The following is a 57,164-nucleotide window of genomic DNA, read 5'->3' on the forward strand; positions in this document are numbered from 1 at the left end:
GGCATAAGTTCCAATAATTTTCCGTGGATTGCAACCGCAGATTGTCGCGCAATCTCAGGTGACATCCACAGGTGCATATTAAACTCACCATGGTGGTGGTGTGTATGAGACGGCTCCTGGTCATCAGACTTATCTGAGTCATGCTCATGATCGTGACCGTGCTCATGTTCGTCCTCGTCTTCACCACCACGAATCAGTAGCGGTTTCACCCCTGGCATCGCCGCTATTTCGAGATTTTTAGCCTCAGGTAACTCTGCCGCTGACTTGGTCAGAAACGCCTCCATTTCTGGTCCAACCCATACCACTAAGTCCGCGTTTTTAATACGTTTTACATCAGAAGGACGTAAAGCATAATCGTGCTCTGAAGCGCCATCGGGCAACAGCACTTCCACTGGCGTCACGCCATCTGCAATGGCCGCTGCGATAAATCCGATCGGTTTGATTGAAGCCACTACGGCTGAGTGCGCGGGCATCGCGCAGGCGGCGGCGAGAGCCGCAGCAGGAAGAGTGAAAGCGAAGCGCTGCTTAATGTGTAACATAATGCGTCATTCCATCGTGACCTGTTGATGGAATGTGATATTATAACATTCGAAATTCAATGCAACCCGTAAATAATATGTCGTCACTTGTTACACTTGAAAACATCTCCGTCAAGTTTTCCCAGCGGCCTGTGCTAGCAGGTATTAGCCTGACACTGGAGCCAGGGAAAATACTTACGCTGCTTGGGCCGAACGGCGCGGGCAAATCGACGCTGGTCCGGACGGTGCTCGGCCTTCTTACGCCTACAGGGGGTAGCGTCAAACGCACCCCCGGTTTACGCATTGGCTACGTGCCTCAGAAGTTGCACATTGACCCGACGTTGCCGATCACCGTTGAACGTTTTATGCGTCTGACGCGTGGCAGCAAGCGAGATGCTATTCTCCCGGCTTTGAAACGCGTGCAGGCCGGACATCTGCTGAATGCGCCTCTGCAAAAACTCTCAGGTGGTGAAACCCAGCGCGTACTGCTGGCGCGTGCCCTGCTCAATCAACCCCAGTTACTGGTGTTAGATGAACCTACGCAAGGGGTTGACGTAAATGGGCAAGTGGCGCTCTACGATTTGATCGATCAGCTTCGTCAGGAGCTCAATTGTGGCGTGCTAATGGTTTCGCACGATCTGCATCTGGTGATGGCAAAAACTGACGAGGTACTGTGCCTCAACCACCACATCTGCTGTTCCGGCACGCCAGAAGCGGTGTCGCAGCATCCAGAATTTATCGCCATGTTCGGCCCACGCGGCGCGCAGCAATTGGCTATTTACCGCCATCATCATAATCACCGTCACGATTTACAGGGACGCATTGTGCTGCGCAAAGGAAATGGTCCGTCATGATTGAACTGTTATTACCCGGCTGGCTCGGTGGCGTGCTGCTGGCGCTGGCGGCGGGTCCGCTTGGCTCGTTTGTGGTCTGGCGCCGCATGTCTTATTTCGGCGATACCCTCGCGCACGCTTCGCTGCTCGGCGTGGCCTTTGGTCTGCTGCTCAATGTGAATCCCTATTATGCAGTGATTCTGGTGACTGTATTTCTGGCTCTGGGCTTAGTGTGGCTGGAGCGTCGTCCGCATCTGGCCATTGATACGTTACTCGGTATTATGGCGCACAGCGCGCTGTCGCTGGGTTTGGTGGTAGTCAGCCTGATGCAGGGTGTACGTGTCGATTTAATGGCGTATCTGTTTGGCGATCTGCTGGCGGTGACACCGGATGATTTGTGGATGATGGGCGCTGGCGTGGCCATTGTACTGGCGGTGATGGCATGGCAGTGGCGCTCACTGCTGTCGATGACCATCAGCCCGGAGTTAGCTCAAGTGGATGGCGTCAACATTCAACGCACGCGCCTGATGCTGATGCTGGTCACCGCCTTAACCATTGGTGTGGCAATGAAGTTTGTCGGTGCACTGATTATCACCTCACTGTTGATTATTCCCGCTGCCACCGCACGTCGTTTCTCCCGTTCACCGGAACAGATGGCCGGTTTTGCGGTGATTATCGGTATTCTGGCGGTCACCGGCGGACTGACGTTCTCCGCCACTTACGATACACCCGCCGGCCCTTCCGTGGTGCTGTGCGCCGCTGTGCTGTTCATCTTTAGTATGGCGAAAAAGCCGGCGGCGTAATAAAGGGGCCATTAATGGCCCCTTAGCGAATGCCCGATCGTGAAATCGCGCAGCCGGACGAACGCCAGCATTACTCGTCGCGGCTGATGCCGAAATGCTTGTAGGCATGCTGCGTGGCCAGACGGCCGCGCGGCGTGCGCTGAATGAATCCTTGTTGAATCAGGAAGGGTTCAATCACATCTTCAATGGTTTCCCGTTCTTCACCAATCGCCGCCGCCAGGTTATCCAATCCCACCGGACCACCCGAGAACTTGTCGATGATCGCCAGCAACAGCTTGCGGTCCATATAATCAAAACCCTGATTATCGACGTTGAGCATATCGAGTGCGCTGGCAGAGACTTCTCCACTCATCACACCGTTGGCGCGAACTTCGGCGTAATCGCGTACGCGACGCAATAAACGGTTGGCGATACGAGGTGTACCACGGGCACGGCGCGCCACTTCTAACGCGCCCTCTTCACTCAATGCCAATCCTAAGCACGCTGCACTGCGGCTGACGATGTGTTGCAGATCCGGTACGTTGTAAAATTCAAGGCGTTGCACAATACCAAAGCGATCGCGCAGCGGCGAGGTCAGCGAGCCCGCGCGCGTGGTGGCGCCAATCAGGGTAAAGGGGGGCAAATCAAGTTTGATTGAGCGCGCCGCTGGGCCTTCGCCAATCATAATATCCAGCTGATAGTCTTCCATCGCCGGATAGAGCACCTCTTCCACCACCGGTGATAAGCGGTGAATCTCATCGATAAACAGCACGTCATGAGGTTCGAGGTTGGTCAGCATCGCAGCCAGATCGCCTGCCTTCTCCAGCACCGGACCAGAAGTGGTACGTAAATTCACGCCCATCTCATTCGCCACAATGTTAGCCAGCGTGGTTTTACCTAATCCCGGCGGGCCGAAAATCAGCAGATGGTCCAGCGCATCGCCACGCAGTTGCGCTGCTTTGATGAAAATCTCCATCTGCTCGCGCACCTGCGGTTGCCCCACGTATTCCGCCAGGAGCTTAGGACGAATGGCACGGTCGAGGCTCTCTTCTTCATTTATAGAGACGCCCGAGACCAGGCGATCGGCTTCAATCATGCATTACCTCAAATAGCTGCGCGCAGAGCTTCACGGATCAGGGTTTCGCAATCCGCATCAGGTTTGCCGACTTTACTGATCATGCGGCTGGCTTCTTGCGGTTTATAACCCAGCGCCACCAGTGCAGCAACCGCTTCGGCCTCAGCATCATTCGCGGCTGGCGCTTCAGACGGCGTGGTCAATGTGAAGGTCGAGTCACTGCCAAACAGATCGCCGTGCATGCCTTTAAAGCGGTCTTTCATCTCCACCACCAGACGCTCGGCGGTTTTCTTGCCGACACCAGGCAACTTGATCAATGACGCGATCTCTTCACGCTCAACGGCGGTCACAAACTGTTGTGCTGACATGCCAGAAAGGATTGCCAGTGCCAGTTTTGGCCCCACGCCAATGACTTTCACCAGTTCACGGAACAGCGCACGCTCTTGTTTGTTATTGAAGCCGAACAGCAGCTGCGCATCTTCACGCACCACAAACTGGGTGAAGATAATCGCTTCCTGATTGATCTCCGGCAGCTCGTAGAAGCAGGTCATTGGCATGTGCACTTCATAACCCACACCGTGCGCCTCAATCAACACCAGCGGCGGCTGTTTTTCCAGAATATTGCCTCGTAAGCGACCAATCACCTGAGCAGTTCCTTATGTAATCCTAAAAATACCTGATTGATTTCCGCTGACGTTAAAGCGGCAAGCGAGCGCATGACGATGAACGCACTGAGGTCAGTGATTCAGGTGAACAAGGGTAGCTCGCGCATCAGCCAGTGGAAATATGACGGGTATTTATATCATAAAAAAGGCTGGATCAATATCCAGCCTTCAATGTTTGGGTTTTCGTCAGCCGGACCGCAATCGCCCACGCGTCATCACCAGCTTAGCGTCACTCAATCGCGTGGTGTTTTGGCTCAGGTGACAATGGGTAATGGCAATCGCCAGCGCATCAGCGGCATCAGCTTGTGGGTTAGCGGGCAGTTTCAGCAAGGTGCGCACCATGTGCTGAACCTGACTTTTTTCTGCCCCACCGGTGCCGGTTACCGTTTGTTTGACCTGACGTGCGGCATATTCGAACACCGGCAAATCGAGGTTCACCGCCGCCACAATCGCTGCGCCACGCGCCTGGCCCAGCTTAAGCGCTGAGTCCGCATTCTTCGCCATAAATACCTGCTCGATAGCAAAATAGTCTGGCGAGAATTGGGTGATGATTTCTGTCACCCCGGCGTAAATCAATTTGAGGCGAGAGGGTAGATCGGTGATGTTGGTGCGGATGCAGCCGCTGCCCAGATAGCTGAGCTGGCGGCCAACCTGACGAATCACACCGTAACCGGTGACGCGCGAGCCGGGGTCAATCCCGAGAATGATCGCCACTACGCGCCTCCGGCTGTGAGGTTAATGGAAAACGCCATTACAGCGTTTCCGCGACCTCATCAGAAATTTCACCATTATGATAAACTTCCTGCACATCGTCGCAATCTTCCAGCATGTCGATCAGACGCAGCAGTTTCGGTGCGGTTTCCGCATCCATTTCCGCTTTGGTGGAAGGGATCATTGAGACTTCAGCGGTATCCGCCTTCAGGCCACCGGCTTCCAGCGCATCACGCACCGCACCCAGCTCTTCCCACGCGGTGAACACATCAATCGCACCGTCGTCGTAACTCACCACGTCTTCCGCACCGGCTTCCAGCGCCGCTTCCATGACCGCATCTTCATCCTGGCCTGGCGCAAAGGAGATCACACCCTTTTTGCTGAACAGGTAAGAAACGGAACCGTCGGTGCCGAGGTTGCCACCGGTTTTGGTGAAGGCGTGACGCACTTCGCCCACGGTACGGTTACGGTTGTCACTCAGACACTCGATCATCACCGCTGAGCCGCCTGGACCGTAACCTTCATAGATGATGGTTTCCATGTTGGAATCATCTTCGCCGCCCACGCCGCGTGCAATCGCACGGTTCATGGTGTCACGGGTCATGTTGTTGGACAGGGCTTTGTCCATTGCTGCGCGCAGACGCGGGTTCGAGCCGGCATCGCCGCCGCCCAGTTTCGCTGCGGTCACCAGCTCACGGATGATCTTGGTGAAGATTTTGCCGCGCTTAGCGTCCTGCGCCGCCTTGCGGTGCTTGGTATTTGCCCACTTACTATGTCCAGCCATCTTGAGTATTTCTCCGATCTTTTATTTCGCACGAGCTATCTTACTTGCGATCTCGATTCCCGGCAGTGCTCGCAATCCTCACGTACAAAAGTACGCTCCGGTTGCTGCGCGCTGGCGGTAACCGACCTCGCTGCGCCGATTACGCTCGACTGTTCAATATTAGGGCGCAGGGTTGAAACTCTGCGCAGGATAAATGAAATCTAGCTGATTCGTCGCCGGAAAAACGCGCGGCGGCGGGCATTCAGGTAAATTCTTCGATTGCCTGGCGATTACTCCAGGACTTGGTCAGGGCTGCGGCAGCGGCAGGATCGAGCCAGCGCGCGGCGAGATGCTCGGTGAGCAGCAGGTCACGCTCTTGCGGGAGTGCCAGCCGGAACCAATGTTCGCGGTTGTGCGTGATGCCAGGTGCGTAACGATGGCGATAGTGCGGGAAGATTTCAAACTCAATGTGTTTGTGGCAATCGTCCAGCACCAGCTGTTCGCCCGCAACGTCGATACCCAGCTCTTCTGACACTTCGCGCTGTGCCGCCTGACGCGGGCTCTCACCCGCTTCGAGGCTGCCCGTTACGGATTGCCAGAAACACTCATCATCCCGTCGCTGCAGCATTAACACCCGGCCAGTATCTCGCGCAAAAATCACCACCAGCACTGAAACCGGATGTTTATAGCCCATTACTTGTTCTCTGACTTTTCTTTCTTCGGAGCCACCAGAATGCCGAGATCCAACAACGCTGCCGGGTTGGCTTCGCTTGGCGCTTCGGTCATCAGGCACGCCGCTGCAGTGGTTTTCGGGAACGCGATAACATCACGGATGTTGTCGGTGCCGGTCAGCAGCATCGTCAGACGGTCCAGACCAAAGGCCAGGCCCGCGTGCGGTGGTGTGCCGTATTTCAGGGCATCCAACAGGAAGCCAAACTTCTCGCGCTGCTCTTCTTCGGTAATACCGAGAATGCTGAATACGGTCTGCTGCATGTTGCCGTTGTGGATACGCACGGAACCGCCACCCACTTCGTAGCCATTGATCACCATATCGTAAGCGTTCGCCACGGCCTGCGTCGGGTCGACCGCCAGCTGTTCTGCGGTCAGCTCTTTCGGTGAAGTGAACGGGTGGTGCATCGCAGCCAGACCGCCCTCTTCATCCGCTTCAAACATTGGGAAGTCGATGACCCACAGCGGTGCCCACATGCTTTCGTCAGTAATCTTCAGATCACGGCCCACTTTCAGACGCAGTGCACCCAGCGCATCAGTGACGATTTTGGCACGGTCAGCGCCAAAGAAGATCAGATCGCCATCTTGTGCAGTGGTGCGGTTCAGAATCGCTTCAACGATTTCAGGCGTCAGGAACTTCGCCACCGGGCTCTGTACACCCTCGAAGCCTTTTGCACGCTCGTTGATCTTCATCCACGCCAAACCTTTGGCGCCATAGATCTCAACAAATTTGGTGTACTCATCAATCTGCTTACGCGTCAGCGCTGCGCCACCCGGCACACGCAGCGCGGCAACACGACCTTTCGGATCGTTAGCCGGGCCTGCAAACACCTGGAATTCCACGCTTTTCAGCAGGTCAGCCACGTCCACCAGCTCCATTGGGTTGCGCAGATCGGGTTTGTCAGAACCGTAACGGTTCATAGCTTCAGCAAAAGTCATTTGCGGGAAGTCACCGAGATCCACGCCTTTCACGTCGATCCACAGTTCACGAATCAGACGCTCCATCTTTTCACGCACCTGCTCGGCGGTCATGAAAGAGGTTTCCACGTCGATTTGGGTGAATTCTGGCTGACGGTCTGCACGCAAGTCTTCATCACGGAAGCATTTAACGATCTGATAATAGCGATCGAAACCGGACATCATCAGCAGCTGTTTGAACAGCTGTGGGGACTGCGGCAGCGCGTAGAATTTGCCTTTGTGCACGCGGCTTGGCACCAGATAGTCACGCGCACCTTCTGGCGTGGCTTTGGTCAGCATCGGGGTTTCGATATCGAGGAAGCCCTCGTTATCCATAAAGCGACGCACGAAGCTGGTGATTTTCGCACGGGTTTTCAGACGCTGTGCCATTTCCGGACGACGTAGGTCCAGATAGCGATAGGTCAGACGCGCTTCTTCGCTGTTGGTCTGGTTAGAGTCCAGCGGCAGAGGTTCAGCGCGGTTGATGATGTTCAGCGCATGGGCAAACACTTCGACATCGCCGGTGGCCATATCGCTGTTGCGGTTTTTCTCTTCACGCGCACGCACGGTGCCGGTGATCTGGATACAGAATTCGTTACGCAACTCAGAGGCCAGCTGGAAAGCGTCCTGATGATCGGCGTCGAAGAATACCTGAGCGATACCTTCACGGTCGCGCATATCGATAAAAATCAGGCTGCCCAGATCGCGACGGCGGTTAACCCAACCGCAGAGAGTGACTTGCTGACCCACGTGAGACAGATTGAGCTGTCCGCAATATTCTGTACGCATAACGTATCCTTTTAACTTCGCCGCTGCTGCCAGACAGCATCAGGCCGCGTAACCTTCTGAGATGCTGTCGCAAAAAAGGCGGCTATTATAATGGAAAAACCCAGGCAGGATAAGTAGAGCCAGATCAAAGCGGGCAAAACATTGCGGTTTATCGCGCGGATTTTCCTGCCGACACCAAAACAGGGTACATTACCCGGCCTATTCCCGCCCGTAAAAGGATCAGGAGCCGCGTTTGACACTTCGCATTGGATTACCACAATGGCAGCATCCCCGCTGGAAGCAGTATGGGCTGGAAACCCTGGCGGATTACGCCCAGCTGTTTGACTGCGTGGAAGGCAACACCACGCTGTATGCGCTGCCCTCGCCGGAAGCAGTGATGCGCTGGCGCGATATGACTCACGATGACTTTCGCTTCTGCTTTAAATTTCCCAACAGCATCAGCCACAAAGCCGCGCTTCGGAACTGCGATGAACTGCTGAACGAATTCTTCCGCTTGCTCGATCCGTTGAGCCAGCGCATCGGGCAGTATTGGCTGCAACTGCCGGCGACCTTCTCACCCACGCAACTGAAAGACTTGTGGCTGTTCCTCGATAGCCTGCCGCGCGGGTTTAGTTACGGCGTTGAAGTGCGCCACGAGCAGTTTTTTGCCAAAGGCGAGGCTGAGCGCGCGTTCAACCGTGGCCTGCTGGAACGCGGCGTGAATCGCGTGATCCTCGATAGCCGTCCGGTGCACGCCTCGACTTCGCAAAGCGCCGCCGCCGTGGACGCCCGGGCGAAAAAACCGCGCGTGCCACCGCATGCCGTGCGCAGCGGTTCGCAACCGATGGTGCGCTTTATCGGCAGTGACAGCGTGGAAGAGAGCGTGCCGCTGTTTCAGCCGTGGCAAAACAAACTGGCAGAATGGCAGGCGGACAGCGATCCGATGCTGTTTATCCATACGCCGGATATGGGCGAAGTGTTCCCCTTACTGCAGGCGCTGTGGCCTCAGTTGCTGCAACTTGAGCCTTCGCTGCGCAATCTGCCCGACTGGCCGCAACAAAGCAGCTTGTTCTAAACTCAAAGCGGGTGCAGCCTGCGGGACTTTCTGACAGAATAGCGCCCTTTCCGATTCCTCTCTCCGGACTTTTCATTATGTCTGACCGCGATACGCTATTTTCCGCACCCATCGATAAGCTGGGTGACTGGACCTTTGACGAGCGCGTGGCTGAAGTCTTTCCCGATATGATTCAGCGCTCGGTGCCGGGTTATTCCAACATCATTTCGATGATTGGCATGCTGGCAGAACGCTTTGTGAAGCCTGATAGCCAGGTTTACGATCTCGGCTGCTCGCTGGGTGCCGCCACGCTCTCAGTGCGCCGTAATATTCATGTGCCGGGCTGCCAGATTATTGCCGTGGATAACTCTCCGGCGATGGTGGAGCGTTGCCGCCGCCATATTGATGCCTTCCGCGCAGATACGCCGGTGCAGGTGATTGAAGCGGATATTCAGGATATCCATATTGAGAATGCTTCAATGGTGGTGCTGAACTTTACTCTGCAATTTCTTGAGCCGCCTGCGCGCCTGGAACTGCTGAAAAAGATCGCTAAAGGCCTGAACCCCGGCGGTGCGCTGGTGCTGTCTGAGAAATTCAGCTTTGAAGATGGCGAAGTGGGCGAACTGCTGTTCAACATGCATCACGACTTCAAGCGCGCTAACGGTTATAGCGAACTGGAAATCAGCCAGAAACGCAGCATGCTGGAAAACGTCATGCTCACCGACAGTGTAGAAGCGCACAAAGCGCGTCTGAAAACTGCCGGATTTGCCCATGCGGAATTGTGGTTCCAGTGCTTTAACTTTGGTTCTTTGGTAGCGTTGAAATGATTGATTTTGGCCGTTTTTATCAGCAAATCGCCACCGGCCCATTGGCGAGCTGGCTGGAAGTTTTACCCGCACAAGTCGCAGCCTGGCAGCGCGAGAATCTGCACGGTAAATTCCGCGACTGGGAAAAGTCAGTGGATTACCTGCCGCTGCTGAACCCGCAAACGCTGGATCTGGTCAACAGCGTCACGGCCACGGCTGACGATCTCACCGATCGCCAACGTCTTGGTATTGAAAACCTGTTGCGCAACCTGATGCCCTGGCGCAAAGGTCCTTATTCCCTTTACGGCACCGAGATTGATACCGAATGGCGCTCGGACTGGAAATGGGATCGCGTGCTGCCGCATATCTCGCCATTAACCCACCGCACGGTGCTGGATGTCGGCTGCGGTAGCGGCTATCACATGTGGCGCATGATCGGCGCAGGCGCGAAGCTGGTGGTCGGCATCGATCCGATGCAGCTGTTCCTGTGTCAGTTCGAAGCGGTGCGTAAGCTGCTGGGAGACGATCGTCGCGCCCATCTGCTGCCACTTGGCATCGAACAACTGCCCGCCTTGCAGGCTTTCGACACGGTGTTTTCCATGGGTGTGCTGTATCACCGCCGCTCGCCGCTCGATCATTTATTGCAGTTGAAAAACCAGCTGTTCAGCGAGGGAGAGCTGGTGCTGGAAACGCTGGTCGTTGAGGGCGATGAAAACACCGTTCTGGTGCCGGGTGAACGCTATGCGCAGATGCGCAACGTTTACTTTATTCCGTCTGCTGCAGCGCTGAAAGGCTGGCTGGAGAAGTGTGGTTTTGTCGATGTGCGCATCGCGGATTACGCGGTGACGTCAGTGGAGGAGCAACGTCGCACCAGCTGGATGACCAGCGAATCGCTGGCCGAGTTCCTTGATCCTAACGACAGCAGCAAAACCATTGAAGGTTATCCAGCACCGCTACGCGCGGTACTGGTGGCACGCAAGCCGTAATGCTTAACGCCGCGACAGCGCCAGCTTCGCGGCGAAACCGATAAACACACAGCCCGTCAAACGATCCATCACTTTCAGCACTGTTGGACGACGCAGATGCGCCGCAAAATACTGACTGCCGCCAATCAATATCGCATTCCATACCAGGCCAATTATCATATGCGTTAACGCCATCAGGGTGCACCATAGCGCCACTGACGCACCGGCCGGAATAAACTGTGGCAGGAAAGTGACATAAAACACACCGACTTTCGGATTTAACAGATTGCCGAATAATCCTCGCGAGAAGCAGGCGAAATAGCTTTGCTCTTTGCCCTGCACACTCTGACTCTCTTCCGCCTGGGTGCGGGGATTCAGCAGCAGTTTAATGCCGAGATAGAGCAGATAAGCGGCGCCGACCCACTTCAACAGGTTATACGCCATTTCGGAAGCCAGCAGCAGCGCGCCGAGACCCAGTCCCACCGCAACGCCCCACACCAGACAGCCCATGGTGACGCCCAATGCGGTGGCTGATGCCCGTTTCCAGCCTTGCGCGGCTGCGGAACGCAGCACCAGCGCGGTATCAAAGCCTGGCGTTAACGTCAGAATAGTAATGGCAAAAAGAAATGAAAATATCAGTGTCATGGCGAGCTCCCTGTCAGTTCGCCGCTATCTTAACCTTGCCGCAACATCTTGACGATAGTTACCTTCCGTCAGTAATTGATAATAATTCTCAACTTGCCAGTAATGGTTAAATCTCCGTCATTTATCTGTGTCACTTTATCGGCAACGGCTTTTCTCACATCAAGGAGTTGTCGCTATGAGTAAATTCATTTTTTCTTCTCCGCGTAAGTATGTTCAGGGTGCAGGTGTGCTGGATGAATTGGGGACCTATGTGGCCGAGCTGGGCCAGCATGCATTTTTGGTCGCCGATGACATCGTCTGGAAACTGATTGGTGAACGCACACAGAAAACGTTAAAAGCGGCAGGCATTGAGTTCAGCTGGCAGCAGTTTAACGGTGAAGCCTCCAGCAACGAGATCAATCGTTTAACGCAGCTGGCGAAATCACAAGGCAGCAATGTGGTGGTGGGCCTTGGCGGCGGTAAAACGCTGGATACCGTAAAAGCGATTGCGGATGAGCTTAAGCAGCCGGTCGCCATAGTACCGACCGTGGCCTCGACGGATGCGCCCTGCAGCGCGCTATCCGTGATTTATTCAGACAGCGGCGTATTTGAGAGCTATCGCTTCTACAGCAAAAACCCGGATCTGGTGCTAGTGGATACCGCGGTTTGTGCCGGTGCACCAGCCCGCTTGTTCGCCTCCGGCATTGCCGATGGTCTGGCCACCTGGGTGGAGGCTCAGGCCGTGCTGCGCTCGCACGCCAAATCGATGGTCAACGGTGATCCCACCATTGCGGGCACCGCGATTGCGCGCGCCTGTGAAGAGACACTCCTGACGTGGGGCTACAGTGCTTACACGGCGGTGAGTGAGAAGCGCGTGACGCCTGCCGTCGAAGCCGTGGTGGAAGCCAATACCCTGCTTTCAGGACTCGGATTCGAGAATGCCGGATTGGCGGGTGCGCACGCCATTCATAATGGCTTTACCGCGATTGATGGCGATATCCATCATCTGACGCACGGCGAGAAAGTCGCTTACGGCACGCTGACGCAAATGGTGCTGGAGCAGCGTCCGGATGAGGAGATTGCGCGCTATATCCGCTTCTACCGTTCCATCAAAATGCCGACCACGTTGAAAGAGCTGCATCTGGAGAACGAGTCCTGGGAGAATCTGCTGCGCGTCGGGGCGCTGGCGAACAGCGAGGGGGATACATTGAAGAACCTCAACCCGAACTTGTCGCCAGAGGATATTGCTAACGCGATTGTCGCAGTGGATGCCTTCAGTAAAACCGTGCAGTAAAAGAGGTTGGGCGCACCACGGTGCGCCCGGACCAACCGCGTTTACTCCCCGTCATCCGCTACGGCTGGCGGGCGATCCCAGTACTGATATTTGTACGCAGAACTCAGGTGGCGCTCGATGGTGCCTTTAGCAAACACCTCGGTTTCATGCAGATAACTTAGCGTACAGTTGCCCACCTCATCCCATAACTGACACTCGTCAACTGAACTTAAGGTACTGACAGGCGTGGTAGCGAAGCCATTAAGCCGCAGCTCTCGCCACTGCTTATCATAACTGTAGGTGTCTTTACCGCGTGCACTGGACGATGAGGTGACCAGCCCTTGTGGATTCCAGCGCCAGGTGCTCTCTCCGTTGGTCATCACATCACTGCCGCGCGCGACGCTTTTCTCCAGACGAAAATGTTTGTCGTAGCGGTAAGTGGTATCGGTGAAGCCATCCTTGCCCATGCTGGTAAATTTGTCGGAAGAACTGATGATGTTGCCATGCTGACCCATTTGCCAGCTGATGGTGCCCTGACGGTTATCCACCACTTCCTCTTTGCCCGCTTTTACCACTTTGACCAGGTAGGCATACTCCGCCACCCAACCTCGCTGCACGCGGGCGATGTGCTGTTCCATGGTCAGCACCACGTTGCCTTCGTTCTTGTCATACGTAATGTCGGCAACCATCAAATCCCCGCACTGATCGAACTGCCCCAGCACGCGCTTTTGCGAATCGACATCTTTACCAAACTCACCGGCTACGACCTGACGTACCGCGCCTTTGGCATCACCACCCAGCATGATCCAGTTGTTGCTGCTGGTAATATTTTTGCTCAGAGGCGGACAGGCAGTGCTCACCGCCAGCGCTGAACCAGACAAGGGAAACAACAGCACTAAAACAGCACAAGAGTAGGATTTCATGAATGTTATCCGCGCTAAGCCATAAAGTAATCAAAGCATCTTTTTTAACAATGCGCTATCAACGGCTGTACAGCAGACAAAAAGAACCCCAGCAAAACTCACTGGGGTTTGGTACTTGCAAACATCACGTCAGAGTTTTGGCGTGCTGCGCGGCAAAAGGGGTGCGAACTCAGGCGACACGAACTGCGGTCATTTCCAGCATGCTTTTCATCGCTTCGACCACATCGCCGTCGACACAAGTTCGGCTGAATTCGTCGACTTCTGCTTCGGAGCACATGGAGACACCGGCTTTACGGTAGCGCATCGGCGAAGCAACCAGTCGGCTGGCGGAGCTGTGAACTTCCTGCAGACCACTATCGATAAATTTCTGCAAATTGCTCAAACGAACACCCGCACCGGCCATAATAATTGGACCCGTGCTCAGTTCATTTAGTTCCCGCAACAATGCAATTCCAGTTTCCGCGCTCTGCTGCTGGCCGGAAGTCAAAATGCGCGCAACGCCTAAATCCGTCAGTACGTCCAGCGAACGTTTGGGGCTGTGGCACAAATCAAAAGCGCGGTGGAAGGTCACCGCCATGCCATCACTGAGCGCCATGATCTGCCGCATGCGCACAATATCAACATGGGCATCTTCATCCAGCATGCCGATCACCACGCCAGGGAAACCGAGTTCACGCATCAGTGCAACATCGGATTTCATCACCTCAAATTCCTGTGCGGTGTAACAAAAATCGCCGCCACGCGGGCGAACAATCGGGTGAACCGGTATGGACAGTTCACGTTGTGCGGCTTCCAGCACGCCAGCTGACGGCGTCAGCCCGCCTTCGCGTGGGGCACTGCACAGTTCCACGCGATCGGCACCGGACTGCTGTGCAGTCATTGCACAGTCGATGCCGTAGCAACAAATTTCCAGTTTCGTCATAGCTTGCTCCTTTTCATGACTTCTGGCTCGAGAGGATGGCTTAAGTTAGTCTGCTTAATTGGACAGTTTACGTGGAAACCTCACTATGGCATTCGATTTTGATCAATGGATAGACCGTCGTCACAGCGATAGTTTGAAGTGGCACAAATATGGCGATCGTGATGTGCTGCCTTTATGGGTTGCAGACACTGATTTTCGCTCGCCGCCCTGCATTATTGAGGCCATTAAAAAACGCGCCGATCACGGTGTTTTTGGCTATGGCGGCACACCCACAGGATTGATTGATATTACTGTTTCCCGCCTGGCGCAGCGCTACAACTGGCATATTCAGCCGGAATGGATCGTTATACTGCCTGGCGTCGTCAGTGGTCTTAACCTTTCGGTCCGCGCGTTTACCGAGGCTGGGCAACGCACAGTCGCGCCAACGCCGATTTATCCACCGTTCCGCGCGGCCTCAAAACTCGCCGAGCGTGAACAGATCAACTTGCCGCTGCATTTACAGCATGGCCGCTGGGTCGTCGATCTCGATACGGCTGCGATGCAGGGCAATGAACGCCTGCTGATGCTGTGCAATCCGCAAAACCCCGGCGGCACCGTGTATCGTCGCGAGGAATTGGAGGCGCAACTGGCGTTTGCTCAGCAACACGATTTAATCGTTTGTTCTGATGAAATTCACTGTGATTTGATTTTGTCGCCCGATGCCCGCCATATTCCTTTTGCAGCATTGAGTGATGATGCTGCACAGCGCAGCATTACGCTGATATCGCCTTCGAAAACCTTCAACATCGCTGGTCTCGGCGCATCAATGGCGATTATCCCCAATCCTGAATTACGCAAACGGTTCAAACAGGTACGCGAAGGTATTGTGCCAGGGGTCGATATTCTCGCACTGGTGGCAGCAGAAGCAGCCTGGCGTGAAGGTGATGCATGGCTGGAGGCGCAAATCCAATACCTGCGGGCGAATCGCGACTGGCTAGTGGCGCAGGTGAGTGCACTCCCCGAACTGCAGATGAATTCGCCCGAAGCGACCTATCTCGGCTGGATTGATGCCAGCCAGCTGGATGTGGCCAGCCCCGCGCTCTATTTTGAAAAACACGGCCTCGGTTTTTCACCCGGCCGCGATTTTGGTGATGACAACTTCGTGCGCTTTAACTTCGGCTGTACTCGCGTCTTACTGGAACAGGCGGTGAGCCGATTGCATAGCGCAGTCATGGCACGGCGTTAGCCTTGTTCGCTGGCGACAATCTCTTCCAGTCGCCAGGGATGAAACTTGATGGTGGTTTGCCCGTCCGTCACCGCCAGTGTCGGGTTGGGCAAACGCTCATGCTCACCTTTTGGCGCGCTGGTTTTGAACGAAATGCCGGGTTGCGTCAGTGCATGATCGGAGAGCAATGCCATCGCGCGCATGCCCAAGGTTTCTGGCTCACCGCGCAACACGATTTCCACATGTTCCCAGCCTTCATGGCGATACAATTTCTCACCCGGCCAGGGTAACTCAATCACATCGACCTGCCATCCAGCGATCGTTAACGGCTGATGCAATTTGAACAAGCAGATCGGGCGTCCGTTGATCATTGCTTCGGAAAACTGACTGCCCATCTGCTGCAATCCCGCCTTCCAGCGCTCCGCCGTGGCGAACTGATGGCAGCGCACCGCCAGGTGATCGGCCTCATGTTCGGATAAACGCAGCCCTAATCTTTCAGCAAATTGCTGCAAGGAGTGCTCAAATCGAGCCAGGTCTTGTTCTAAATCACTCAGTTCCGCAGGAAAATTCATCTCAACACTCCAGACACATCAATATCAGTTTAATTATTTTAATCAATTTAAAAACAGCAGCGCTTCAGAATCCGCTTGACAAAGTCGTCGGATTCCTCCGATTTCATCATGGAAAAGACCTGAAACCGCATAAATAGGCCCTCTCTTTAGGATTATTCGCCTAAATAGGTCCAGCGGTTACTTTATGAAAACACCTTAAATCACTGTTAATATTAACGATAATTAATACAATGAGATAAGTCTTATTTCAGTTGCAAACAATTGCAGCTTGATACCCTTTCTTATAAATTTGTGTTTCACAACTACAAGGAATGGCTCTATGTCTATGCTCATTGTTGTCGCGGTCCTGATTGCATTGATGGGATTTGCAATTTCCCGCCACTGGAAGGTGCGTGAAGACAAAAGCGTTAAAAATCCTCGTCGTCACCCGCGTCGCCGTTAACCGGCGCGCGGGTTGCTGTTACCCGCCATTGCGCATGCTAAAAGCTGACGCACTTTAACATTTCACGTATACTTCCCCTCTTATTTTTCCGTCCCGCCGCGCTGTTGCGGGATGAAGGCATCGGCTCGCCGCCACTGGCGGGCCTTTTCAGCATATGAAGGTAACGCGGTGAATATTCAGGCTCTTCTATCCGATAAAGTCGGTCAGGCAATGGTAGCGGCGGGTGCGCCAGCAGATTGTGAACCTCAGGTTCGTCAGTCGGCTAAAGTGCAGTTCGGCGATTATCAGGCGAACGGTATCATGGCTGTGGCGAAAAAGCTCGGTCAGGCTCCGCGCCAGCTGGCTGAACAGGTGATTCAGCATCTGGATCTCGCCGGCATCGCCAGCAAAGTCGAAATCGCCGGCCCCGGCTTCATTAATATCTTCCTCGATCGCAACTGGTTGGCTACCCAGGCCGCGCAGGCTCTGCAACTGCCGCGCCTTGGCGTCAGCAGCCTCAAGCCACAAACCGTTGTCATTGACTACTCGGCACCCAACGTCGCCAAGCAAATGCACGTCGGTCACGTCCGTTCCACCATCATTGGTGACGCTGCGGTACGTACGCTGGAATTTCTCGGCCACAACGTGATCCGCGCCAACCACGTCGGTGATTGGGGCACTCAGTTCGGTATGCTGATTGCCTATCTGGAAAAGCAACAGAATGAGCACCACGAAGATATCGCGCTGGCGGATCTGGAAGAGTTCTACCGGGAAGCCAAGGTCACCTATGATGCGGACGAAGCCTTCGCCGAACGCGCCCGTGGTTACGTGGTGAAACTGCAAGGCGGCGACGAATATTGCCGTGCAATGTGGAAAAAACTGGTGGATATCACCATGAGCCAGAATCAGGAGGTCTATGACCGCCTGAACGTGACGCTGACGCGTAAAGATGTGATGGGTGAAAGCCTGTACAACGATATGTTGCCTGGCATCGTAAGTGATTTGCGTGAAAAAGGGCTGGCCGTAACCAGCGAAGGCGCAACCGTGGTGTTCCTTGATGAGTTCAAAAACAAGGAAGGCGAAGCGATGGGCGTGATCATCCAGAAAAAGGATGGCGGCTACCTCTACACCACCACCGATATCGCCTGCGCCAAATACCGCTATGAGACGTTGCATGCCGACCGCGTGCTTTACTACATCGATTCGCGCCAGCATCAACATCTGCAACAGGCGTGGACCATTGTGCGTAAAGCCGGATACGTGCCCGAGTCTGTGCCGTTGGAGCACCATGCGTTTGGCATGATGCTGGGCAAAGATGGCCGTCCATTTAAAACCCGTAGCGGTGGCACCATTAAGCTGGCCGATCTGCTGGATGAAGCCGTTGAGCGTGCGCATGCGCTGGTCAGCGAGAAAAACCCGGAAATGTCAGCGCAGGAGCTGAAAGATCTGGCGGAAGTGGTGGGTATCGGCGCGGTGAAATATGCCGATCTGTCAAAAAGCCGCACCACCGATTACATCTTCGACTGGGATAACATGCTGGCGTTTGAGGGCAACACTGCACCATACATGCAATATGCCTACACGCGCGTGCTTTCTGTGTTCCGTAAAGCCGGCATTGAAGCTGACAGCCTGAGCGGCGACATCGTGCTGACCGAAGAGCGTGAAGCGCAACTGGCAACTCGCCTGTTGCAGTTTGAAGAAGTGATCACCCAGGTTGCGCGTGATGGCACGCCGCATGTGATGTGTGCTTACCTGTACGATCTGGCAGGCCTGTTTTCAGGCTTCTACGAGCACTGTCCAATCCTCTCCGCCGAGGATGAGCAGGTGCGTAACAGCCGTCTGCAACTGGCTGCATTGACCGCTAAAACGCTGAAACAAGGTTTGGATACGCTGGGTATCAAAACCGTCGAGCGTATGTAGTAACAAAAAACCCGCCTCGGCGGGTTTTTTATTGGCTATTGGTAATTCACCGTCACTTCACTGCTCACCACTCGCAATCCCGGCGGTAACGCGCCCTTCCCCTGAAAACCGAACGCCAGATGCAGCGTCTCGTCAGCCGGAATATTCGCCAGGCTACGCGTTGAACCACTGCCGCCCTCAATCTCTACGCAACGCTGAGTAGCACACAAACGCACGATCAGCCCCGAGGGGGCTGGACGGCTCAACTGGTAACGCCAGTTCACCACCGTAATAGTGCCCACTGCGGGCGAAGGTGCTTTTAAAGCTGGCGTCGTGTGCCAGTTGCCGCGCACGCCGAGGCTCGGACCACTGGCACTGTCATGCCAGGATCCTGCTGCATCCACATAGAGCGGTAGCGCCATCATCGGCAACATCATTAGAGTCCAACACCAACGGCGCATCGGTTATTTGCCCCCAATGGTGGCGGTCATACGGATCTGGCGATTGTCGGTCAGCTCCATATTTGACAGCACCACCAACTGTGGCAGATTGCGGCGCAGGAAGCGCGCCAGCAAGGCACGCAGCGGATGGTTCACCAGCAGCACTGGTGGTGCACCCGTCATCTCTTGCTGTTGCAATGCACCCTGCGTCTGCACTAACAGACGATCGGCCAGGCCGGGCTCTAACCCCCCACCGCCCTGTAACGCTTGCAGCAGCAGACGCTCTAAGGTGGCATCCAGTCCAATCACCTGCACTTCACCGTTGCCTGGGAACCACTGCTGAGTAATCGCACGGCCCAGCGCCACACGTACCACGCTGGTCAGCTCTTGTGGATCGGTCTGGACCGGCGCATGTTCCGCCAGGGTTTCGATGATGGTGCGCATATCGCGGATCGAAACACGCTCAATTAACAGGTTCTGCAGCACTTTGTGCAGGGTGGTCAGGGTGATAACGCCCGGCACCAGATCTTCCGTCAGCTTCGGCATCTCCTGGGTCACGCGATCCAGCAGCTGTTGCGCTTCCTGACGACCAAACAGTTCACTGGCGTATTGACCAATCAGGTGGTTAAGATGCGTTGCCACCACGGTACTGGCTTCTACCACGGTAAAGCCCTGAATCTGCGCCTGCTCTTTCAGCGCACTATCGATCCAGATTGCCGCTAAACCGAAGGCAGGATCGACGGTCGGTTCACCCGGCAAAGAACCGGCTGCAGTACCAGGGTTGATCGCCATCCAGCGCCCAGGATAGGCATCACCGCTGCCAATTTCCACGCCTTTCATCAGGATGCGGTAACGCGCAGGCGGCAACTCCATGTTGTCACGGATGTGCACCACCGGCGGCAGGAAGCCCACCTCCTGTGCGACTTTTTTACGGATACTGCGGATGCGACCCAGCAGCTCACCGTTTTGCAAATGGTCAACCATGGGAATCAGGCGATAACCCACTTCGAGACCCAGCGAATCTTCCAGCTGCACGTCTTTCCAGGAAGCTTCCACCGTGGCGGGTGTCTCCTGCGTTTTGACCAGACTAGAAGGTTCAGAGGTAGTCTTCGGTTTCATCTCTCGACCGCGCAGCCACCAGGCCAGACCGAGCAACGCGGCGGTAAACAGCAGGAAGACAAAGTTGGGCATACCCGGCACCAGGCCGAGCAGACCGATAACACCACCACTCAGCATCAACACGCGCGGATTGCTAAACAGCTGGGAGACCATCTGATCGCCCACATCCTGATCGGTGCTGACGCGCGTCACGATAACACCCGCAGCGGTAGAGATGACCAGCGCCGGGATCTGTGCCACCAATCCATCACCGATGGTCAGCAGTGTATAGGTTTCACCTGCGTGCCCCAGATCCATGCCGTGCTGCACTACGCCCACCAGCAGACCGCCGATGACGTTAATCACCATAATCAAAATACCGGCGATGGCGTCACCACGTACGAATTTACTCGCACCGTCCATTGAGCCGTAGAAATCGGCTTCCTGGGTCACTTCGCTACGACGACGTTTGGCTTCCTCTTCCCCGATTAAACCGGCGTTAAGGTCAGCATCGATCGCCATCTGCTTACCGGGCATCCCATCCAGCACAAAACGCGCACCCACTTCGGCGATACGTCCGGCACCTTTGGTGATAACCATAAAGTTGATGATAACGAGGATGATGAACACCACGATACCGATGGCAAAGTTACCGCCCACGAGGAAGTGGCCGAAAGCTTCAACCACGCGTCCGGCGGCATCGGCACCCGTATGGCCCTCGAGCAGGATAATACGGGTTGAGGCGACGTTCAGCGCCAGGCGCAGCAACGTTGAGAACAGCAGAATGGTCGGGAATGCCGCGAATTCCAGCGTACGTTGGGTAAACATTGCCACCAACAACACCATGATCGATAAGGCAATGTTGAAGGTGAACAGCAGGTCGAGAATGAAGGCAGGTAACGGCAGCACCATCATCGACAGGATCAACATGATCAGTATCGGTCCAGCCAGCACCTTCCACTGCGTGTCTTTAAAGTTGCCCGGTAAACGCAGCTTTTCGGCCAGATTAGCCATCGTTTCTGTTCTCTCCTGCAAAGTCCATGTCTGCCGGAACCGGCAGCTGTTTTGGTTTAGTTGGGATCAAGCCACCTTCGCGTTTCCAGCGACGCAGTTGCCATACCCAGGCCAGCACTTCCGCCACGGCACCGTAAAGCGCGCCGGGGATGAACTGGCCAATTTCCGCGTGTCGATACAGCGCACGCGCCAGCGGCGGTGCTTCTAAAATCGGAATGCGATGTTCTTTTGCCAGCTCACGAATTTTTAGCGCAATATCCCCGGCCCCTTTCGCAATCACCTTTGGCGCGCTCATCTTGCCTTCCTGATACTGCAACGCCACCGAGTAGTGCGTTGGGTTGGTGACGATAACGTCGGCTTTCGGTACATCTGCCATCATGCGACGACGGGCCGCCGCACGCATCGCCTGACGAATGCGCCCTTTGACGTGCGGGTCACCTTCGTTTTGTTTGTGTTCGTCGCGGATTTCCTGGCGGGACATTTTCAGCTTTTTGAAATGGCTGTAGAGCTGCCAGAACACGTCGAAACCGACCATGGGCACCAGGCCCAGCATGATCAACGCACAGCTAATGGCGATCATGGTTAAACCGTGATGGAGCGCGTTGGTGGGTGATTCACTGATTAACCGCAGCATCTCCTGCCAGTGCGACCAGATGTACCAGCCACCCACCAGACCCACCAGCACCGCCTTCAAAATGGCTTTTAGCAGTTCCGCCCAGGTCTGTGAGGAAACCATGCGTTTAAGACCACTCAACGGATTCAGCTTGTTGAAATCCAGCTTGATCGATTTACCGCTGATATTGATCCCACCCAGCAGCATCGGTGCAGCTATCGCCACAATCACCAGGCCTGCCATCAACGGCAGCAGCGCCATCACTGCCTGGCCGATCAGGTTGCTAATGTGGGCGATGATCATTTTGTCATCGGTCACCATGGCATGATCGAAACGAAAGCCAGTGGCCAACATGCTGGCCAGCTGTTCAGCCATCAGTTCGCCGCCGAGCCACAGGATCAGCAAGCCCGCCAGCAGCATCAGTACCGATGTCAGCTCGCGCGATCGCGGAATCTGCCCCTCTTCTCGCGCCTTCTCTAGTCGGTGCGCCGTGGGCGATTCTGTTTTGTCCTCGTCGCTCTCTTCAGCCACGACATACCTCAGCTGGCAGGAATTCTGAGCATAGGATGCCAAAACCCGCCAAGGCTAAAGCGTGGATTAAGGGGGGAAAATACGAGTTTATTTAGCCATAAGTGAAATTGCGACGTTACAGCATAAGCCCGCTCCTCATGCGCGTCCCACCGTTACGCACCAGGCTACTTTAGCCAATGAGGAGTAACTGAATGCCGCATGCTGCTTCTTATACGAACCTGAATAAGGAATAAAAAAGGCGTCCTCCCGCACGTGATGAAAACATGGGGCCGGACGCCTTTATCCAAAGCACTCACTTTATCGCTATTAACGAAGCAAATGCGCAATGTCTCTTTGCTATAGCAAAGCCTGTGCCAGATAATTATCACTTTAAATTCAATCTCTCAGCGAAGCTAACTTGCTAACCATCATTTACTTTGCACAGAGATGACGCAGAATAAGCACAAAACTTGTGCAACCCCCTCCTCCGGGTTATGGCTTTAGTGTTATTACCCATACCCTGAAGTTTGGCCAAAACACCGTAAGTGAAAAAGTATGAGTCTTAAGCAAAAGCTGTGCCGTACTGACTTTAGATAGGGCGGAAATGTGCACGGAAATTCCGAAAGTAAGAAAATTGTTTACCTGCGCAATCTTTTTTTAACCTTAAGGAAAGATTAAGAAGACTTACCAATGACAAGACATCTTTCTACGGCACTTCGGCTTTATCGCCTGCGTCACACACTTACACGACTAAATAAGTAAATTCAGCTTATCTATCACTAAAGGCACAGGTTTTTTATCCCCCTGCTATGCGCTGTTTTCGCCCGTTAGCACGGGTTTTCTCGCTATGCAATGGATTGAATTCTCAAAAGTCTTAGGTAGACTGAGCACAGTACTATCTTTCTGTAAACTGACTGTTTTTTGATGGCTTTCCCGCTGCATACTCTGCCCGCCTTAAATGCGTGTGCCACATATTAATCTGCAGCTAATCTGATGAAATTTGAGGTTCATGGTGAATAAGAGTCTGTTGCTCACTCTGCTGGCAGTATTGACATTGGCGGGTTGTAAAGCGCCACCACCGCCGATGACTGATGACACCCTGGTCACCAGTGAGGTAAATGGCGTCAAGCTGGTTCACCGTCATGCGGTGGCAGCGCCAGGCGAATTCACGCCGGTTAATGAGAGTTTCCGCGCACTGTATGCGGCGTCGGTGATGACCACGCCAGATTATGGCGGCAAGGTCGTTCGTTATCTCGATAACGCTAAACCATTTGAAGTACTAGGACGTGTCGAACACAGTTGGTTAGCCGTTGCCGATGAACCCAATGGACAGCTGATTGGTTACATCCCGCCGAAAGCCGGGGTTGAAAGTAGCCGTTATGACGCCACCCTGCGTAGCGACCGTCCACGTCCCCGCCGTACTAAACAGGTCTGCGTGGCCGTTGGCGGAGCCAGCAAGGCTTGCCGCACCAACGATACCGCGACCTGGATCCTAGACTGATAATGCAATATGGCGCAGATTGTCCACAGCAAGGTCGCACTCTGTGGACGCTCCCTAGCGCCATTGCCAGGAAAAAAGATATTTAATGACCCAGGATTCTGTTGTCCGCGATGGCATTGTCGCGGGCAACGATAACCTTTTGCTTAATGCCGCAGCACCGATATTGAATGCCGTTGTCCGTATACGGCAGGCTGCTACGCATGACGATCCCGCCGGTTTACGCCAGTTACTCATTGAAGAGATCCGCCAATTCGAACATCGCTGCAAGCAAGCCGGTTTGCCGTTTGAGATGATCATTGGTGCGCGCTACTGCTTATGCAGCGTACTGGATGAAGCCGCCGCACAAACTCCATGGGGTACGCGCGGTGTGTGGTCAGGGAACGGCATGCTGGTCACTTTCCATAATGAAAGCTGGGGCGGCGAAAAAGTGTTTCAGCTACTTTCCCGCGTCTCGCAAAGCCCGCAGCAACACCTGTGGTTGCTGGAGCTGATTCATTACTGTCTGTTGCTGGGCTATGAAGGACGTTATCGCGGCAGCGATGCTGGCCGTGCACAGTGTGAAGGGATTCGTAAACGTCTCGCTCAACTGATCCAGGAAACGCGCCCGTCGACCACGAACCCGGCCGTGCCGCTGGTGGAAGTGCACCCCCTGGTCAGTCGCTTAACCCGTCCGATGGTGCCGCTATGGGCCTGTGCGATGTTAGCGGCCCTGATTGCCTGTCTGATTTACAGCGGCCTGAACTGGCGGCTGGGCAATGCGGCCGAGCCGCTGCTGCGCGCCATCTATCAAACACCGCTGCCACAAATTATGCCCGGCCGTCGCCCTACCTCACCGCAGGCATTGCTGGATTTGCATCAGCGTTTGAATGATGTGATCGCCGCCGGTCAACTTGAAGTCAGCGATGGCGCCTTTGGCAGTAAAGTGATCATTCCTGCCGATAAACTCTTCTCCCCTGACGGTACCGTGGTTAATCAGGTTGGTCGCGCGCTGCTGGCGCACGTTGCCAGCGCCATGAAAACCGTTAAAGGCACGGTACTGGTGTCGGTGTATACCGATAACAGCCCGGTGGATGGGCGTTTTGCCTCAAGCTATGAATTTTCCTTTGCGCGCGCACGCGCCGTGACCCAGTTGCTAAACCCGCAACTGGCGGAAGGGCACAGTGTGAAAGCGGAAGGCCGCGGCGACAGTAATCCGCTGCTGCCAAATGACAGCAATGAAAACCGCGCGCGCAACCGCCGTGTGGAGATCACCCTGTTTGCCGCACCGGAAACCCTTGGCAATCATCCAGGAGGTGAGTGATGCGCGCATCGCTGCAACATCTGTTAACCCACCGCCTGCTGTGGAGCCTGATTGGTGTCACTGCCTTAAGCTGTGTGCTGTGGATGCTCGGCCCGCTGTGGAGTTGGGGAGACACCCGCCCCCTTGAGCCGGTGTTTCCTCGTCAACTGCTGGTCGGTTTGCTGTTCTTCTGCTGGGTGCTGTTCCAGTTTATCCCGGCGATCTGGCGCGGCTGGTTTAACAGTAAACTCCTCAACCGTTTGCAGGAGATGAGTCACGAAGAGCTGTCCGATCGTCAGGCCACTGATACGCTGCTGGCTCAGCGCTTCAGTGAAGCAGCGCTGCGCCTGAAACGCACACAGTTTGGTCGACGTCATCAACAGAACTGGCTGGCCCGCTTTCAGAGCCACTATCTCTACCAGCTGCCCTGGTATGTGATGATTGGGGCGCCCGGCGCGGGCAAAACCACCGCCCTGCTCAATGCCGGACTGGAGTTTCCACTGACCGATAGCCTTGGCAAAGCGGCGATTCGCGGCGTCGGCGGTACGCGTCACTGCGACTGGTGGTTTACCGACAGCGCGGTGTTGATCGATACCGCAGGGCGATATGCTCTTCAGGAGAGCCAGCGTGTACGCGACGGCGCCGAGTGGCAGAGTTTTATTAACCTGCTGAAACGCTATCGCACCCGCCAGCCGATCAACGGCGTGATCATGACCATTAGCGTTGCCGATCTGCTCACCGATTCCGCGGAAGCACGTCACGCACAGGCCAGCGCGTTACGTAGCCGCATGCAGGAGTTACACCAGCAAACCGGTATCCATTTCCCGGTGTATGTGATGGTGACCAAGACCGATCTGCTGAAAGGGTTTTTAAGCTTTAACGAAGGCCTGAGCAAACCGCAGCGCGACGCCATCTGGGGATTCACCTTCCCCTGGGAACCGGGTAAACCGCACAAAGATGACTGGCATAACAGTTTTAGCCAGCAATATCAGCGTTTGGAACAGCGCCTGCAGCAGCAACTGCCCACGGTGATGGCGAATGAACGCGATCTCACCCTGCGTGCTGACTGTTTCCTGTTCCCACAGGAGTTCAGTTCGTTAAGGCCGTTGCTGAATGAGTACCTGGATGTGGTGTTCTCGCGCCATGAGGATGAGATTGCCTGGTCAGCGCGCGGCTTATTCTTTACCAGCGGGACTCAGGAAGGCTTACCGTTTGATCGCATCATGGGCGAACTCAACCGTAAGCTTCAATTGCCACATACCGGTGAAAGTAGCCTCGCCACCTGGGATAGCGTCACCCGTAATAACCCCATCCCCGGCAATAAAGGCCAGAGTTTCTTTATCCGCGACCTGCTGAGCGATCTGGTGTTCCGCGAAAGTGGCTTAGCGGGCAGTAACCGCCATTGGGAGTACCGCAACCGCCTGTTCCACTGGATTGGCTACGGTGCGCTCACTGGCGCATTGCTTTTGCTCTCCGGTTTATGGCTGGCCAGCTATGTCCAGAACCAGCAATATCTTAACCAGGTCGCCGAGCGTATTGAGCCAATGACTCGTCAGAGTCAGCAGGTGATTCATCAGCCAGCCGATAATATCTTTGATCTGCTACCCTTCTTAAATAACCTGGTGAAGCTGCCGTTGTCGGAGCGCTTTTCCCTCGACAATCCACCGCTTAGCATGCGCGTGGGTCTCTATCGTGGCAACCAGGTAAGCGATGCGGCATGGGTGCTTTATCAAAATGCGCTTAAGTCTCTACTGTTACCGCGCGTGGCCCAGCAAATCACCAATTTGCTGCGTGATGACCCCGGTAACGACAATGAATACAGCCGCAATGCGCTGCGTGCCTATCAGATGTTGTATCAACCGCGGAATTATGACGGCGAATTCCTGCGCGCCTGGCTGATGCAGAATCTTCAACGCAATCTGCCAGATGATGTCAGCGCCCGGGATTTGCAGCAGCTTGACTGGCATCTTAGCCAGCTTCTGGATCAGCAGATTCAGTCGTCGCCTTATGCGCGAGATAACGCACTAATGATGCGCAAGCTTGCAGAAAATCTGAAAATTGCCGGTGCGAATGGCAGTTCGCTGGCGATTGCACCACAGCGGGTTTCGCAGCGATTGACCGGACACAGTGAGTAATGGTGAGGTAACCATGGCGACGCACACCGCGCCGGGTTGGTACGGCAAATTACCGGCCACCGGCGATTTCCTGCGCCAGCGCCTGAGTGAGAATACCGTGACGCCCTGGAGCCATTGGTTTCAACAGGGGCTCATGCACTGGCATCAGCAACCCGATGCCTCCACTCAGCTGTTTCTGCGCGCACCTGTCTGGAATTTTGTTCTGCCGCTGTCGCCGCTACGTCAGCAGGTGCAGATGGGCTGCCTGCTGCCCTCGTGCGATCGCGTGGGGCGCAGCTGGCCGCTGTTGGCTTTGCGAAGTTTTCCGCTCAGCCACTGGCACAGCGCTCAGCTGGCCATGTCGGGCGACTGGTTTCAGGAGTTGGGCACGCTGCTACTGCGCGGCGTGCGTGACCGGCTGAACCCAGATGCGCTGGAGCAGCAGATGCAACGCGTCACGCCGCTGATGGTCCCGGACAATCAGCTCAGCGATATTATGGATGTGATTGGTTTTGATGATCTGCCCTGCACGCTGAGCTGGCGTGAAGTGGCGGATAAATTTGATCCCCAGCAGCATATTAGCTACTGGTGGAGTAATCGCAGTGACGGTTTTGCCCACGCCACACACAAACACAGTGGGCCGCTCACCGCGCAACTTTTTGCGTTACTGTTTAACCCGGCGGCAGGTGCACAGCCGGGACGCAACGGCCTCTATCCACCCATGTTTGAATGAGCCGCAGCGTTTTCCTTGTTAACAGGATGACTCATGCAATTTACCATTGTGCAGTGCAATACGGATGTGCCAGCAAAGACAGTTGCTTTTAAACCGCCTGGGGGAACCATTGGCCGCAGTCAGGATAACGATCTGGTGCTGCCTGACGAATCGCGCGCCATTTCACGCTTGCAGGCGCTGGTGCATATCTCCCCGGAAGGTGAATGCCGCCTGACCAATCAGGGCAGCGTGACCTCGGTGGTATTGAACGGCGTGGCGCTACAGCGTGGTTCACAAGTGCAATTACAGCATGGTGATGCACTGCAAATCGGCGATTATGGCCTTGAGGTGCGCGATCCTGCCTGCCAGAGTACCCAGCATGATGACCCGCTCACGTTCTTCGCGGACAGCACTGCCGATCCTCTCGGTATGCAGCAGGCGTTCGACAGGGTGCCGGAACCCACTGCGGCGCGTCCGGAGCGCCTGACTGACCCACGCCTGGGTATTGATCCACAAAGTGATGCCCCTTCGGCTCCCGCCACGTTGCCGCATGCAGATCAGGACAAGCTGCTGGCCGCGCTGCTGGAGGGCATGGGATTGAACAATGGCCATCACACGACGATCACCGAAGAGCAGATGCGCGTGACCGGCCGCATGCTGAGCCTGTTCTCGCAAGGCACTGTTGCCCTGCTCTCTTCCCGTTCGATCCTCAAGCGCGGCGTGAAAGCCGATATGACGATGATCCTCAATGAGGCCAACAATCCGTTTAAAATTTTGCCTTCGGGTAAGACGGTATTGATGCAGATTTATCAGAGCCAGATGCCCGGTTTTATGCCGCCAGAAGCGGCAGTGCGCGATGCACTGGTGGATTTGCAGGCGCATCAGTTGGGTATGATCGCTGGCATACGCGCGATCATCGCGGCGATGCTGCAATCCTTCAATCCGCAACGGCTGGAAGAGGAAGCACGTAAAGATGGCGTGTTGCCTAAGCTACCGTTTAACGGCGGGCGTAAAGCGGCCTTGTGGGATTACTTTTCACGCCACTACCAGCGCACTGCCGGTGAAATTGAAGATGACTTCCATACCCTGTTTGGTGAAGCGTTCCTGCATGCGTATGACATGGAAGTGAATCAATATAAAGATTCCCAGACTCGGACCGAAGACGCATGAAAATGATGTTTGCCAGCCGTTGCCAGCAGGGAATGCGCGATGAAAACCAGGATCGCACCGGAGCCGAGCTGGATGAGCACAAAGCCTGCTTTCTGGTTTGCGATGGCGTGGCCGGTTTGCCGGGCGGTGACAAAGCGGCGCAAATCGTGCGGGATACGCTGCTGACCCAGTTACACAACAGCCCGACGTTCACGCCCGAGAGCACTCGTGCAGCGATTGAGCACTGCCAGCAGGTGTTGCTTGAGGCGCAGGGAAAAAATCCGAAATATGCTCGCATGAGCACCACGCTGGCCGCGCTGTTTATTGACCGCGAGACACAGCGCGCATGGTGGGCGCATGCTGGTGACAGCCGGGTTTATCACTTCCGTCATGGGGTGTTGAGTCAAGTGACGCGTGACCATAGTCTGGCCCAGCAACTGCGCGAAGCAGGCTATGAAAATACCGGAATTAACAGTAATTTACTCTATAATGCGCTCGGCGTTGAGCCTGCACGTCCAGCCACCTTTAGTGAAGTGATTTCATTGACGGATGGCGATGCGTTTCTCGTCTGCACCGACGGGTTCTGGCTCAATCTGACCACTCACGAGATGGAACAAGCCCTGCGCATGGTCAATGCCTGCGAAGAGTGGCTGACTTTGATGGAACAAGCCGTTAACCGCAGTGTAAAAAGCGACAATCTCAGCGCTCTGGCCATCTGGATTGGCGAACCGCAGGAAGCGACGCTGCTTTATTCCCAGGCTGATGCGGCACGTTTTCTGCCGACACGTTATTGATCCCAAGGACCCTTATGAAAGTGTGGTTGCCGGGCTTAGCGACCCTGTTGCTGGCTCTAAATGCGCAAGCTGATGATTATCGTGTGGTCTATTCGCCGAGTCTGTCGCTTGAAGTCTACATCGATAATGTGGCCAGCAATTCACCCAACGACTGGTGCAAAGAGACCTTGCCGTTGCGTATTGTTTCCGGCAAAAGCACTGATTCCAGCATTCTGACCAGCTTCCTGCCGCGCGTTGGCACGCTGCTGGCGAATCAATGCGGCACGCTGGATGAAATCCCGTGGCAGATGACCAATAAAGACGGCAGCGTGCTGGCCAACGGCAGCGCAGCAAAATTACAGAACTGGCGACCCATCGTGATTAACGATGCGACCGCCAGTGCCAGTGCCAGCAATGCCGCCCCGCTGGATCTCTCACGCCCGGCAGACAGCACCCCATTGCAGCACTTTACCCTACCAGCGGGTTGTCATTTCCGCACCTCCTGGGACGAAAACGGCGACTCGCTATTTATTCCGGATAACCCGCAGCAGCACTGCTCCACGGATGGCTGGCTTGAAGGCCCGAGTGAATTAACGCTGATGAGTGGTGACAAAACCCGCTCGCTGGCGGTGAATTTCTATCAGGGCTACCCCATTGCCAACCTCAAGCTCAGCGGCCCGGCACTGGAAGTGGTGGCGGTGAACAAACAGCGCATGATCGTGACGCGTCCGGACGCCGAAGAGAGTTGGTTAGTGCTGCCGTTCGATAGCCAGCAACATGTGTGGCGCTTCACCGGCAATCTGCTGATTAAAATGGATAAGACAGCAGGTCAAGACAGTGACACGGTGAAGAGTCGGGTTGAAACCTTACGCGGCGTTTGGTCGTCGCAGTTTATGCCACAGCAAAAAGTGACTGTGTTACTGATTGACACCCTGCATGCGGATCTTGCCGATCCGGCGATTGGTGCCTGGCGTAACATTAATTAATTAGCGGTCGTCGCCTGACGTCAACAGACTGGCAGGCGCTACAGGACGTGTTCAGAGAGTTCACTATGTCGGCAAACGAAAACCACACACCGAATGCCCTGCCTGCGGGTTACCGGTTTAATGAATTTGAAATCAAGGAAGTGATTGGCGGCGGCGGCTTTGGCATTGTTTACCGTGCCTGGGACCATCAACTGGAACGCACCATCGCCATCAAAGAGTACATGCCGGTTTCACTGGCGGTGCGTGCCGCTGACCTGTCGCTGGAGTTGCGTGGCGAGCGCTTCCAGAAACTGTTCAACGCCGGACGTAACAGCTTCATTCAGGAAGCCCGTTTGCTCGCACGTTTTAATCATCCCGGCCTGCTGCACGTGTTGCGCTTCTGGGAAGAGAATGGCACCGCCTATATGGGCACGCTCTACTACAGCGGGATGACATTGAAAGAGTGGCAGGTCACCAGCCCGGACAGTATCGATGAGTCCTGGATTCGTCGGCTGTTACCGCCGCTGTTTGGCGCCATTAATACCATCCATACCGCCGGTTATCTGCACCGTGATATTTCGCTGGATAACATCCAAATCCAGGAAAATCAGCTGCCGGTGTTACTCGATTTTGGCTCAGCGCGGAAGGAGATCGGCAATCTCTCCGATGAAACCGAGATCATGCTGAAGCCTGGCTTTGCCCCGATTGAGCAATACAGCGAAGAGGGTGAAGTTGAGCAAGGTCCGTGGACCGATATCTATGCGCTTGGCGCGGTGCTGCACAATCTGATTACCGGCCATGCGCCTCCGGTTAGCGTGGTGCGCTGCATCGAGGATAACTATCAGCCACTGGTTGAACGCAAGCCAGCAGGCTATTCCCTGCCGCTACTGCATGCCATCGACTGTGCGCTGGCAATGAAACCCGGCGATCGCCCACAAAGCATTGATGCGTTTGCCAGCCTGATTGATTTGCCGGTGAGCGATGTTGAAGCACTGGTCACCACCTTCCCGGTGGCGGTTGAAGCTCCAGCTCCAGCGCCTGAACCCGTCGCCGCTCCGGTGCCTGAACCACAGGTAATGGCGGTGAATCATGCAGCGGCGGCGATTGAACCTGTCACGCCACGCAACGTGCGTCGCCTTTCGCCTGGTCTGGTCGCCGCCGCTGCCATTGCCATTCTGGCCGTGGTGGTGGTGGTGTGGAAAACGAATCGCCACATTGAAACCGCTTCGATCGCCGCGACACCTTCTGCGTCAGCGCCGGTAGCGAGTCAGAGCGCAGCAGCCAGCGCGCCAGGTAGGGCAACCGTCTATCTGCGCTTGCAGGAGGGAGAGAAAGTGCTGCTTAACGGCGAAGCGAAGGACGTGAAACCCACCAGCAGCGGCTTTGCTTCACTCAATCTGGCGGCGGGGAGTTATCGCATTGAAGTGCAAAATGGCAGCCAGGTAATGAGCCAATCACTGACCATTGACAAACCCGGCACCTGGCTGATTAATCCGGTTAAACAGTAGTTAACGCGCTGCAGACTGCTGCAGCGCCCTCACTTCAGCGGCCAGACGCGTCAACGCATCTTCCTGCATGCCGCGTTTACCCAACTCCTGTTCGAGGGAGTAGAGATACTGAGCATTGGTACCCAATGGTCCGCTGGCCTGGGCAATCAACGGTGCGATGGTGCTGCGACAGGAGTCTGCTTCATACAGCGGGTGACGCGGATCCATGATGAATACCAACGCCGTCACTTTGCGAGCATCTTCCAGTTCCAGTTCGCACCAGGTTGGCAGATAACAGCCGGTGATCATCTCGCGCTTCCACAGCAGCTCCAGCTCGTCATGCAGCCGCGCTTCGGGTAAACGGAAAGCCAGACCGCTGGTTGAACCGCCTTCTTTTAGCGCCAGCATACGACCGGGCGTCGATACCGTTCCTCTGCCGGCGGTCAGACGCAGACAGAAAGCACGATGCCAGCCTTCGAGTCGTCCGGAAGCCACTTCTTCCGCCTCAAAAACCGGGTTCCACATCAGGGAGCCATAGCCAAAAATCCACACCGGGCTTTGGTCAGGGCGACAAGCCAGTGTGGCAGCGAGTGACGCGGCACGCTTTTCACAGCTCCACAGCAGCGCTTCGTCGATATCGCCAAATGATGTTTTACAATCCGCTTTTAACAGAAATTCCCGGGTTAACAATGCGACCTCCTCTACTGCGCTGACATCCTGTCGGTTCGGCTCCTCAAAGATGATGTCTTACAGGCAACACGCGTTGCGTCGACTTAAGAGAAGACATTAATGCATTTTTAACAAAAGTTTCAAGATTGACCCCGATCACAAAGGGGAAATTCTTTGTAAATAGCATCGGCTGACTGGCAGATAACTTGAACAGCGTGATGACGAAGAAAGCAATGAAATGGCAAACATATACTTTAGTTACACAAGGTTTTTTAAATTCATAAAACTCCGATAAACCGCATTGAAATAAGATTAAAACAGGTATTATTTTATCCTAAAATTACTTTTATCGATTCATAACAAAATGAATAGTCTACGTTATTAGTAGATAATTACTTCTTTTGATGGATTAGAATCAAAAACCTGACTAAGTAAAGTCGCGTAAAAAGCCTGAAACACAACTGTTGAAAAGTTACACTGCGCTGCGTCAGAAAAGTCATTATATTTATCAGGCACTGATCGCCTGTTTTGTTCTTTTTGCCGGAGAGGATGGTGAATGGCTACACATGAGAAAACCCGACATACCGAGTACTCACTGATTTTCCCGATTGTCGCGCTGACGGTGCTGAGCTTCTTTGGCGGTCAGACGGCATTATTGCCGATTATCGGCATCAACCTGCTGGCGCTGGTCGCCATCCTTTGTAGTGCTTTCAGCGTGGTGCGTCATGCTGACGTGCTGGCACACCGCCTGGGTGAACCCTATGGCTCGCTGATTTTGAGCCTGTCTGTGGTTATTCTGGAGGTCAGTTTGATCTCCGCCTTGATGGCCACCGGCGATGCGGCACCTGCGCTAATGCGTGACACGCTCTACTCCATCATCATGATTGTGACCGGCGGTCTGGTGGGCTTTGCGCTGCTGCTCGGCGGACGCAAATTCGCCACCCAATATGTCAATCTGGCGGGCGTTAAGCAGTACATGATTGCCATCTTCCCGCTGGCGATTCTGGTGCTGGTGTTCCCGAATGCGCTGCCAGGCGGTAACTTCACCACGGCTCAGGCGTTGATCATTGCCGCGATCTCCGCTGCCATGTACGGCGTGTTCCTGCTGATTCAGACCAAAACGCACCAGAGCCTGTTTGTTTATGAGCATGAGGATGACGGTGACGATGGCGATCCGCATCATGGTAAGCCTTCTGCGCATAGCTCACTGTGGCACACGGTATGGTTGATCATTCATCTGATCGCGGTGATCAGCGTGACCAAGATGAACGCCAACACGCTGGAGCATCTGCTGACGGAACTGAATGCACCTGAGCAGTTCACCGGTTTCCTGGTGGCGTTGCTGATTCTGTCGCCGGAAGGGTTAGGGGCCATCAAAGCGGTGTTAATGAACCAGGTACAGCGTGCGATGAACCTGTTCTTTGGTTCGGTATTAGCCACCATCTCCCTGACGGTACCAGCGGTGAGCATTATCGCCACCCTGACCGGTCAGCAGCTGATATTTGGTCTTGAGCCACCACATATGGTGATCATGAGTGCCGCGCTGATTCTGTGCCATATTTCGTTCTCAACCGGGCGTACCAATGTGCTGAACGGCGCCGCGCATCTGGCACTGTTTGCCGGCTATTTACTGACAATTATGCTGTAGCGTCTGACGCTCAGATTCAAAGCAAAAAAAAGGCGCCCATCGGCGCCTTTCTTACATCTGGATAACGCAATTAGTTGCTGGTATCCAGTTCCGGGAAACTCTTGACCAGATCATCAATCGCTTTCATCTGCACCAGGAATGGCTCCAGCTTATCCAGCGGCAGCGCGGATGGGCCGTCGCATTTCGCGCTGTTCGGCTCAGGGTGCGCTTCAATAAACAGACCGGCGATACCCACCGCCATACCCGCACGAGCCAGTTCAGCTACCTGCGCGCGACGTCCACCTGAAGCCGCGCCGAACGGATCGCGCGTCTGCAGTGCGTGGGTCACGTCGAAGATCACCGGGCTGTTGTTGGTGACCTTCTTCATCACGTTGAAGCCCAGCATATCGACAACCAGGTTGTCGTAACCGAAATTGCTGCCACGGTCGCACAGGATTACTTTGTCGTTACCGCCTTCCGCGAATTTATCGACAATGTTACCCATCTGGCCTGGGCTAACGAACTGCGGTTTCTTAACGTTGATGACTGCACCGGTTTTCGCCATCGCTTCCACCAGATCGGTCTGACGCGCCAGGAACGCAGGCAGCTGAATCACATCAACGACATCCGCCACCGGCTGCGCCTGTGAAGCTTCATGCACATCAGTGATGATTTTCACGCCGAACGCCTGTTTCAGCTCCTGGAAAATCTTCATGCCCTCTTCCAGACCTGGACCACGGTAGGATTTGATGGAAGAGCGGTTAGCTTTGTCAAAAGAGGCTTTGAACACGTAAGGGATACCGAGTTTGTCGGTCACTTTTACATAGTGTTCGCAAATACGCATGGCGAGGTCGCGCGATTCCAGCACGTTCATGCCACCAAAGAGAACAAATGGCAGATCGTTTGCGACCTTGATATCGCCGATATTTACTACTTTCTGAGTCATGCCCTTTCCTTATTGTCGAGATGACGCTTAGTGCAGCGTCACCTGTTTCTGTTCAATTGCGTGAATCTGCACTTTAATCATTTCGCTGACCGGATCTTCTGGACACTGTTCAACGAAGTAGGTCAAATCGGTCAGCGCGATATGTTCACACTCAAGCTGAGCGTAGATTAACCCCCGATCGCGGATTTCATACGGGTCATCGGGATCAATCTGCAGCAGTACCTGGCTGACGTTTAACGCCAGTTCCATCTGCTTCTCTTCCATCAGTGCCGCTTTCAACGTATCCAGCATTTTACGCATCACGTTGATGGTTTTAGCTTCATCCAGATCATCATTGTAGAGCTTCGCGGTCGGGCTGATATTGCCCTTCAGCCACACTTCCAGCGTATGTGTATCCAGCGTTTCGCCGTTGAAAGGGTTGATCAACCACATTTCACCGTCCAGCCAGTCAGCACGCAGAATCAACTGGGTAGGGAAAATCACCGGGATCAGCGGCAGCTCCAGCTCGTCGGCAATGTGTAACAGAATCACCCCCAGCGATACGGCGGTGCCCTGTCGGCTCTTCAGCACTTTATCGATCCACAGCGCATCGGACAAATTGTAGACGCCGCTGGCGCCACCAAAGCCCCACTGGCGATAAAACAATTCAAGCAGCTTGCCCAGTTGCAAGTCGGCATCCTGTTCGCTGCTGACGTATTCCCGTGCTTCTTCAACTAATGCCGCCAGCTGTTGCTGAACGGATGGCGCAGAAAAATCATTGCGTATGGCGCAGGTTGCGCCAATCACCGCTTCACTCAACGGTGTTTCACTGTAATCAACTAGCTCTGGCGAGGTCATACTATCCCCAATAACGGCATTTTGGTCATCGCCAGCTTAATCACAAACAGCAGTGCTACGATTGCAATCAGACAAGCGATCCAACGTGTCCCCATCTTGCGTGGGCGACGGCTCAATGCCACGGAACCTAAGGCGATGTAGATAATAACCCCTAACAGCTTCTCCGTCAGCCAGCTTCCTTGCGGTGAGAACGGATAAAAGTGTGTGATCACCACCAGCCACACGCCACTGAGCAGCAAAAAGGTGTCATTAATATGCGGCGCAATGCGCACCCAGCGACGCTGTAGCATCGCTGAACCGGTGGTTAACCAGTAAAAACGCAGCAGAAACAAGCTGATCGTCAACGCTACCGTCAGCAGGTGAAAATGTTTAACCAGCGGATACCAGCTTGCCATGGTGCTTCCTTAAATCAAAAAAATTGCCCAAGTGTGACGCGCGGATTGCCGCCATAATCGTTAATGCTGCTGACCTGCTGATAGCCGTGCTGCGTCATGATGCCGCGCACAGCTTCATCTTGTTGCCAGCCGTGCTCCAGTAACAGCCAGCCGCCAGACTGCAACCACTGTGGGGCACGGTGAATAATCAAACGCAAATCAGCCAGCCCCGCCTCGTCGGCCACCAGTGCGCTAAGCGGTTCAAAGCGTACATCGCCCTGCTGCAGATGCTCATCGGCGGCGTCGATATAAGGAGGATTGCTGACGATGAGATCGAAACGCTGGGCGGGAATGTCATCGAACCAGTGGCTGAGCTGGAAACGCGCATTGCTGATGTGCAACCGCTGAGCATTCTCTTCCGCCAGCGCCACGGCTGCTGGGATACGGTCGCAGCCCAACACCTGGCAGTCAGAACGTTCACTCGCCAGCGCTAATGCGATAGCACCGGTGCCAGTGCCAAGATCGAGCAAGGAGGACGGTGTTACGGGAATACGTAAGAGCGCCTGTTCCACCAGCACTTCGGTATCCGGACGCGGAATTAATGTGGCATCATTGACGCGCAACGGCAGCGACCAAAACTCACGCTCGCCCACCAGATGCGCAATCGGTTCGCCTTTCACCCGACGCGCCAGCAGCGCATTAAGTTCGGCAAGCTGAGTAGCGTCGAGTTCATGATCGTCAAACGCCACCAGCCAGCTGCGTGATTTTCCCGTTACGAACCCCAGCAAAATCTCCGCATCCCGTTTCGGGCTGTCTCCGCCACAGAGTGCGACCACTGCGTGCTTGAGCCAGTGGCGAATCATCATCAGTCTTGTCCAGCCAGCGCGGCCAGCTGATCGGCCTGATACTCCTGCACAATCGGCTCGATCAACGTATCCAGCTTCCCTTCCATGGTTTCATCCAGGCGGTACAGCGTCAGGTTGATACGATGATCGGTAACACGACCCTGCGGGAAGTTGTAAGTGCGGTTACGGTCCGAACGGTCGCCGCTGCCCAGCAGGTTACGGCGGGTTGAGGCTTCAGCAGCGTTACGCTTGGCGGTTTCGGCGGCATGAATACGCGCACCCAATACCGCCAGCGCTTTGGCTTTGTTTTTGTGCTGGGAACGTTCGTCCTGACACTCAACCACAATACCGGTGGGCAAGTGGGTAATACGAATCGCTGAGTCGGTGGTGTTAACGTGCTGACCACCGGCACCTGAGGAGCGGAAGGTATCGATTTTCAGGTCGCCCGCGTTGATTTCCGGCATTTCGGCTTCCGGCAATTCTGGCATCACCGCCACGGTGCAGGCAGAGGTATGAATACGGCCCTGAGATTCGGTTTCCGGGACGCGCTGAACACGATGACCGCCGGATTCGAATTTCAAGCGACCGTAAGCGCCTTCACCATTAATTCGGGCGATAACTTCTTTGTAGCCGCCGTGCTCGCCTTCGTTGGCGCTAATGATCTCGACCTGCCAGCGGCGTGCTTCGGCATAACGGCTGTACATACGGAACAGATCGCCTGCGAAAATTGCCGCTTCATCTCCGCCGGTTCCGGCGCGCACTTCCACAAAGCACGAACGTTCATCATCGGGATCTTTTGGCAGCAGCAGCACCTGAAGCTGTTGTTCCAGCACTTCACGCTTCTCACGCGAAATTTTTAACTCTTCGTTAGCCATTTCACGCATTTCAGGATCGTCGAGCATCATTTCAGCTGTTTCGATATCTTCCTGCACCTGCTGCCAGTCGCGGAAGCAACGGGTCACATCGGTCAACTGTGCATATTCGCGTGATAAGGCGCGAAAACGTTCCTGATCGCCAATGACGCCGGCATCGCCCAGCAACGCTTCAACTTCTTCGTGGCGTTCCTGGAGGGCTTCCAGCTTGGCAACAATAGAGCTCTTCATGTAATAGAGGGTATCCCAGTGATAGGTCGTGACAGACCAGATTACTCTAAACCGAGGCTGTCACGTAAGATCTGCAGGCGTTCGTTGTCGCCATCGCGCGCGGCCTGCTGCAGTGATTTGGTTGGTGCATGAATCAGACGGTTGGTCAGCTTGTGCGCTAACTCTTGCAAGACTTTCTCGGCATCCGCGCCCTGACGCAGCGCGGCAATCGCACGCTCCTGCAACTCGGCACGCACGTCGTCCGCCTGTGAACGATATTCGCGAATGGTGTCGCCCGCGCTTTGCGCACGCAGCCATGCCATAAATTCGCCACTTTCCTGCACAACTATGCTTTCGGCCTGGACTGCAGCGGCTTTGCGTTGTGCCAAATTCTGCTCGATGATCGCTTGCAGATCATCGACGCTGTACAAATAGGCGTTCGCCAGCTTACCCACTTCAGGTTCGACATCACGCGGTACGGCGATATCCACCAGCAGCATCGGCTGGTTGCGACGTGCTTTCAAGGCGCGCTCCACCATGCCTTTGCCAATAATCGGCAGCGGGCTGGCAGTAGAAGAAATAATGATATCCGCATCGGCCAGACGGGTTTCAATATCACCCAACCCAATCACTTCTGCGCCCACTTCATCGGCCAGCAGCTGCGCACGCTCGCGGGTGCGGTTGGCAATCATCAACTTCTGCACTTTGTGTTCACGCAGATGACGCGCCACTAACTCGATGGTTTCCCCGGCGCCCACCAGCAACACGTTGACCGTGCTGAGTGATTCGAAGATTTGACGCGCCAGAGAACAGGCGGCGAAGGCGACAGAGACCGCGCTGGCACCGATTTCAGTTTCGGTGCGCACGCGTTTAGCGACGGAGAAGGTCTTCTGGAACATGCGCTCCAGCTCGCTGCTTAGCGCATGGTCACGCGAAGAATCAGCATGGGCCTTTTTAACCTGGCCGAGAATTTGCGGTTCGCCCAATACCAGCGAATCCAGACCGCTGGCAACGCGCATCAGATGGCTGACGGCGGCGTTGTCCTGATGCCAGTAAAGGCTGGCTCGGACATCCTCTTCACGCAGATCGTGATACTCGCACAACCAGCGCACCAACCTCTCCTGCAAATCTGTCTGCTGCTCTACGCTGAGATAGAGTTCAGTACGATTACAGGTTGAGAGCACCACACCACTTTGAACCATCGGCTGGGACAACAGGCTATTCAGAGCCTGATCCAGCGTGTCTGGCAGAAACGCAACGCGTTCGCGCAGCGCAACAGGTGCGGTTTTGTGGTTGATTCCGAGAGCAAGCAGCGTCATGGTGATTCGGGTTGGGATGTCCCAATATTTGTCAGGGCTTTGTGAAGCGCATTCTACAAGATGCCACAGATCAAGAAAAGCCATACAAAGGCTATGACTGTAATAAGATTAAACTGATCGTGCGCAATTATCCTTACATCGGCATTGACGGCGTAGTATTGGATGGTTAGCGTTATCGGTTACGAAGTAAAAACGTGTCTGAGGAGACGACCACGTGATGCATTTGCCCCCGCGCAAGCTGTTGCGCCTTTTGCCCCTTGCCAGCGTATTGCTGGCTGCTTGTAGCATCAACAAACCACAAGGTCCTGGCCCCAGCACCACCTCACCGCAATGGCAGCAGCATCAACAAGCCGTTGAGAAAATCACCCAATATCAAACGCGTGGCGCTTTTGCCTATCTTTCCGATAAGCAAAAAGTCTATGCGCGCTTTAACTGGCAGCAAACCGCCGCCGATCGCTATCGTCTGTTGCTAACCAATCCGCTGGGCAGTACCGAATTGCAGCTGGATGCGCAGGGTTCGGTGGTGCAAATCGTCGATAACAAAGGCAAGCGCTATGTGAGCAATGACGCTGAGAAGATGATTTCACAGTTGACCGGCATGGATATTCCGCTGGCGAATCTGCGTCAGTGGATGATGGGTCTGCCGGGTGATGCCACGGATTATCAGCTCAACAGCAGCTATCAGCTGCAGAGTGTGAATTACAGCCGTAATGGCCAGCAGTGGAAAGTGAACATCTCTGATTATGACAGCAAGGTCAATCCACCGCTGCCGGCCAACCTGGAACTGACTGAAGGTGGTCAGCGAATCAAACTGCGCATGGATAGCTGGACCACGCAATGATCACCACCTGGCCTGCTCCGGCAAAACTGAATCTGTTTCTCTACATTACGGGCCGTCGCGCTGACGGCTACCACAATCTGCAAACGCTGTTTCAGTTTCTTGATCACGGCGACAGGCTTGAGATCACGCCTGACCGCAGTGGGAAGATTACGCTGCTGACGCCGTTAGCGGGCGTCGCCGATGACGATAACCTGATCGTGCGGGCGGCGCGGATGTTACAGCAAGCCGCGGTCGTTCGCGGTACGCTGCCCGAAAACGCGGGTGCGGAGATAGCCCTGGAAAAACGTCTTCCGATGGGCGGCGGACTGGGCGGCGGTTCATCGGATGCCGCGACCGTGTTGGTGGCGCTGAACCATTTATGGCAAACCGGGCTTAGCGTGGATGAGTTAGCCACCCTTGGCGTGCAGCTTGGTGCTGATGTTCCGGTGTTCGTGCGTGGGCACGCCGCCTTTGCCGAAGGGGTTGGCGAGCAGATTCAGCCTGCTGAACCGGAAGAAAAATGGTATCTGGTGGCACATCCTGGTATTAGCATCGGCACGCCGGATATCTTTCGCGATCCTGACTTGACGCGCAATTCACCGATACGCACATTAGATGAACTGTTACAGCGTCCTTTTCACAATGATTGTGAAGCTGTGGCAAGAAAACGTTTTCGCGAGGTTGATGCGCTGCTTTCCTGGCTGCTAGAATACGCGCCGTCGCGCCTGACCGGGACCGGATCTTGTGTATTTGCTGAATTTAGCACCGAATCCGCTGCTCGTCAGGTGCTGGAGCTTGCCCCGAAATGGATTTGCGGATTTGTGGCGCGCGGGCTTAATATCTCGCCGTTGCAACGCACCCTTTCCGGGCTCTAAGCGTTTGCGTGACAGTGCCACCCTGTTCCAGGCACTGCACGTGACGCATTAACACACCCGTATGAACGACTTCAAAAGTATTCGCCGGTTACTTTTGAAACGTTCATTCTCTGGACGCCAAGCCTGAGGTTCTTCTCGTGCCTGATATGAAGCTATTTGCTGGTAACGCCACCCCGGAACTAGCACAACGTATTGCCAACCGCCTTTACACTAGCCTCGGAGACGCCGCTGTCGGCCGTTTCAGTGATGGTGAAGTAAGTGTACAGATCAACGAAAATGTACGCGGTGGTGATATTTTCATCATCCAGTCCACCTGTGCCCCCACCAATGATAATCTGATGGAGCTGGTTGTGATGGTCGACGCGTTGCGTCGGGCTTCTGCTGGTCGTATTACTGCTGTTATCCCTTACTTTGGTTATGCCCGTCAGGACCGCCGCGTGCGTTCTGCTCGTGTGCCTATCACCGCCAAAGTGGTTGCCGATTTCCTCTCCAGCGTGGGTGTTGACCGTGTTCTGACGGTTGATCTGCACGCCGAACAGATTCAGGGCTTCTTCGATGTCCCGGTTGATAACGTGTTCGGTAGCCCAATCCTGCTGGAAGATATGCTGCAGATTGGCCTGGAAAACCCGATTGTGGTTTCTCCGGACATCGGCGGCGTCGTGCGTGCGCGTGCTATTGCTAAGCTGCTCAATGACACTGATATGGCTATCATCGATAAACGTCGCCCGCGTGCGAACGTTTCTCAGGTGATGCACATCATCGGTGACGTGGCAGGTCGTGACTGTGTACTGGTCGACGATATGATCGACACCGGCGGTACGCTGTGCAAAGCAGCTGAAGCGTTGAAAGAGCGCGGCGCGAAACGTGTCTTCGCTTATGCGACTCACCCCATCTTCTCTGGCAACGCGGTCGAAAACCTGCGTAAGTCAGTGATCGATCAGGTTATCGTATGCGACACCATTCCGCTGTCAGACGAGATGAAAGCCCTGCCAATCGTGCGTACCTTAACGCTCTCTGGCATGCTGGCCGAAGCGATTCGCCGTATCAGTAACGAAGAGTCCATCTCCGCAATGTTCGAACATTAATACATTGCATGAAACCGGGCCCCGCGCCCGGTTTTTATTCCCAACAATCCGCTTCATTTACCGATTAAGCCGCTCTCGCTACAGATATTTTCGCGATAAATTTCGTTAAAATTCGCTATTCTCCCTGCCTTACACTCTTTTCATTCGACTCGCGATGCTGCACTTTAGCGGGCCATTGATTAGTGGTATTTTTCTCCACACTTTTTTCTGAGAACTCCGACCACTATGACTCTCGACATTTACACACTATTTGTTTGCGAGCTCTATGTGCTGGGTTTTTTGAGCATTATTTTGGTGTTCGCCTGGGTGGGTGCGCAGTACGATCGCGTGCTGGGGTTCACTACGCTGGCGCTCACATTGACCCTGACAGCGGTGTTTCTCAGCAGTCTGCGCAGTGCTGGATTTGTTTTTCTTCCCATCGCTGTCGGCAACGTGGTGATGATGCTGGCCTATGGTAATCTGCTGAAGGCTTTTCGAGCATTCTGCAATAAACCTCTCGGATTCAGCTGGTTAGCGGCTGCATTGTTATGGGCCATTCTCTGCGTGTTCCCGCAGTTTTACGCCAGCCAACCTAAACGCGTTTTAGTCATATGTCTGCTTTGCATTATTTACACCGGTGCCCTGATTCGCCTGTTATGGCAATCGCGCGATGCACTGCAGGTGACCTTTTGGCCGGCGCAGATGTTGCTGTGGATCCATCTGCTGTTTCACGTGGCGCGTATATTCCTGGATGATGCCATCGCCACCCCGGTGCGCGGCGCGATAGCCGGTTCCAGCTTTTCGGTGTACGTGATTCTTGAATCCATTCTGTTTGTGATTGGCCTGACATTTACCATTCTGGCGATGGTCAATGAGCGCACGCAGATAGCTCACAAACGGGCCTCGCTTCACGATCCCCTGACCAGCGTCTGGAATCGTCGCGCCCTGTTCGAGCAAGCCGATAGATTAGTGTTACGCAATACGCGCAATCCGCAGCCATTGGTTTACTCGGCCGTGCTGTTTGATCTTGACCATTTCAAAGGCATTAACGATCGTTACGGCCATCTGCAAGGTGACAGCGTATTAATCGATTTTTGTCAGGTGGTGCAGGCGTTGCTGCCCGCAGAAGGTCATTTTGCCCGTCTGGGCGGTGAAGAGTTTGCGGCGATTCTGCCGGGCAATAGCGAGGATGCAGAACGGGTGTGTGAGCGTATCCGTCTGGCGACACAGCTGTCGCAGCCCAACGACGTCTGCTATACCGTGAGTATTGGCTATGCTACCGCTAACCATCGCGATCACACCTTCCCGATTTTACTCGGCCTGGCGGACGAAGCGTTATACCGTGCAAAAGCCAGTGGCCGTAACCGCGTCGAACGTTATTTCGTGCAGTTACAGCCGGTGCAGGAAGCTGCTCTCTCTTAATGTGAAGAGTGATTGCGGCGGCAGCGTTTGTCACCGTAATGGCGTAACCAGAAGTAGCGGTCTTCGACACGCTCACGTCCGCTGACGCGCGCCCCTACCAGCCACAACAGTGCCCCGACAAAGATGCTGAACATGGCACCATGCGCGAGGAATTGCGGCAGGTTTAACGCAGGCAGCTGATTAATAATGGAATAGCCGACGCCTAATACCATCGTCAGTAAACCTAAACACATCAGGCCATTACCTAAATAGCGGCATTGTTGACGTTTCATGATTCACCTCCATCCTTATGAAAAAGCAAAACAGCACGTATGGTTAACTTGTCATAAGTTTAGGCAATGACTGCCGGTTAAATTGCGTACAGGATCACACATCCTTCACAATCTCTGACATTTCTTTACGGCCAGAGGCTTGATTTCGATAGAAATTGATAAGTCACGCAGAGGTATCATCTGTACTCAGCACCCTTTGTCATCGCCGCTTGCAGGCAGTAAACTATCGCCCTTTCCGCAGCAAGACAGGATAAACATCGTGAGCAGCATTAAACTGATTGTGGGGCTGGCCAATCCCGGCGCTGAATACGCCGCAACGCGCCATAACGCAGGTGCCTGGTATGTGGATTTGCTGGCCGACCGGAACAATCAGTCATTGAAAGAGGAGCCGAAATTCTACGGCTACACTGCACGCCTGTCACTGGCGGGTGAAGATGTCCGTTTGCTGGTGCCCACTACTTTTATGAACCTGAGTGGCAAAGCGGTTGCGGCAATGGCGACCTTTTATCGCATCGCACCAGAAGAAATTTTAGTGGCACACGATGAACTGGATCTGCCTCCTGGCATCGCCAAATTCAAACAGGGCGGTGGTCATGGCGGGCATAACGGTCTGAAAGACATCATCAGCAAGCTTGGCAATATCAATAATTTCCATCGCCTGCGGGTTGGCATCGGTCATCCCGGCGATCGCAATAAGGTTACCGGCTTCGTGTTAGGCAAACCGCCTGCCAGCGAGCAAAAACTGATTGACGATGCCGTGGATGAAGCGGTGCGCTGCACCGAACTGTGGCTGAAAGAAGACAAAATCAAGGCGATGAACCGCCTGCATGCGTTCAAGGCTGGCTAAGCCCAATTCCCGCGCCGCAGAAGGCAATTCTGTGTATAATGCGCGAAATTTTTTGAATCTGTCGGCGCTGCCAGCCAGTGCCGTACACTCAGTGAGAAAGGTAATCAGACCATGGGATTTAAATGCGGTATTGTGGGCCTGCCGAACGTCGGTAAATCCACCCTGTTCAACGCGCTGACTAAAGCGGGTATCGAAGCAGCCAACTTTCCGTTCTGCACCATCGAGCCTAACACCGGTGTGGTGCCAATGCCCGATCTGCGCCTCGATCAGCTGAGCGAAATCGTTAAGCCACAGCGTGTTGTGCCGACCACCATGGAATTCGTCGATATCGCCGGTCTGGTAAAAGGCGCATCCAAAGGTGAAGGCCTCGGTAACCAGTTCCTGACCAACATTCGTGAAACCGAAGCTATCGGCCACGTGGTGCGTTGCTTCGAGAACGACAATATTATTCACGTTTCCGGCAAAGTGAATCCGGCGGAAGATATTGACGTCATCAACACCGAGCTGGCGCTGTCCGATCTCGACACTTGTGAACGTGCTATTCAGCGTTGCCAGAAGAAAGCCAAAGGCGGCGACAAAGATGCTAAAGCTGAGCTGGCTGCACTAGAGAAGTGCCTGCCGCATCTGTCCGAAGCGGGCATGTTACGCGCGCTGAAACTGGATGCAGACGAGAAAGCGGCCATTCGCTACCTGAGCTTCCTGACCCTGAAGCCCACCATGTACATCGCTAACGTGAACGAGGACGGTTTTGAAAACAACCCGTACCTTGATCAGGTGCGTGCGATTGCAGAAGCCGAAGGTTCAGTGGTGGTGCCGGTATGTGCAGCCGTTGAATCCGACATCGCAGAGCTGGATGACGAAGAGCGTGACGAGTTCATGGCAGAGCTGGGTCTGGAAGAGCCGGGTCTGAACCGCGTGATCCGTGCAGGTTATGCCCTGCTCAACCTGCAAACTTACTTCACCGCTGGCGTGAAAGAAGTACGTGCATGGACCATCCCAGTGGGCGCGACCGCGCCACAGGCAGCCGGTAAAATTCACACCGACTTCGAGAAAGGCTTTATCCGTGCGCAGACCATCGCTTTTGATGACTTTGTTACCTATAAAGGTGAGCAAGGCGCGAAAGAAGCCGGCAAGATGCGCTCAGAAGGTAAAGAGTACATCGTGAAAGATGGCGACGTGATGAACTTCCTGTTCAACGTCTAATCTTCAAGTCGATGATTTGACCCTGTTGAATTAAATTCAGCCAAAAAAATCCACGCCTGGCGTGGATTTTTTATTTCCCATTAGGTAGATTCTTCCGCATTGCCCTCCGGGCGTGTTGGCCATCACATCGCTTTTATCGCTGGCCTAACAAACATTCACCGCTCGCTTTTCCGCAAAAAATCCCCCTTCTGACCACCCTGCTTCAGAGTGTGAACCCGATCATGAAATTGGCTCATGCAGGTTTGAAGTTTAATCACTTTCAATCACCGAGTGACTCTGGCATAAAATTCGCATTGTTATTGACTTAAGACAATGTGAAATCTACCGCAGGTGATAGGCCGAAGTATCAGGTCTACCCGCCTAAAGCCGGAAAGGTTTTGCAGCTGAAATCAGGATACCCGAGCATCATGAGCAACGATTTTGCATTTTCAATTAAGAGCAGCGTTTTCGATGAGAACTACAATCCATCTGAAAATACGCGCATCACCACGAACTTTGCTAACCTGGCACGTGGAACCCATCGCCAGCAGAATTTGCGCAATGCCTTAATGATGATGAACAACCGTTTCAACTCTCTGGCGCACGCGGACAACCCAAAAGGCGATCGTTATGCCGTTGAGCTGGAAATCATTTCTGCGGAAATTGATATTGAAGGCAATGGCAAAACCTTCCCGGTGATCGAAATCCTGAAAACCAATATTGTTGATCGCAAAACTCAGCAGCGTACCGATGGCATCGTAGGCAATAACTTCTCGTCTTACGTGCGTGATTACGATTTTAGCGTGCGTCTGCTGGCGGCCAATAACAATAACTCCGGTTTCAGCCTGCCAGAAGGTTTCGGTGATCTGCACGGCAATATCTTTAAAAGCTTCGTCAACTCGGCGGCTTATCAGGAACGCTTTAATAAAAAGCCAGTGATCTGCCTGAGCGTATCCAGCAAGAACACCTATCACCGCACTGACTATCAGCATCCGGTATTGGGCTTTGAATATCAGCAAGATGAGCTGTCTCTCACCGACCATTACTTCGGCAAAATGGGATTGCAGGCGCGCTACTTCATGCCTGAAAACAGCGTCGCGCCATTAGCTTTCTATTTCACCGGTGACTTGCTGAATGATTACACGGATCTGGAACTGATCGGCACCATCAGCACTATGGAGACGTTCCAGAAGATTTACCGCCCGGAAATTTACAATGCCAACTCTGCCGCAGGCCAGTGCTATCAGCCAAGCCTGACACATGGCGACCATTCATTAACGCGCATTGTTTACGATCGAGAAGAACGCAGCCGGTTGGCAATTGAGCAGGGGAAGTATACGGAAGAGCACTTCATCAAACCCTATCAAGACATTCTTGAGCAGTGGTCTGCACATTACGTTCTTTGATTAAGCCAAAATAAAAGGTTATTGATTATGAAATTGTTATTACCTACTTCAACGGCAGGAAGCTTACCGAAACCGGCCTGGCTTGCTCAACCTGAAACGCTGTGGTCGCCATGGAAATTGCAGGGTGATGAATTAGCCGAGGGCAAAAGAGATGCCCTGCTGTTATCCCTGCAGGATCAGCAATTGGCGGGTATTGATATCGTCAGTGATGGCGAGCAAACGCGCCAGCATTTCGTCACCACCTTTATTGAGCATCTCAGCGGCGTTGATTTTGAAAAGCGTGAGATTGTGAAAATTCGCAATCGCTATGACGCCAGCGTGCCGAGCGTGATCGGTGAAGTCGTACGTAAAAAGCCGGTGTTTGTTGAAGATGCTAAATTCCTGCGCCAGCAAACCAAACAACAGATCAAGTGGGCTCTGCCAGGCCCAATGACCATGATTGATACGCTTTATGATGGTCACTACAAAAGCCGTGAAAAACTCGCCTGGGAATTTGCCAAAATTCTTAACCAGGAAGCCAAAGAGTTAGAAGCAGCCGGTGTTGATATTATTCAGTTTGATGAACCCGCATTTAATGTGTTCTTCGATGAAGTGAATGACTGGGGCATTGCCGCACTGGAAAGAGCCGTTGAAGGTCTGAAGTGCGAAACCGCCGTGCACATTTGCTATGGCTACGGCATTAAAGCGAACACCGACTGGAAAAAGACCCTCGGCACTGAGTGGCGTCAGTACGAAGAAGTGTTCCCTAAACTGCAAAAGTCTTCTATCGATATCATTTCACTGGAAGCGCAGAATTCGCGCGTGCCAATGGATCTGATTGAGCTGATCCGTGGCAAAAAAGTGATGGTCGGTGCCATTGATGTGGCGACCAACACTATTGAAACTGCGGAAGAAGTGGCTGATACCTTGCGTAAAGCACTGCAGTTTGTCGACGCCGATAAGCTTTATCCTTCTACTAACTGCGGTATGACGCCACTGTCGCGCCGTGTTGCCAGAGGTAAGCTGGAAGCCTTGAGCGCAGGTGCTGCTATCGTACGTAACGAACTCACCGCGTAATGCTGATCCACTCACCGCCCAACAGGACGGTGAGTGCTTTTCTCGGTGCCCAGCGATGTTCAAACGGGCACCGTCTTCAGTCTCCTTCCTGCCTCATTCGATCCTGATAAAACCTCATCACGCCCTATGCGCGTGCGCTTGCCTGTCGGCCAGTAACTGATCGACGAAGGTAACGATCTCCGGTTTGGTCTGCTCAATCTCCGCAATTTTGCTGGCAAACTTCGGCAAATAGGCTTTATGGGCATACAACAATTGATCCAGCACTTTGATCGCCGTGTCGCCCGCCGGAATCAGCGGATTAATGGTGAAAGCGTGTAATGCCGCACCGTAATCTCCAGTAACGGCGGCTTCAATCACTGTTTCCTCCATGGCTTTCATTAACTGAATCATGCCGCGCGCCGCAGGCGGTAACGCTCCCCAACGCAGCGGTTCTGCGCCATGAGAAGTGATGGCGGCAGTGACCTCCACCACGCAATCAAACGGTAAATCGGCAATCGCGCCATTATTGCGCGTTGAGACCACCATTAATTTTCCGCTGTTATTTTGAATCGATGCAATGAGATCGCAAGCCGCATCGCTGTAATGCGCCCCGCCCCGCTGACTTAACTCTTCAGGCTTGTAGTTAAGATTGACGTCTTTATATAACTCGAACAGCCGCGCTTCGGTTTTCTTCACCACTTCAGCGCGGGTTTCATACTGTTCGAACTCTTCGATGGCATGAGCGAGCATCGGTTCCTGCAAATAGTAATAGCGGTGATAACCACAGGGCAGCAGGCCGAGATGTTTTACCTGATCGTAGTTAAACGGAATCTGATGAATATTTTTCAGCCCTTCATCGCTTGTTTCCTGCTGGTCTGGGGAATAGATTTTATCAATCAGTTCTGCGGTGCGTTCATTGCCCTGCTGATCCCAGACGCGATGCCAGTGGAAATGGTTAAGCCCGGCAAATTTGAAATAGAGATCGTTCTCTTCCGCACCGAGCACGCTGCATGCCTGAGTGATATGGCCGAACGGCACATTGCACAGGCCAACGGTTTTTTCCCACTTGCCATATTTAATCGCCGCTTCGGTGACCATACCTGCCGGATTAGTGAAATCCACCAGCCAGGCGTTTGGGCACAATTGACGCATATCCTCGATAATATCGAGAATCACCGGCACCGTGCGAAACGCTTTAAATATCCCGCCCGGGCCGTTAGTTTCCTGGCCCAGTAAACCATTGGCTAATGGAATCACTTCGTCTTTTAAGCGTGCATCCAGCAACCCCACGCGGAACTGGGTGGTCACGTAATCCGCATCCTTTAACGCTTCCTTGCGATCGAGAGAAAGATGCACCTGCCAGTCGAGTTTGGCAGCCGCGATCATGCGTTTTGCCATACTGCCAACGATTTCCATCTTCTCTGCGCCGTCCTCAATATCGACCAGCCACAACTCGGCAATCGGCAACTGCTCCTGACGCAGGATAAGCCCTTCAATCAACTCTGGCGTATAGCTGGAACCCCCACCGATAGTGACAATTTTGATCTTATTTGGCATAGGATATAACTCCGTTTGGTTGCAATCAGGTGAGTAAAAAGCGCCGTTGCAGGCAGCATCGGGCCTCACCGCATGGATGATATTTTTTCCTGGTTCGGGTTCATGTTATTTATTCAGCCTGCCTGCGCAGGCTGGAAAGGATATTCATTGCCGAAGAGAGGACAACTCTGATTAATCCGGGTTTCCTGCCCGGGCATTGCAATTAAAGCGCTTCACCCTGCGAGGCGATGACCTTTTTATACCAGGCAAAACTCTTTTTCTTCGAGCGCGAAAAATCGCCGGTTTGATCGTCATTACGGTTTACGTAGATAAAGCCGTAGCGTTTGCTGTATTGGCCGGTGCCAAAAGAGACACAGTCGAGACAGCCCCAGGGCGTGAAGCCCATTAAATCCACGCCATCTTCCAGTACCGCTTTTTTCATTTGCTCGATGTGTTCACGCAGGTAGGCAATACGATAGTCATCATTGACCTCGCCGTTGGCCTCACGTTGATCGACGGCGCCAAACCCATTTTCCACAATAAACAGCGGCTTCTGATAACGCTCATACAGCGCATTTAGTGTGTAGCGCAGGCCAACGGGATCAATCTGCCATCCCCAATCTGACGCCTGCACATGCGGATTTTTTCGGCTGCCGGGGAATGCTTCGAGTGCGCTGTCCATGCGGGTCGCGCTGGCATACTCCACGGCGTTACTCATGTAATAGCTAAAGCCGAGATAGTCGGTGCAGCCTTCTCGCAGCGTTTGTGCATCTTCCGGCGCCATCTCAATGTGGAAACCGCGCAGTTCCCACTCTTTCAAAATGTAGGAAGGATAGGCTCCGCGCATGTGCACATCGCCAAACAGATAGCGTTCCTGCATCGATTTTTGCGCGTACATCACGTCATCAGGATGACATGACCACGGATACAGCGGCACCATCGCCAGCATGCAACCGATCTTGAATTCAGGATTGATTTGATGCCCCAGCTTCACCACTTTGGCACTGGCCACAAACTGATGATGCAGCACCTGATACATCACCTCTTCCGGATTTTCATGATCGGTGAAAATCACGCCTGAGTTGCTGTAGCCGAACAGCGGTCGGCGCCAGTTACGCTGGTTGTTGATCTCGTTAAAGGTCATCCAGTATTTCACTTTGCCTTTGTAGCGCTTCATCACCACTTCGCTATAGCGTACAAAGAGATCGATCAATTCACGATTGAGCCAGCCTCCATATTGCTGCACCAGATGCAATGGCATCTCGAAGTGCGACAGCGTAATCACCGGTTCGATGCCATATTTGAGCAGCTCATCAAACATGTCGTCGTAGAACTGCAGGCCCGCTTCGTTAGGTTGTTGCTCATCGCCTTTCGGGAAGATGCGTGTCCAGGCAATCGAGGTACGGAAACACTTAAAACCCATCTCGGCAAACAACGCGATATCGTCTTTGTAGTGATGATAAAAATCGGTGGCCTGATGATTGGGGTAGTGTTTCCCCTCGACAATGCCATCGGTAATTTCACGTTCAACGCCATGCGCTCCGCCCGTCAACACATCGACGATGCTCGGCCCTTTACCGCCTTCGTTCCATCCACCTTCAACCTGATGCGCGGCAACGGCGCCGCCCCATAAAAAATCAGCCGGTAACTGAGACATAATCCATCCTTTCATGTGATTAACTGCGTCTTACTGCAAGTGGGTTTTTGATAACTCCTGCACCTGACGATGCAGATAGATCAGCTCTTCAACTAAATCGCGACACAACATAGCGTTCATCAGATGATCCTGCGCATGCACCATAATCAGGTTGACCGGAATTTTGCCGCAGCCTTCATCCGCACCGATTAACGCGGTTTGAATTTTGTGGGCTTCGCGCGCGGCATCTCGTGCACTTGCCAGCAACGCATCGGCTTCCTGCCAGTTGTGTTTTCGGGCCGCTTGCAGTGCCTGCATCGATGATGAACGGGCTTCCCCTGCATGAATGATCAGCTCCATCACCGTGCTTTCCATTTCCTGCATCTCTTGCATTACTTCATCTCCTCAGCCAGTTGTTCCTGCGCCATCTCTTCTTCCTGCGCAAGCAGTTGGCGTTCATACATTTTGAAGAACGGGTAATAAATCAGCGTGGATAAACAAATCAGGAACGCGACTAACACCACTGCGCGCCAGTCCCAGCCGGTTGACCAGGCGGCACCAATCGGTCCCGGCGTGGTCCAGGGTGCCAGCGAAATGACGTGGTTGATCAGGTTGGTACGGGTGGCGGTCCAGGCGATAACCGCGTTGATCAACGGCGTGGTGATAAAGGGAATAAACAGCAGCGGATTCATCACCACCGGTGAACCGAAAATAATCGGCTCATTGATGTTAAACATACCGGGTACAAAGCCGAGGCGGCCGATGGCGCGCAGATGCGCGGAGCGGCTGCGCAGATAGAGAATCACCAGGCCCATGGTGGCACCCGATCCGCCTACGGTGATGAAGAACTGCCAGAATGGCTCGATAAAGATTTTAGGGATCTCTTGCCCGGCATTTAACGCTTCCTGGTTAAGCCCCAGATTACTCAGCCAGAATGCCTGCAGGATGCCGCCGACAATCGCCGCACCGTGAATGCCGGCAAACCACAGCAAATGACATAGCAAGACGGCGATGAGCACCGCAGGCAGTGAATCGGCTGCTGAGATAATTGGCGCAAACACTGACATGATGGCCTGAGGAATCAACAGACCAAAGTGGCTCTCCATAAACAGGTTCAGCGGGTAGAGCGTCAGGAAAATCACCATGATGGGGATCAGCAGGTCAAAGGACTGACGAATCTTCGGCGGCACCTGTTCCGGCAGTTTGAAACCAATGTTGTACTTCACCAGCCAGTGCATCACTTCCGTGCAGTACAGGCTGATCAGGATGGCGGTGAATATTCCTTCCCCACCCAGCGAAGCGACGGACAATGCGCCGTTCTTTTCCGGTGCAGCCACCACCAAAAAAGTCATCAGCGACAGCAGCGCCGCCATCAGGCCATTCAGTTTGTAGCTTTGCGCCAGGTTATAGGCAATCGCGCCGGTGATGAACACCGCCATGATGCCCATCGTCATGTTGTAGGGCATCATCAGCTGGTCGTTGTACTGCTTCACCATGCCCAGCCACCACTGGGCGAAGCCCCATTGGCTGTCCTGACTGAAAGGAGGATGTGAGAACAGCAGCATGAATGAGCCGACAATCAGGAACGGCATTGAGGCAATAAATCCGTCCTTGATCGCCACCACATGCCGTTGCGATGAGAGTCGCGCAGCAATCGGACTGATGCGGTTTTCAATCACACCAAATAAGGAGTCAGCCAGTGTACTCATCATGCCCCCTTATTAGCATCAATCAGGGCGAGCGCCGACTTCAGGATCTTTTCGCCATTTAACATGCCGTAATCCATGGTATTAATGACGGTAACCGGTTTGTGATACTCCTGCGCCTGACGTTCGAAATCTGCCAGCTTATATTTGATCTGTGGGCCTAGCAGACAACAGTCATACTCGGCGATTTTTTCACTGAACTCTTCCATTCCAACGGCATCAATTTTGGCTTCTAAACCCAGCTGCGTAGCGGCTTTCTGCATTCTTTGTACGACCATGCTGGTTGACATACCTGCGGAACAACACAATAGAATTTTCACCATGACACCCTCCGTTTTTTTTAAATAATTACGCGCCGAGAATCGTTTCTGCAACCGGTTACAGATTCAATTTGTTCTTTTTGTGATCCATAACTCAAACCGTTAAACCTTATTTAAAGAGTGAAAATATGATTAATCTGAGACCGGTTTCATATTATTTTTATGTTAGCCTTTTAAATATGTGATGAAATCGGATGATAATGAGAAAAAACGTTATCGGTTAGAAGAGCCTCACTCTGCGGTTTTCAGATTGAGCTTTTGCGCTACAATGCGCGAGAACGCTGAGAAGGAAGATAAATGACGACAATGCTTGATGTCGCAAAACGCGCAGGTGTGTCAAAAGCCACGGTGTCACGGGTGCTGGCTGGCCATGCTTATGTGTCTAAAACGGTGCGGGATCGGGTGATGCTGGCCATAGATGAGATGGATTACCGTCCTAATCTGCTGGCACGAAGCCTTGCGACCAACCGTTCGCACAGTATTGGTCTGATGGTACCCAATACGCTTTACAATGGTCCCTTTTTTACCGAGCTACTATTCCAGGCCGCGACCATGACGGAAAAACTCGGTTCACAACTGGTGCTGGGCGATGGTAAACACAATGCGCAGCAAGAGCGCGAGGCCATAAACTTTTTAATCGATAGCTTTTGCGATGCCGTGATTATCTATCCGCGCTATTTAAGCGTGGAAGATATTGATGCCCTTATTCCTGGCATGAGTAAGCCGTTAATCGTGTTAAACCGCCGTTTGAAGCAGCATCCGCAATATTCGGTGTGTGCTGACCACGAAAATGACACCCTCAACGCGGTGAATCATTTAATTGCTCAGGGCCACCGCGAGATCGCTTTCATCAAAGGGATGGGTAGCTCTCACACCGGATTAAGTCGTCTGAAAGGCTATATTTCATCGTTGATGGACAATGGCATTGAATACGACGAAAACCTGATGCTGGACGGCTGCTGGACCAGCGCCAGTGGGCAACTGGCGGTTGAAGCACTGTTACGTCGTAAAGTCAGATTTTCCGCGATTGTCGCCAGCAATGATGATATGGCAATTGGCGCCGCCTGCGCCTTGCACAACGCGGGTTTGCGCATCCCGCATGACGTCTCCTTGCTGGGCTTTGATGATATCCCGGTTGCGCCCTATCTCCTGCCGGCGTTAACCACGGTGCATGTTCCGGTTGCTGAGATGGTGTCGAGCGCATTAACGCAACTGTCTAAAATGCTGGATGGCGAAAGCGTGACGGCGCAGCCACTGATGCCGGGCCGACTGGTGCTGCGTAATTCGATCACCCAGGGACCGTATTACCAGCAAAAATAACGGCGCCGTGCGATAATCTGGCTTATTTTGCCACGATGAGCATTTTACGCCATGAAGCACTTTCTCGTTATCGTCCCCGATGGCGGCATGTTATTTGAAGCCGCCGGTATTGCCGACATCCTGATGCACGCCAACCTGCACCTGCCCGTTGGCGTTGATCAGCCACGTTATCGCGTCAGTATCGCCACCACGCAGCCGCATCAGGTGATCCATGGTCAGTCGGGCCTCAACCTGCTGGCTGACCTGAAGCTGGCCGAATTAGATCCCCGCGCCGCCTGGGACACCATCATGATTACCGGACGCGGTGACAGCGTTGAAGAGGGCAATATGGTGGTGGATTTCATCAGACTGGCTGCTCCGCAGGCTCGCCGCGTGGTGTCAATTTGTGGTGGCGCGATGCTGCTCGCCGAAGCCGGTTTGCTCGACGGACGCCGCGCCACGTCACACTGGCGCCTGCTGGAAACCCTGCAAACCCGCTTCCCCCGTGTTCAGGTGGAAGGGGGTCCGCTGTATATTCAGGATGGTCCTATCTGGACGTCCGGCGGCGTCAGCTCCGGCTTTGATCTCACGCTGGCGCTGGTTGAAGAGGATTTTGGCTTCAGCGTGGCACGCGATATCGCTCAGGATATGGTGATGTATTTGCGTCGCCCCGGCGGACAGATGCAGTTCAGCCGCTACCAGTTACAGCAAACCAGCACTGGCCCGATCCACGATCTGCAAAGCTGGATACGCGCTAACCTGGCGAAAGATCTGTCGGTTGAGAAATTGGCCGAACGTGTCGCCATGAGTCCACGCAATTTCACCCGCGTATTCACCCGTGAAACCGGTGCGTCACCGGCGCGCTATGTCGCAGAAGCGCGATTGGCCGCCGCACGAGAACTGTTGGAACAGAGCCGCGCGACGCTGGAACGCATCGCCCTTGACACCGGATTTGGCAGCAGCATCAATTTGCGCCGCAGTTTTGAGCGCCAGCTGCATCTCACTCCGGGTGAATATCGCCAACGCTTTCACTGCCGCAAAATGGCGTAAAGTGATCCTTTTTTGTCGTTTACGCCAATCACACATCGTCCTACATTGACTGCAACCACTTCGGATAGGGAGTCAATGATGATTAAGATTGGCATTAACGGCTTTGGCCGTATCGGACGTAACGTGTTCCGCGCCGCACTCGGCAGCAACGATATTGAGATTGTGGCGATTAACGATCTCACCGACAGCAAAACGCTGGCGCATCTGCTTAAACACGACTCATTGTTAGGCAGACTTCCTGCAGAAGTTGAGGCCGGTGAAGGTGAGCTGCGCATCGATGGTAAGCCGGTGCGGGTGTTCAGCGAACGCGACCCGGCCAATATCCGCTGGCGTGACGTGGGTGTTGATATTGTGATTGAAGCCACCGGCTTCTTCACCGAGCGCGAGAAAGCGGCAGTGCATATCACGCACGGCGGCGCAAAAAGAGTGATTATCTCCGCTCCTGGTAAAAACGATGATTTGACGATTGTGCTGGGCGTGAACGATCAGCGCTACGATCCCCAGCAGCATTTCGTGGTGAGTAACGGCAGTTGCACGACCAACGGCCTCGCGCCAGCCGCGCAAGTATTGCATCAGGCATTTGGTATTGAGCATGGTCTGATGAATACCACTCATGCTTATACCAATAGCCAGGTGCTGCACGATCAGCCGGAGAAAGATCTGCGCGGCGCGCGCGCGGCGGCGCTGTCAATCGTGCCTTACTCCAGCGGTGCGGCTAAAGCGCTGGGCCGTGTCATCCCGGAACTGGATGGCCGTCTGACGGGGTATTCACTGCGCGTGCCGGTGCCAGTGGTGTCGATTGTGGATCTCACCGTGAGGCTGAAGCGTGATGTGACGGCAGAAGAAGTGAACAATGCATTTAAGGCCGCCGCCGCT

General features: G+C 54.1%; 56 protein-coding genes (2 of these 56 only partly in view). 29 read left to right on the forward strand and 27 right to left on the reverse strand.

Annotated features, from left to right (window positions below; translation table 11 throughout):
• Positions 1-539: the 5' portion of a zinc ABC transporter substrate-binding protein ZnuA gene (gene znuA / locus QMZ65_RS02420; protein WP_058960184.1), read on the reverse strand. It extends 433 nt beyond the left edge of the window; only the first 539 of its 972 coding nucleotides appear in the window; it begins with the start codon at positions 537-539; its stop codon lies off the left edge, out of view.
• Positions 540-616: 77 nt separating this feature from the next.
• Here znuA and znuC point away from each other — a divergent pair, with 77 nt between their 5' ends.
• Together znuC and znuB are read left to right on the forward strand one after the other, a co-directional pair.
• Entirely contained in the window at positions 617-1,372 is a 756-nt protein-coding gene (znuC, locus tag QMZ65_RS02425; protein WP_097117250.1) for a zinc ABC transporter ATP-binding protein ZnuC, read from the forward strand.
• Complete coding sequence (gene znuB / locus QMZ65_RS02430) at positions 1,369-2,154, forward strand: zinc ABC transporter permease subunit ZnuB (protein ID WP_034828656.1); 786 nt, start codon at positions 1,369-1,371, stop codon at positions 2,152-2,154. Before znuC ends, znuB begins: the two co-directional genes overlap by 4 nt.
• Before the next feature lie 70 nt (positions 2,155-2,224).
• On the opposite strand, the gene ruvB is transcribed toward znuB, so the two are convergent.
• The 6 genes from ruvB to aspS form a co-directional block, all read right to left on the reverse strand.
• Positions 2,225-3,229, reverse strand: a complete 1,005-nt coding sequence (gene ruvB, locus QMZ65_RS02435; RefSeq protein ID WP_097116855.1) for a Holliday junction branch migration DNA helicase RuvB — start codon at positions 3,227-3,229, stop codon at positions 2,225-2,227.
• A gap of 8 nt (positions 3,230-3,237) precedes the next feature.
• A complete protein-coding gene (gene ruvA, locus QMZ65_RS02440) occupies positions 3,238-3,852 on the reverse strand; it encodes a Holliday junction branch migration protein RuvA (protein WP_283215308.1) in 615 nt (204 codons plus the stop codon).
• Between the two features lie 207 nt (positions 3,853-4,059).
• Complete coding sequence (gene ruvC, locus QMZ65_RS02445) at positions 4,060-4,587, reverse strand: crossover junction endodeoxyribonuclease RuvC (RefSeq protein WP_283215309.1); 528 nt, start codon at positions 4,585-4,587, stop codon at positions 4,060-4,062.
• Between the two features lie 37 nt (positions 4,588-4,624).
• Entirely contained in the window at positions 4,625-5,368 is a 744-nt protein-coding gene (locus tag QMZ65_RS02450; protein WP_034828649.1) for a YebC/PmpR family DNA-binding transcriptional regulator, read from the reverse strand.
• A 241-nt stretch (positions 5,369-5,609) separates the two neighbouring features.
• Positions 5,610-6,041, reverse strand: coding sequence for a dihydroneopterin triphosphate diphosphatase (nudB, locus tag QMZ65_RS02455; RefSeq protein WP_283215310.1), 432 nt, complete (start codon positions 6,039-6,041; stop codon positions 5,610-5,612).
• A complete protein-coding gene (aspS, locus tag QMZ65_RS02460) occupies positions 6,041-7,822 on the reverse strand; it encodes an aspartate--tRNA ligase (RefSeq protein ID WP_034828646.1) in 1,782 nt (593 codons plus the stop codon). Before aspS ends, nudB begins: the two co-directional genes overlap by 1 nt.
• A gap of 232 nt (positions 7,823-8,054) precedes the next feature.
• Here aspS and QMZ65_RS02465 point away from each other — a divergent pair, with 232 nt between their 5' ends.
• The 3 genes from QMZ65_RS02465 (at position 8,055) to cmoB (ending at position 10,647) form a co-directional block, all read left to right on the forward strand.
• Positions 8,055-8,876 (forward strand): DUF72 domain-containing protein, encoded by an 822-nt coding sequence (locus QMZ65_RS02465; RefSeq protein ID WP_097116853.1) that lies wholly within the window; start codon positions 8,055-8,057, stop codon positions 8,874-8,876.
• Positions 8,877-8,953: 77 nt separating this feature from the next.
• Positions 8,954-9,682, forward strand: coding sequence for a carboxy-S-adenosyl-L-methionine synthase CmoA (gene cmoA / locus QMZ65_RS02470; RefSeq protein ID WP_034828642.1), 729 nt, complete (start codon positions 8,954-8,956; stop codon positions 9,680-9,682).
• A complete protein-coding gene (gene cmoB, locus QMZ65_RS02475) occupies positions 9,679-10,647 on the forward strand; it encodes a tRNA 5-methoxyuridine(34)/uridine 5-oxyacetic acid(34) synthase CmoB (protein ID WP_283215311.1) in 969 nt (322 codons plus the stop codon). The genes cmoA and cmoB overlap by 4 nt, the downstream gene beginning before the upstream one ends.
• A gap of 3 nt (positions 10,648-10,650) precedes the next feature.
• On the opposite strand, the gene QMZ65_RS02480 is transcribed toward cmoB, so the two are convergent.
• A complete protein-coding gene (locus tag QMZ65_RS02480) occupies positions 10,651-11,271 on the reverse strand; it encodes a LysE family translocator (protein WP_160869625.1) in 621 nt (206 codons plus the stop codon).
• 175 nt (positions 11,272-11,446) lie between these two features.
• Between QMZ65_RS02480 and QMZ65_RS02485 the strand changes: the two genes are divergently transcribed.
• Complete coding sequence (locus QMZ65_RS02485; protein ID WP_160832824.1) at positions 11,447-12,544, forward strand: glycerol dehydrogenase; 1,098 nt, start codon at positions 11,447-11,449, stop codon at positions 12,542-12,544.
• A 41-nt stretch (positions 12,545-12,585) separates the two neighbouring features.
• On the opposite strand, the gene QMZ65_RS02490 is transcribed toward QMZ65_RS02485, so the two are convergent.
• Entirely contained in the window at positions 12,586-13,446 is an 861-nt protein-coding gene (locus QMZ65_RS02490) for a hypothetical protein (protein ID WP_034828634.1), read from the reverse strand.
• A 169-nt stretch (positions 13,447-13,615) separates the two neighbouring features.
• Positions 13,616-14,368, reverse strand: coding sequence for a copper homeostasis protein CutC (gene cutC, locus QMZ65_RS02495; RefSeq protein WP_034828632.1), 753 nt, complete (start codon positions 14,366-14,368; stop codon positions 13,616-13,618).
• Between the two features lie 85 nt (positions 14,369-14,453).
• On the opposite strand from cutC, the gene QMZ65_RS02500 reads away from it, so the two are divergent.
• A complete protein-coding gene (locus QMZ65_RS02500) occupies positions 14,454-15,593 on the forward strand; it encodes a MalY/PatB family protein (protein ID WP_283215312.1) in 1,140 nt (379 codons plus the stop codon).
• Here the strand turns inward: QMZ65_RS02500 and QMZ65_RS02505 are convergent.
• Positions 15,590-16,144 carry a VOC family protein gene (locus tag QMZ65_RS02505; RefSeq protein ID WP_283215313.1) on the reverse strand — a complete coding sequence of 185 codons (555 nt, stop codon included), beginning with the start codon at positions 16,142-16,144 and terminating at the stop codon, positions 15,590-15,592. The two genes, QMZ65_RS02500 and QMZ65_RS02505, sit on opposite strands and share 4 nt — an antisense overlap.
• A gap of 319 nt (positions 16,145-16,463) precedes the next feature.
• Between QMZ65_RS02505 and QMZ65_RS02510 the strand changes: the two genes are divergently transcribed.
• Together QMZ65_RS02510 and argS are read left to right on the forward strand one after the other, a co-directional pair.
• A complete protein-coding gene (locus QMZ65_RS02510) occupies positions 16,464-16,586 on the forward strand; it encodes a hypothetical protein (RefSeq protein ID WP_007889544.1) in 123 nt (40 codons plus the stop codon).
• Between the two features lie 168 nt (positions 16,587-16,754).
• On the forward strand, positions 16,755-18,485 hold the full coding sequence (gene argS, locus QMZ65_RS02515) for an arginine--tRNA ligase (RefSeq protein ID WP_045832925.1): 1,731 nt from the start codon (positions 16,755-16,757) through the stop codon (positions 18,483-18,485).
• Positions 18,486-18,520: 35 nt separating this feature from the next.
• Here the strand turns inward: argS and flhE are convergent, their stop codons facing one another.
• The 3 genes from flhE to flhB are packed head-to-tail and all read right to left on the reverse strand — an operon-like array spanning position 18,521 to position 22,160.
• On the reverse strand, positions 18,521-18,925 hold the full coding sequence (gene flhE / locus QMZ65_RS02520; RefSeq protein WP_097116846.1) for a flagellar protein FlhE: 405 nt from the start codon (positions 18,923-18,925) through the stop codon (positions 18,521-18,523).
• Between the two features lie 3 nt (positions 18,926-18,928).
• Positions 18,929-21,016: a flagellar biosynthesis protein FlhA gene (gene flhA, locus QMZ65_RS02525; RefSeq protein ID WP_058960198.1), complete on the reverse strand. Its 2,088-nt coding sequence runs from the start codon at positions 21,014-21,016 to the stop codon at positions 18,929-18,931.
• Positions 21,009-22,160, reverse strand: coding sequence for a flagellar biosynthesis protein FlhB (gene flhB, locus QMZ65_RS02530; protein WP_283215314.1), 1,152 nt, complete (start codon positions 22,158-22,160; stop codon positions 21,009-21,011). The genes flhA and flhB overlap by 8 nt, the downstream gene beginning before the upstream one ends.
• Before the next feature lie 988 nt (positions 22,161-23,148).
• On the opposite strand from flhB, the gene QMZ65_RS02535 reads away from it, so the two are divergent.
• The 8 genes from QMZ65_RS02535 (at position 23,149) to QMZ65_RS02570 (ending at position 32,140) form a co-directional block, all read left to right on the forward strand.
• On the forward strand, positions 23,149-23,640 hold the full coding sequence (locus QMZ65_RS02535; protein ID WP_176505716.1) for an SH3 domain-containing protein: 492 nt from the start codon (positions 23,149-23,151) through the stop codon (positions 23,638-23,640).
• Between the two features lie 85 nt (positions 23,641-23,725).
• Positions 23,726-24,940 carry a type IVB secretion system protein IcmH/DotU gene (gene icmH / locus QMZ65_RS02540; protein WP_058960205.1) on the forward strand — a complete coding sequence of 405 codons (1,215 nt, stop codon included), beginning with the start codon at positions 23,726-23,728 and terminating at the stop codon, positions 24,938-24,940.
• The gene (gene tssM / locus QMZ65_RS02545; protein ID WP_097116837.1) at positions 24,940-27,054 is read left to right on the forward strand and encodes a type VI secretion system membrane subunit TssM; all 2,115 of its coding nucleotides are present in this window, start codon (positions 24,940-24,942) and stop codon (positions 27,052-27,054) included. The genes icmH and tssM overlap by 1 nt, the downstream gene beginning before the upstream one ends.
• Positions 27,055-27,067: 13 nt before the next feature.
• On the forward strand, positions 27,068-27,766 hold the full coding sequence (tagF, locus tag QMZ65_RS02550) for a type VI secretion system-associated protein TagF (protein ID WP_283215315.1): 699 nt from the start codon (positions 27,068-27,070) through the stop codon (positions 27,764-27,766).
• 33 nt (positions 27,767-27,799) lie between these two features.
• Entirely contained in the window at positions 27,800-28,915 is a 1,116-nt protein-coding gene (gene tagH, locus QMZ65_RS02555) for a type VI secretion system-associated FHA domain protein TagH (RefSeq protein ID WP_283215316.1), read from the forward strand.
• Positions 28,912-29,688: a PP2C family protein-serine/threonine phosphatase gene (locus tag QMZ65_RS02560; RefSeq protein ID WP_045816028.1), complete on the forward strand. Its 777-nt coding sequence runs from the start codon at positions 28,912-28,914 to the stop codon at positions 29,686-29,688. Before tagH ends, QMZ65_RS02560 begins: the two co-directional genes overlap by 4 nt.
• A 14-nt stretch (positions 29,689-29,702) precedes the next feature.
• Positions 29,703-30,653, forward strand: coding sequence for a hypothetical protein (locus QMZ65_RS02565; protein ID WP_034824256.1), 951 nt, complete (start codon positions 29,703-29,705; stop codon positions 30,651-30,653).
• Positions 30,654-30,718: 65 nt separating this feature from the next.
• A complete protein-coding gene (locus tag QMZ65_RS02570) occupies positions 30,719-32,140 on the forward strand; it encodes a serine/threonine protein kinase (protein ID WP_283215317.1) in 1,422 nt (473 codons plus the stop codon).
• On the opposite strand, the gene QMZ65_RS02575 is transcribed toward QMZ65_RS02570, so the two are convergent.
• On the reverse strand, positions 32,141-32,809 hold the full coding sequence (locus tag QMZ65_RS02575; protein ID WP_034824260.1) for a gamma-glutamylcyclotransferase: 669 nt from the start codon (positions 32,807-32,809) through the stop codon (positions 32,141-32,143).
• Between the two features lie 535 nt (positions 32,810-33,344).
• Here QMZ65_RS02575 and chaA point away from each other — a divergent pair.
• On the forward strand, positions 33,345-34,436 hold the full coding sequence (gene chaA, locus QMZ65_RS02580) for a sodium-potassium/proton antiporter ChaA (protein WP_097116833.1): 1,092 nt from the start codon (positions 33,345-33,347) through the stop codon (positions 34,434-34,436).
• Between the two features lie 70 nt (positions 34,437-34,506).
• Here chaA and kdsA read toward each other — a convergent pair whose 3' ends face one another.
• The 6 genes from kdsA to hemA are packed head-to-tail and all read right to left on the reverse strand — an operon-like array spanning position 34,507 to position 39,818.
• Positions 34,507-35,361 carry a 3-deoxy-8-phosphooctulonate synthase gene (kdsA, locus tag QMZ65_RS02585; RefSeq protein ID WP_034824264.1) on the reverse strand — a complete coding sequence of 285 codons (855 nt, stop codon included), beginning with the start codon at positions 35,359-35,361 and terminating at the stop codon, positions 34,507-34,509.
• 27 nt (positions 35,362-35,388) lie between these two features.
• Positions 35,389-36,198: an invasion regulator SirB1 gene (gene sirB1, locus QMZ65_RS02590; RefSeq protein ID WP_034824266.1), complete on the reverse strand. Its 810-nt coding sequence runs from the start codon at positions 36,196-36,198 to the stop codon at positions 35,389-35,391.
• The gene (locus QMZ65_RS02595; protein WP_034824269.1) at positions 36,195-36,593 is read right to left on the reverse strand and encodes a SirB2 family protein; all 399 of its coding nucleotides are present in this window, start codon (positions 36,591-36,593) and stop codon (positions 36,195-36,197) included. Before QMZ65_RS02595 ends, sirB1 begins: the two co-directional genes overlap by 4 nt.
• Before the next feature lie 14 nt (positions 36,594-36,607).
• Positions 36,608-37,438, reverse strand: a complete 831-nt coding sequence (prmC, locus tag QMZ65_RS02600) for a peptide chain release factor N(5)-glutamine methyltransferase (RefSeq protein ID WP_283215318.1) — start codon at positions 37,436-37,438, stop codon at positions 36,608-36,610.
• Positions 37,438-38,520: a peptide chain release factor 1 gene (prfA, locus tag QMZ65_RS02605; RefSeq protein WP_034824272.1), complete on the reverse strand. Its 1,083-nt coding sequence runs from the start codon at positions 38,518-38,520 to the stop codon at positions 37,438-37,440. The genes prmC and prfA overlap by 1 nt, the downstream gene beginning before the upstream one ends.
• A gap of 41 nt (positions 38,521-38,561) precedes the next feature.
• Positions 38,562-39,818, reverse strand: coding sequence for a glutamyl-tRNA reductase (gene hemA, locus QMZ65_RS02610; protein ID WP_160832808.1), 1,257 nt, complete (start codon positions 39,816-39,818; stop codon positions 38,562-38,564).
• Between the two features lie 217 nt (positions 39,819-40,035).
• Here hemA and lolB point away from each other — a divergent pair, with 217 nt between their 5' ends.
• The 4 genes from lolB (at position 40,036) to QMZ65_RS02630 (ending at position 43,999) form a co-directional block, all read left to right on the forward strand.
• Positions 40,036-40,659, forward strand: coding sequence for a lipoprotein insertase outer membrane protein LolB (gene lolB / locus QMZ65_RS02615; protein ID WP_034824277.1), 624 nt, complete (start codon positions 40,036-40,038; stop codon positions 40,657-40,659).
• Entirely contained in the window at positions 40,656-41,513 is an 858-nt protein-coding gene (gene ispE, locus QMZ65_RS02620) for a 4-(cytidine 5'-diphospho)-2-C-methyl-D-erythritol kinase (RefSeq protein WP_097116828.1), read from the forward strand. Before lolB ends, ispE begins: the two co-directional genes overlap by 4 nt.
• Before the next feature lie 137 nt (positions 41,514-41,650).
• Complete coding sequence (gene prs / locus QMZ65_RS02625; protein ID WP_034824282.1) at positions 41,651-42,598, forward strand: ribose-phosphate diphosphokinase; 948 nt, start codon at positions 41,651-41,653, stop codon at positions 42,596-42,598.
• Positions 42,599-42,823: 225 nt separating this feature from the next.
• Entirely contained in the window at positions 42,824-43,999 is a 1,176-nt protein-coding gene (locus QMZ65_RS02630) for a GGDEF domain-containing protein (RefSeq protein WP_283215319.1), read from the forward strand.
• Here the strand turns inward: QMZ65_RS02630 and ychH are convergent.
• Positions 43,996-44,271 carry a stress-induced protein YchH gene (gene ychH, locus QMZ65_RS02635; RefSeq protein WP_034824286.1) on the reverse strand — a complete coding sequence of 92 codons (276 nt, stop codon included), beginning with the start codon at positions 44,269-44,271 and terminating at the stop codon, positions 43,996-43,998. The genes QMZ65_RS02630 and ychH overlap by 4 nt on opposite strands.
• Before the next feature lie 259 nt (positions 44,272-44,530).
• Between ychH and pth the strand changes: the two genes are divergently transcribed.
• The 4 genes from pth to QMZ65_RS02655 all read left to right on the forward strand — a co-directional run bounded on the left by pth (position 44,531) and on the right by QMZ65_RS02655 (position 48,762).
• Positions 44,531-45,118, forward strand: a complete 588-nt coding sequence (gene pth / locus QMZ65_RS02640; protein WP_211728400.1) for an aminoacyl-tRNA hydrolase — start codon at positions 44,531-44,533, stop codon at positions 45,116-45,118.
• Between the two features lie 111 nt (positions 45,119-45,229).
• Entirely contained in the window at positions 45,230-46,321 is a 1,092-nt protein-coding gene (gene ychF, locus QMZ65_RS02645; protein WP_034824290.1) for a redox-regulated ATPase YchF, read from the forward strand.
• A gap of 407 nt (positions 46,322-46,728) precedes the next feature.
• Positions 46,729-47,706, forward strand: a complete 978-nt coding sequence (locus QMZ65_RS02650) for a DUF1852 domain-containing protein (RefSeq protein ID WP_058960220.1) — start codon at positions 46,729-46,731, stop codon at positions 47,704-47,706.
• A gap of 27 nt (positions 47,707-47,733) precedes the next feature.
• Positions 47,734-48,762 carry a methionine synthase gene (locus tag QMZ65_RS02655; protein WP_097116825.1) on the forward strand — a complete coding sequence of 343 codons (1,029 nt, stop codon included), beginning with the start codon at positions 47,734-47,736 and terminating at the stop codon, positions 48,760-48,762.
• A gap of 117 nt (positions 48,763-48,879) precedes the next feature.
• Here QMZ65_RS02655 and QMZ65_RS02660 read toward each other — a convergent pair whose 3' ends face one another.
• From QMZ65_RS02660 to QMZ65_RS02680, 5 genes are all read right to left on the reverse strand, one after another.
• Positions 48,880-50,298: a 6-phospho-beta-glucosidase gene (locus tag QMZ65_RS02660; RefSeq protein ID WP_283215320.1), complete on the reverse strand. Its 1,419-nt coding sequence runs from the start codon at positions 50,296-50,298 to the stop codon at positions 48,880-48,882.
• 202 nt (positions 50,299-50,500) lie between these two features.
• A complete protein-coding gene (locus QMZ65_RS02665; RefSeq protein ID WP_097116823.1) occupies positions 50,501-51,934 on the reverse strand; it encodes a 6-phospho-beta-glucosidase in 1,434 nt (477 codons plus the stop codon).
• A 30-nt stretch (positions 51,935-51,964) separates the two neighbouring features.
• Positions 51,965-52,297, reverse strand: a complete 333-nt coding sequence (locus tag QMZ65_RS02670; RefSeq protein ID WP_160832839.1) for a PTS lactose/cellobiose transporter subunit IIA — start codon at positions 52,295-52,297, stop codon at positions 51,965-51,967.
• A gap of 8 nt (positions 52,298-52,305) precedes the next feature.
• Positions 52,306-53,622 carry a PTS sugar transporter subunit IIC gene (locus QMZ65_RS02675; protein WP_034824306.1) on the reverse strand — a complete coding sequence of 439 codons (1,317 nt, stop codon included), beginning with the start codon at positions 53,620-53,622 and terminating at the stop codon, positions 52,306-52,308.
• Complete coding sequence (locus QMZ65_RS02680; protein WP_034824314.1) at positions 53,622-53,942, reverse strand: PTS sugar transporter subunit IIB; 321 nt, start codon at positions 53,940-53,942, stop codon at positions 53,622-53,624. The genes QMZ65_RS02675 and QMZ65_RS02680 overlap by 1 nt, the downstream gene beginning before the upstream one ends.
• A 294-nt stretch (positions 53,943-54,236) precedes the next feature.
• Here QMZ65_RS02680 and QMZ65_RS02685 point away from each other — a divergent pair, with 294 nt between their 5' ends.
• The 3 genes from QMZ65_RS02685 to gap form a co-directional block, all read left to right on the forward strand.
• On the forward strand, positions 54,237-55,259 hold the full coding sequence (locus QMZ65_RS02685; protein ID WP_283215321.1) for a LacI family DNA-binding transcriptional regulator: 1,023 nt from the start codon (positions 54,237-54,239) through the stop codon (positions 55,257-55,259).
• A gap of 51 nt (positions 55,260-55,310) precedes the next feature.
• Complete coding sequence (locus QMZ65_RS02690) at positions 55,311-56,288, forward strand: GlxA family transcriptional regulator (RefSeq protein WP_097116820.1); 978 nt, start codon at positions 55,311-55,313, stop codon at positions 56,286-56,288.
• Between the two features lie 78 nt (positions 56,289-56,366).
• Positions 56,367-57,164: the 5' portion of a type I glyceraldehyde-3-phosphate dehydrogenase gene (gene gap / locus QMZ65_RS02695; protein WP_097116819.1), read on the forward strand. The gene runs 213 nt beyond the window's last position; the window shows 798 of its 1,011 coding nt (coding positions 1-798); its start codon is at positions 56,367-56,369; its stop codon lies beyond the right edge, outside the window.

It is taken from the genome of Pantoea sp. EABMAA-21 (genome assembly GCF_030053335.1).
GTDB classification, from domain to species: Bacteria; Pseudomonadota; Gammaproteobacteria; order Enterobacterales; family Enterobacteriaceae; genus Pantoea; species Pantoea communis.

Coding starts and splice junctions, on each gene's coding strand:
- znuC (WP_097117250.1), top strand. CDS start 617: ATGTCGTCACTTGTTACACTTGAAAACATCTCCGTCAAGTTTTCCCAG.
- znuB (WP_034828656.1), top strand. CDS start 1,369: ATGATTGAACTGTTATTACCCGGCTGGCTCGGTGGCGTGCTGCTGGCG.
- ruvB (WP_097116855.1), bottom strand. CDS start 3,229: ATGATTGAAGCCGATCGCCTGGTCTCGGGCGTCTCTATAAATGAAGAA.
- QMZ65_RS02450 (WP_034828649.1), bottom strand. CDS start 5,368: ATGGCTGGACATAGTAAGTGGGCAAATACCAAGCACCGCAAGGCGGCG.
- nudB (WP_283215310.1), bottom strand. CDS start 6,041: ATGGGCTATAAACATCCGGTTTCAGTGCTGGTGGTGATTTTTGCGCGA.
- aspS (WP_034828646.1), bottom strand. CDS start 7,822: ATGCGTACAGAATATTGCGGACAGCTCAATCTGTCTCACGTGGGTCAG.
- cmoA (WP_034828642.1), top strand. CDS start 8,954: ATGTCTGACCGCGATACGCTATTTTCCGCACCCATCGATAAGCTGGGT.
- cmoB (WP_283215311.1), top strand. CDS start 9,679: ATGATTGATTTTGGCCGTTTTTATCAGCAAATCGCCACCGGCCCATTG.
- QMZ65_RS02480 (WP_160869625.1), bottom strand. CDS start 11,271: ATGACACTGATATTTTCATTTCTTTTTGCCATTACTATTCTGACGTTA.
- QMZ65_RS02485 (WP_160832824.1), top strand. CDS start 11,447: ATGAGTAAATTCATTTTTTCTTCTCCGCGTAAGTATGTTCAGGGTGCA.
- QMZ65_RS02490 (WP_034828634.1), bottom strand. CDS start 13,446: ATGAAATCCTACTCTTGTGCTGTTTTAGTGCTGTTGTTTCCCTTGTCT.
- cutC (WP_034828632.1), bottom strand. CDS start 14,368: ATGACGAAACTGGAAATTTGTTGCTACGGCATCGACTGTGCAATGACT.
- QMZ65_RS02500 (WP_283215312.1), top strand. CDS start 14,454: ATGGCATTCGATTTTGATCAATGGATAGACCGTCGTCACAGCGATAGT.
- QMZ65_RS02505 (WP_283215313.1), bottom strand. CDS start 16,144: ATGAATTTTCCTGCGGAACTGAGTGATTTAGAACAAGACCTGGCTCGA.
- QMZ65_RS02510 (WP_007889544.1), top strand. CDS start 16,464: ATGTCTATGCTCATTGTTGTCGCGGTCCTGATTGCATTGATGGGATTT.
- flhE (WP_097116846.1), bottom strand. CDS start 18,925: ATGCGCCGTTGGTGTTGGACTCTAATGATGTTGCCGATGATGGCGCTA.
- flhA (WP_058960198.1), bottom strand. CDS start 21,016: ATGGCTAATCTGGCCGAAAAGCTGCGTTTACCGGGCAACTTTAAAGAC.
- QMZ65_RS02535 (WP_176505716.1), top strand. CDS start 23,149: ATGGTGAATAAGAGTCTGTTGCTCACTCTGCTGGCAGTATTGACATTG.
- icmH (WP_058960205.1), top strand. CDS start 23,726: ATGACCCAGGATTCTGTTGTCCGCGATGGCATTGTCGCGGGCAACGAT.
- tssM (WP_097116837.1), top strand. CDS start 24,940: ATGCGCGCATCGCTGCAACATCTGTTAACCCACCGCCTGCTGTGGAGC.
- tagF (WP_283215315.1), top strand. CDS start 27,068: ATGGCGACGCACACCGCGCCGGGTTGGTACGGCAAATTACCGGCCACC.
- tagH (WP_283215316.1), top strand. CDS start 27,800: ATGCAATTTACCATTGTGCAGTGCAATACGGATGTGCCAGCAAAGACA.
- QMZ65_RS02560 (WP_045816028.1), top strand. CDS start 28,912: ATGAAAATGATGTTTGCCAGCCGTTGCCAGCAGGGAATGCGCGATGAA.
- QMZ65_RS02565 (WP_034824256.1), top strand. CDS start 29,703: ATGAAAGTGTGGTTGCCGGGCTTAGCGACCCTGTTGCTGGCTCTAAAT.
- QMZ65_RS02570 (WP_283215317.1), top strand. CDS start 30,719: ATGTCGGCAAACGAAAACCACACACCGAATGCCCTGCCTGCGGGTTAC.
- chaA (WP_097116833.1), top strand. CDS start 33,345: ATGGCTACACATGAGAAAACCCGACATACCGAGTACTCACTGATTTTC.
- kdsA (WP_034824264.1), bottom strand. CDS start 35,361: ATGACTCAGAAAGTAGTAAATATCGGCGATATCAAGGTCGCAAACGAT.
- sirB1 (WP_034824266.1), bottom strand. CDS start 36,198: ATGACCTCGCCAGAGCTAGTTGATTACAGTGAAACACCGTTGAGTGAA.
- QMZ65_RS02595 (WP_034824269.1), bottom strand. CDS start 36,593: ATGGCAAGCTGGTATCCGCTGGTTAAACATTTTCACCTGCTGACGGTA.
- prmC (WP_283215318.1), bottom strand. CDS start 37,438: ATGATGATTCGCCACTGGCTCAAGCACGCAGTGGTCGCACTCTGTGGC.
- prfA (WP_034824272.1), bottom strand. CDS start 38,520: ATGAAGAGCTCTATTGTTGCCAAGCTGGAAGCCCTCCAGGAACGCCAC.
- hemA (WP_160832808.1), bottom strand. CDS start 39,818: ATGACGCTGCTTGCTCTCGGAATCAACCACAAAACCGCACCTGTTGCG.
- lolB (WP_034824277.1), top strand. CDS start 40,036: ATGCATTTGCCCCCGCGCAAGCTGTTGCGCCTTTTGCCCCTTGCCAGC.
- ispE (WP_097116828.1), top strand. CDS start 40,656: ATGATCACCACCTGGCCTGCTCCGGCAAAACTGAATCTGTTTCTCTAC.
- QMZ65_RS02630 (WP_283215319.1), top strand. CDS start 42,824: ATGACTCTCGACATTTACACACTATTTGTTTGCGAGCTCTATGTGCTG.
- ychH (WP_034824286.1), bottom strand. CDS start 44,271: ATGAAACGTCAACAATGCCGCTATTTAGGTAATGGCCTGATGTGTTTA.
- ychF (WP_034824290.1), top strand. CDS start 45,230: ATGGGATTTAAATGCGGTATTGTGGGCCTGCCGAACGTCGGTAAATCC.
- QMZ65_RS02650 (WP_058960220.1), top strand. CDS start 46,729: ATGAGCAACGATTTTGCATTTTCAATTAAGAGCAGCGTTTTCGATGAG.
- QMZ65_RS02655 (WP_097116825.1), top strand. CDS start 47,734: ATGAAATTGTTATTACCTACTTCAACGGCAGGAAGCTTACCGAAACCG.
- QMZ65_RS02660 (WP_283215320.1), bottom strand. CDS start 50,298: ATGCCAAATAAGATCAAAATTGTCACTATCGGTGGGGGTTCCAGCTAT.
- QMZ65_RS02665 (WP_097116823.1), bottom strand. CDS start 51,934: ATGTCTCAGTTACCGGCTGATTTTTTATGGGGCGGCGCCGTTGCCGCG.
- QMZ65_RS02670 (WP_160832839.1), bottom strand. CDS start 52,297: ATGCAGGAAATGGAAAGCACGGTGATGGAGCTGATCATTCATGCAGGG.
- QMZ65_RS02675 (WP_034824306.1), bottom strand. CDS start 53,622: ATGAGTACACTGGCTGACTCCTTATTTGGTGTGATTGAAAACCGCATC.
- QMZ65_RS02680 (WP_034824314.1), bottom strand. CDS start 53,942: ATGGTGAAAATTCTATTGTGTTGTTCCGCAGGTATGTCAACCAGCATG.
- QMZ65_RS02685 (WP_283215321.1), top strand. CDS start 54,237: ATGACGACAATGCTTGATGTCGCAAAACGCGCAGGTGTGTCAAAAGCC.
- QMZ65_RS02690 (WP_097116820.1), top strand. CDS start 55,311: ATGAAGCACTTTCTCGTTATCGTCCCCGATGGCGGCATGTTATTTGAA.